Below are 57,671 nucleotides of genomic sequence, written 5' to 3' on the forward strand. Positions count from 1 at the left end.
GAGCCAGCATCGCCATATAAATATCGCGTTCTGCGGCGCCGTTCATTTCCAGTTGACCCCAATACTCTGAGGGCTGTTTTTGCCAGGCACCGCCAAGCACAATAATGCCGTCCGGTGTGCGGCCCGCATCGGGTAGTTCGGAATAGTGCTTTTCAAGCGGAATGACCAGCCATTCGCCCACCGGATAGAAGCCAATGCCCAGCACCAGCAGGATCTCTACAGACCATAAAACGGCGGAGCTTTTTTTCTTTCCGGTGTGTTTAAGAATAAATGCCAGTACCGGCAGTAATACCAGCCAGGTTCCTGGCATCAGGAAGAACCAGGCTATTTTCGAGACGATAAAAAAGAGCGTATCCACAGTTACCCCGTGCGTCAGCTAGTTATTTTTGAGGCGATCAACGGGGAAACTTTGGCGCGTACCTGGCAATCCATTCCTCGGCGGCCTGCTCACTGCTCAGCTCCCTGCCCTCTTCGGATTCTACCTTACGCTTATAGTGCTCGATATGACAAACCTGCTCCACCATCCGGAAACTGAAGGCTTCAGCAGAATCTTTAAACTTAACACCCACGTGATAGCAGCTATCAACGCGCCGACACCACTTAACATCACAGTCGGCCTCGAAATTAGGATCCTGAACGTAAATATTCACATGAATGGATTCACCGGGAGGAATGTAATTATCGGTCACAAAGCTCAGGCCACCGGCACTGACATCGAGCAGGGCATTGCGCACACAGTAGTAGTGATCACGCATAATACAGTTGATTGGGATATCCGTTGGGTGACGAATGAAGTGACGCATGGACGTTCCTTATGCAACCATTAATTCAGGCTGCATAAGGAAGTATAGACAGCCTTACAGAGAACTGCGGCCTTTTGATGCAGCGATTTTCAGTCGCAATGCATTCAGCTTGATGAAGCCTTCAGCATCTTTCTGATCGTATGCGCCGGCATCTTCTTCCATTGTGGCGATTTTCTCGTCGAACAGGCTTTCATCTGACTTACGGCCAACAACAATGACATTGCCTTTGTACAACTTCAGACGAACAGTACCGGAAACAAACTCTTGAGAGTCGTCGATCATCTTCTGCATCATCTTGCGCTCCGGGCTCCACCAGTAGCCGTTGTAGATCAGCTCGGCATACTTAGGCATCAGGCTGTCTTTCAGGTGAGCTACTTCGCGATCCAGAGTAATGGACTCGATGGCACGGTGAGCGCGCAGCATAATGGTGCCCCCCGGTGTTTCATAACAGCCACGGGCCTTCATACCAACATAGCGGTTTTCCACAATATCGATGCGACCGATACCGTTTTCGCCACCCACCTTGTTCAGGTAGGTTAATACAGTCGCCGGAGTCATCGCTTCGCCGTTTACAGCGACGATGTCACCCTTTTCATAGGTCAGCTCTACGTAGGTTGGCTCATCCGGTGCCGCTTCAGGGCTGACCGACCAACGCCACATGTCTTCTTCAGCTTCTTTCCATGGATCTTCCAGAATGCCGCTTTCATAAGAAATGTGCAGCAGGTTGGCATCCATAGAGTATGGTGATTTCTTCTTAGAGCTGGAGAAATCTACCGGAATCTTGTGCTCTTCACAGTATTCCATCAGTGATTCACGGGAGCTCAGATCCCACTCACGCCACGGCGCGACAACCTTTACACCCGGCTTAAGTGCATAGGCACCCAGCTCAAAACGAACCTGATCGTTACCCTTACCGGTCGCACCGTGGGCAATAGCATCGGCACCGGTTTCATTGGCAATCTCAACCAGACGCTTGGCGATCAGCGGGCGGGCAATAGAGGTTCCCAGCAGATATTCACCTTCGTAAATGGTATTCGCACGGAACATTGGGTAAACGAAGTCACGCACGAACTCTTCACGCAGGTCTTCAATGTAAATCTCTTTAATACCTAAAGCCTCAGCTTTTGCGCGCGCCGGTTCTACCTCTTCACCCTGACCAAGGTCGGCGGTAAAGGTAACAACTTCGCACTGATAGGTTTCAGAGATCCATTTAGCGATAACCGAAGTATCCAGGCCGCCGGAATAGGCTAAAACGACCTTTTTAATATCTGACATAGGGGCTCCCTAAAAGACAGGTTAATTGTGTACTGAAAAGCACGCCATTGTATGAAGTGTTAAGGCAATTCACCAGTGAATTGCCAACAATGGACTCTTGCAGAATTATATGGGAATCGGAGCGTTCGCTCCGCTAAATTTAATCGACGTCTTCCAGGCCGTCGTCAAGACCCAGCTCTTTGATTTTCCGGGTCAGCGTATTGCGCCCCCAGCCCAGCAATTCAGCAGCATCGCGGCGGCGGCCGGCGGTGTGCTTCAGTGCCGTTTCAATCATAACGCGTTCAAAGGCCGGTACAGCGATATCCAGAATCCGTGATTCACCACGCGCAAGCTCGCGATCGGTCCAGTTACGCAGCGATTGCTCCCAGTTTTCATGACCACCACCCTGACTGCTCTCTTCGACCAGTTCCGGCGGCAGATCGCTGACCAGCACTTCACGGCCAGAGGCCATCACCGTTATCCAGCGACAGATGTTTTCCAGCTGACGTACGTTGCCCGGCCACGGCAGGCGGGAAAGATAGGCTTCGGTATCCTGACGCAACGTTTTAGGCTCCACATCCAGCTCTTTCGCTGCTTTATGCAGGAAAAACTCCAGCAGGCGCGGAATATCTTCGCGTCGGTCAGACAATTTAGGAATATGGATACGAATAACGTTCAGGCGGTGGAACAAATCCTCACGGAAGCGGCCTTCTTCCACCAGTTTTTCCAGGTTCTGGTGAGTAGCTGCAATAATGCGCACATCGACCTTAATAGGCGTATGGCCACCCACGCGATAAAACTCGCTGTCCGCCAGTACACGCAGCAGACGGGTTTGCGTCTCTGATGGCATGTCGCCAATTTCATCGAGGAACAGCGTACCGCCATCGGCCTGCTCAAAGCGGCCCCGGCGCTGATTCTGCGCACCGGTAAAGGCACCCTTTTCATGGCCGAACAGCTCGGATTCCATCAGATCACGCGGAATCGCGGCCATATTCAGAGCAATAAAGGGCTCGTCTTTGCGAGGGCTGTGGCGATGCAATGCCTGGGCAACCAACTCTTTACCAGTACCCGACTCACCATTGATAAGCACAGTAATGTTACTTTGCGACAACCGACCAATGGCCCGGAAGACCTCCTGCATCGCAGGCGCTTCACCGATAATCTCCGTTTGAGTGGAGCTCTTGTGCACTTCCTCAGCCGGCTGATGCTTGGCACGATGCTCAATAGCACGCTCCACCAGGGACAGCGCTTCATCGACATCAAAGGGTTTTGGCAGGTATTCAAATGCCCCGCCCTGGAATGAAGCCACGGCGCTGTCCAGATCGGAATGAGCGGTCATGATAATGACCGGGATATCCGGTTGTTCGGTCTGAACCCGTTTCAGAAGCTGCAGGCCGTCCATACCATCCATTCGAACATCACTGATGATCACATCGGGCGCATGGTGCTGAATTTTTCGGAGCAGACTTTCGCCGCTCTCAAAGACAGTGCAGTTATATCCGTGTTTTGTCAGAGCGCGTTCCAAAACCCAGCGGATTGACCGGTCATCATCCACCACCCAGATATTACTTGTCTTGTTCATTCATTGCCTCCAGTGGGAAATAGACACTAAATTGCGTGCGTCCCGGGACGCTCTCGCACACAACCGTACCCTGATGTAATTCCGTTATTTGCTGAACCAGCGACAACCCCAATCCCGTTCCTGACGCTCGTCCAGATATCATTGGATAGAAAATCTTCTCCAGCAGATCCCGCTTAATACCTGGGCCGTTATCGATGACATCGACCCTCAGAACAATACGGTGGCGTTTCTGCCGGATAGTAAACTGGCGCACTGTGCGCGTTTTAAAGGTGATGCAGGGGTTTTCCCGCTCACTCTCAGTCAACGCCTGTAAGGCGTTACGTCCGATATTGAGGAACACCTGAATCAGTTGAGCTTCATCCCCGATAAATTCCGGAATACTTGGGTCGTAATCGCGCACCAACTCAATGCGTTCGCCCACCTCGGCCTTGAGCAGCGACACCACCCGCTCAATTACCTGGTGGATATTCAGGCGCGCAAATTCAGGCAGCTGATGACTGCCCAGCAGGCGATCGACCAAGGTACGCAACCGGTCGGCCTCTTCAATGATAACCTTGGTGTATTCCTGTAAATCCTCATTCGGCAGTTCACTGGCCAGCAACTGTGCTGCACCGCGAATACCACCCAATGGGTTCTTAATTTCATGAGCTAAGCCACGCACCAGGTGGCGGCTGGTTTCGGTCTGATCAATGCGACCTTCATCGCGGCTGATGCGCACCGCCCGGTCCGCCGGAACCATTTCAATGATAATGCGCAGATCGTCGCCTTCGAGAAATGGGCTGACGATAAAATCGAGCGTCAGCTGTTCTTCCATATGGACCAACTTCCATATCGCAGCGCGTACAGAGACAGAGGAGCCCTGCTTAACCATAGCAGCCAGCACTTCTCTGATGTCTTCCGGGTTTTCAAACAAACTGTCGAAACCCTGCCCGAGCAACTGCTTGGCAGAGCGAAACAACAGCAATTCAGCAGATGAATTGATGTGCTCAACCTGATAGGCACTATCAAGCACAGCAACCGCTGTAAATTGGTGCTCAACTATGCGCCGAAATGCTGAATCCTGATCAACCACTTTCTGTACCCTACTTAGCCATAGATTAACAAACGCAAGAAATAGGCCAGCCCATTGATTTACAAGTCCTTTTTTCACAAACATCCAACCTGCGAACAGAAAGTGATACAAATCATCTCTGAACCCGAGAAAACGAAAGCGCGAAGCCGCGAAAAGATTTTGGTGCACCAAATATTTTTTGGTGCTCAGAATTACTCAGAACCGCACAATGAAAGTGCTGGAGAAACAAAAATAACGCCATTAAGGGGCGCGATCAAGACGACGCGCACCAAAAGTGAGCGCCGATTGAATTTTATTGTTCTTGAAACAATACGGGGATCAGGGCTTACGCGCTGCGCAAAAGCCTGAATGGGGAGTCAGTCGAAAATGCCCCTTTTCATCAACTACCTGCTGAATTTCAGAGCTAATTTCAGACCAGTTCTGCTCAATCCAACCGGCCAGCTGGCCCTTCATGGTTTTCATCAGGTAAGCCTTAACTGGCTCTGGGCCCGGCAAGTGCAGAAAGTTATCGTATTCGAACTGATCCACTCTGCCGAAAATACTCGAGAGCGTTTCAAATGCGTTTTCAAGCCCAAAGCGATTGGCCCACTTTTCAGAAAACCAGGGTAAATCAGGGTTTCTTTTTCTGAGCATTGCAATCAACTCACACAGGTGGTCGGCCCCTACGGTTGAACAGATCAGAACGCCTCGGGAGTTCAGCAGACCAAAGATCACGCCCAACAGGCGATAGATATTCTCTGCATAGAACAGGTTGTGGTTGGCAATGATAATATCGTAGTGCTCACCGATGAGCGGCGTCAGATCATTGAAGTCGAGCTGTTTGAACTGCACCCGATTACCATTGGGCACGTAGCTGCCGATCTTGCTTTGTGCAACACCGAGCATACTTTTGTTTACATCCGTCAGCGTGATATCACAGTTCTGCCAGCGCGGCAGCAGATATTGCCAGAACTCACCGTCGCCACAGCCGATTTCCAGTACGCGCTTACCGCTGACACTGCCGAGCATACCGGCCTGCCACTCAAAAAAACTCTGCTGTCCCGTGGAATAATCGTACAGGCGAATGCGTGTTTGTATTTCTTGTTCCATTCCGCTGTCAAAAACGAGGGTCATATACTGCTCATACTCCTTTCGATCCGTAGGGCCAGTCTAGACAAAAAAACCTGCGATCACCCCTTTTTACTCAACAGTTTATGATAACAATCAACTATCCATGGGTTGTCTTCGCCTTTTGTCAGCTTCAGATCCGGTCGATTCTCTATCAGTAACGACAAGATACGCCGACCAACACCGCGATTTCTTGTAATCGGGTGCACGGCGACGGCCTTCAGGCGGCACCCGGAGACAAACGCAAAACCGACAATGCGCTCATTAAAGACGGCAGTCCATAGCTCAACAGGTTTTTCACTGTTCGGCCAACGCTGTACTGCCTTCGTGGCAGGGTTTTTTTTAGGTAAATCCCTTACGATTTCCTGTAATGAATTGTTTAATGAGTCTGAGCTAGAACTCTGCTGACATAAGATGACCGGCACTTTTGTATTCCAAGCTGGTTTTGGCGCTCAGCATACTTATATAATTGAGCGCAGCAAGATGATTTCGTTATCATTGAGGTCTGTTTAAAACCCTTTTCCCAGAGTGAGAATACCATGAGTCGCACCGCGACAATCACACGCAACACCAACGAGACCAAGATCTCCGTTTCAGTCAATTTAGACGGCACCGGCAAGGCCGAGCTCAATTCCTCAATGCCCTTCCTCGATCACATGCTTGATCAAATTGCCCGGCACGGCCTGATAGACCTGAACATTCAGTGTCAGGGCGACAATCACATTGATGACCACCACAGCGCAGAAGATGTCGGCATTACTCTGGGTCAGGCCTTCAATAAGGCCGTCGGTGATAAAAAAGGCATTGTCCGCTATGGCCACAGCTACGTACCGCTGGATGAAGCGCTTTCCCGCGTGGTTATCGACTTCTCCGGGCGTCCGGGGCTCGACTTCAACTGTAAGTTCACCCGCGCAAGCATCGGCAGGCTGGATACCGAGCTGTTTTATGAGTTCTTCCAGGGCTTTGTTAACCATGCGCTGGTAACACTGCACATCGATAACCTGAAGGGCCACAACTCTCACCATCAGGCTGAAACGATATTTAAGGCCTTTGGCCGCGCGTTACGCATGGCACTGACCGTTGATGAGCGCCAGCAAGGCGTTATTCCTTCGACCAAGGGCTGCCTGTAGTTCAAACAGGTCACCCTTCGGGCATTTAACTGGAGTTTAAGTTGAAAAAACACCTACTCGCTATTATCGACTATGGCATGGGCAATCTGCACTCGGTCTCCAAGGCTATTGAGCATGTTGCACCAGATTTTCAGGTGGAGGTCACCTCCGATAAAGAACGGATTTCACAGGCTGACCATGTGTTGCTGCCCGGTGTGGGCGCTATTCGCGACTGCATGGCAGAAATCCGTAAACAGGGCGTGGATCAGGTCGTCAGTGACGTTATCGCGTCCGGCAGACCGATGCTGGGTATCTGTGTAGGCATGCAGGCGCTGATGAAGTTCAGCGATGAAAATGGCGGCGTGGAATGCCTTTCTTACTTCGATGGCCACGTTCATCAGTTTCCCAAGAACCTCTACGACGCTAATGACCTGCCAATGAAAGTACCGCACATGGGCTGGAACAATGTTCAGCAAACTGTAGAGCACCCGCTCTGGCACAACATAGCCTCCGACAGCCGCTTCTACTTCGTGCACAGCTTCTATGCCGAGGCGCATGCCGACTACACCGCCGGAAAGTGCCAGTACGGGCCGGAATTTGCCGCGATGATTTACCGGGATAACCTTTTTGCAACCCAGTTTCACCCGGAAAAGAGCCACACCGCTGGCCTGCAGCTGTTAAAAAACTTCACTCAGTGGGATGGCAAACTCTGACCCAGCCCTCCCCGTACGGCAATAAGGAGCATCTTTAATGCCACTCGCAAAGCGAATTATTCCCTGCCTTGATGTTGATCAGGGCCGCGTCGTCAAAGGCGTTAATTTTGTCAATATCCGGGATGCCGGCGATCCTGTCGAAGTTGCTAAACGCTACAACGAACAGGGTGCAGACGAGATCACCATGCTCGACATCACCGCCACCCATGAAGGTCGCGGTACCATGATTGAAACGGTGCAGGCTATTGCCGGCCAGGTGTTCATTCCGCTTACAGTGGGCGGGGGCATCCGAACCGTAGAAGATATCCGTGCCATGTTAAATGCCGGGGCGGATAAGGTGTCCATCAACTCGGCAGCCATTTTCAATCCGGAATTTGTCCGTGAGGCCTCTGAACGCTTCGGCGCCCAGTGCATCGTCGTCGCTATCGATGCGAAAAGAGTGGACGACCATTGGGAGATATTTACCCATGGCGGCCGCAAGCCTACCGGCATCAATGCTGTTGAGTGGGCAGTGAAGATGGAGCAATACGGGGCCGGTGAGATTCTGCTGACCAGTATGGACAGAGACGGCGTAAAGACCGGGTTCGATATCGATCTAACCCGGGCTATCGCCGACTCCATCTCTATTCCTGTCATTGCAAGTGGCGGCGTGGGTACACTGGACCACCTTGCAGAAGGTGTATTAAAAGGTCATGCAGATGCTGTGCTGGCAGCCAGTATTTTCCATTTCGGCGAATACACTATTCAGCAAGCTAAAGAAGCTATGGCTGCGCAGCAGGTTGAAATGAGGCTTTAGAGCCTCATTTAAGCCATCGCATTGTGGCTAAATGCCTCCCATACCCCTGTCTTTTTAAAGGAACGTTTAGCCAAATGGATTTTCAACAGCTGTTTAGGGTGTGCATTACCCATTATTAACTGCTTTCGCACCCATTGCTGTTTATAGGCATCAAACTGACGATACCAGGGCGCAGGTAACGAAGCCCCCCGGTTCAGCAGCAGCCTGACAAGTTCTCCTGCAATCAGCGACGCAGCCAACTGGGTGCCAATAATTGAACTAGGCCCTGTCTGCTCAATCGGATCGAATACACTCATATCCATATAGTCTCTGTGCAAGCCAACCGGGGCAAGCCCAACCAGGAACTTGGTAATCTGATCGGCATAAGAATCTTCGGGCTTAAAGTTGAAGAATTGATCAAAATTCAAGCCACGGTCCGGCAAATAGATCTGCAGGGTTGCCGAAAAGCCAAGCGGTGCAGCAGTCATCGCCGGAATTCCAGCTTCCCGAGCAGCTTTAAACAGCGATCGTCTGGCTGAAATTGCAAAGAAGTCAATGCCATCCAAAACGGCCTGACTGCCACTGACAAAATCTGCGGCATTTTCAGGGCTGATCAGTTCCGGGAAAATCTCAACCTGTGCATTAGGGTTAATAGAAAGAATACGCTCCTTTGTTGCCTCCGCTTTATTCTTACCAACGCTTTCCAGTGTTGCCCCCAGCTGTCGATTAAAGTTTGCGACATCATAGGTGTCCAGATCACATAAGCGGAACCGACCAATCCCAAGGCGGGCCAGCGTTTCCGCAACCGTACTGCCGATACCGCCACACCCGGGTATAACAACTAACGAAGTGGACAGTGTCGCCTGCTCATTAGCATTGAGTAAGCCAAAGTTACGATTAAATGCTTTTTCGAATGACCATAGAGTTTTCATGCGTTTGTTCCTTCTAATAGGTATTTCATTTCTGGTTGGTTGTCTTTCACTTCACCTACAAACAGGCTGACCGGCAGTTCATTGATGCCATCGAAACTGATGGTTTTGGTGGCGATCACTCGCCCGTTGAAAAAACGTGAGTAGTAGCGGTTAAGCCGCTCGTTGAAGTAGAGAACAATGGCATCGGCCTGATCTTGCATGGCCAATGATTTGAAGATGGCAAAGGTCCGGTTCCGCAACAGAGCAGCATCGGGGATTGGCAGCATTGAGAACCGCCAACCGTTCACCATGCGGTACTTTTTCCTGAGAAAGGCCAGTTCATCAGCAAAGTAATGCGTTACCGGCATTCCTCTGTCCGAGTCCATCGTCACGGAAAAAGTCCCGACCATTCGCCTGTCCTGGCCGAAAATTTTGATCACCCTGGTTTCCGGGTGAGGGTCAAAGTGCTCCGATTTTGCCGCAGTGAGCGCATCTGCAATTTCGACATCCCCTTGGGCGGCCAAATTTGCAGCAACAAACTGCCATATACCGGGCATTTCTTGACTATAGTTTTGCTGGTTGATCAATTCATACTGGAAGCGACTCTGCTCTGAGTCGTATGAATAAAGAGTGGATTGAGTTACTACTTGGTTTGTCATTAGCTCGTTACCTCTTTCGCTGTTAAAACCTCGAACAGCTTACGATTGAGGCCTATCAGCCAGAATTTGGAGTTACCCAAATCCCGATAGAGATCACACAAACTATGAATTTACCGTGGATTTTATAGACGGAATTCACATATCAGAGATGCAGCTATGCGCTATTTGTGATAAATGCAAACCCGATTATGTTATTAACTTTCATACTTTTGACTTCACAAACTATTAAAACACCCTGTATCGCACTAAAATTGTCCCCAATTACGAAAAATATCAGGAGTACACCGTAATATTCTTACAAATAAGGTGACTACTGACCGACAGCTTAACTATGACTAATAACTTAAATGAGGCAGTTTAACTATGGTTCAAAAAATTGGAGTGCTGACCAGCGGCGGCGATGCCCCTGGTATGAACGCAGCAGTACGCGCCGTTGTTCGTGCCGCGCTATCCAAAAATATTGAAGTATTTGGCGTTTACGACGGCTATCTCGGTTTATATAACAACAAAATCAAGCAACTGAAGCGTCATGATGTTTCAGACATGATCAACCGTGGCGGCACCTTCCTGGGCTCTGCTCGATTCCCCGAGTTCAAAGAAGAATCCATACGCGCTAAGGCCATTGAAAACCTTAAAGAGCATGAAATTGAAGCTCTGGTCGTCATCGGCGGTGACGGTTCTTATATGGGCGCTAAAAAACTGACCGAAATGGGATACCCCTGCATTGGCCTGCCGGGCACTATCGATAACGACATTGCCGGCACCGACTACACGATTGGCTTCCACACCGCATTGAACACCGTGCTGGATGCGATCGACCGCCTGCGTGACACCTGCTCTTCCCACAACCGTATTTCCATAGTGGAAATCATGGGCCGCTACTGTGGTGACCTGACCATGATGGCATCAATTGGTGGTGGCGCTGAGTTCACGGTTATTCCGGAGAAAGAATTCAACCAGGACGACCTGATCCAATCCATCTCTGCCGATGTTAAGTCCGGCAAAAAGCACGCAATCATCGCGATTACCGAGCACACGACTAAAGTTAATAAACTGGCCAAGAAGATTGAGGCCGAAACCGGTCTGGAAACCCGTGCGACTATTCTGGGCCATACCCAGCGCGGCGGTGCTCCGGTTGCTTTCGATCGCATACTGGCCAGCCAGATGGGGGCTTTTGCCGTTGAACTGCTGCTGCAGGGCGAAGGCGGCCGCTGTGTTGGCGTACAAAGCAACAAACTGGTTCACCATGACATTATCGATGCGATCGAGAACATGCCAAGACCGTTCAAAGAAGACATCTATAATCTGACCCGAATTCTGGCCTAAACCGCCGGTTGACTGGATATACAAGGGCCTGATCAGGCCCTTTTTTTTGCCTGAAAACTAACCACACCCTGCCGCGATTCCAGCGAAATTTCGCTATGCCAACAAGTTCGCCAAAGCGGTGTTTTCTATAGCAAAAAAGGCCCAAAAAAAGTCGGGAATGAATCCCTGAGGTTTAAAAATATGACCTATGTCAACTAGGCAGCGAAGCTCAGACAGATAATAGTTCTCGAAGAATTTGCAGAGCGTGTTGAACTCACTTAGCACTGGCAATCAGCAGTTTGTTTATTATCTTTTGTTATATGTTGATTAGCTTATTATTCTTGATGCAAATCAAAGTGCTAAAAGCAAATTGAGGTAGTCTGATATCACTCTCTCCGGTATGGGTAATCTATTAGCCACCGGTTTTCGGGGGAAGCGATATCTCAGGTTGTGTTGGCCATATTGACTTGTAATGAATCTCCAGTCTTTACAAGCTCGCTGCTCCCGACCCTTTTTTCCTACCTTAATCTCAGCCGCTCAACTATATTGGTTTCACTTTTAAACATTAAACTTTTAAACATATAGTAACTTAGCGGAGAAACACCCTATGACAGATAACACTCAAGCGTGGGAAGGCTTCAAAGACGGTGCCTGGAAAGAGTCAGTCGATGTACGTGACTTCATCCAGAAAAACTACACCCCTTATGAAGGCGACGACAGCTTCTTAGCAGGCGCTACCGACCGCACTAAAGAAATGTGGGCCGACGTCATGAAGCTGGTGAGCATTGAGCAAAAAACTCAGGCACCTGTAGACTTCGACACTGAAGTTCCTTCTACAATCACGTCTCATGGCCCTGGCTACATCACTGACGACAAAAACAAAGAAGTTATCGTCGGTCTGCAAACTGATGCCCCATTGAAGCGCGGCATGATCCCTAACGGTGGTATCCGTATGGTTGAAGCTTCTTGTGAAGCCTACGACCGTAAACTGAACCCACTGGTTAAAGAAATTTTTACTAAGTACCGTAAAACCCACAACGCTGGCGTATTCGATGCTTACACTCCAGAAATGCTCAAGTGCCGTAAAGCAGGTATCGTAACTGGCCTGCCAGATGCCTATGGTCGTGGCCGCATCATCGGTGACTACCGTCGTGTTGCCCTGTACGGTACTGACTTCCTGATCCAGGACAAAAAAGCACAGAAGGCTTCCCTGAACAGCGAACTAAGCAGCGAAGCAACTATTCGTCTGCGCGAAGAGCTTTCTGAGCAGATTGTAGCTCTGACTGAAATGACTGAAATGGCAGCAAGCTACGGCTTCGATATCTCCAAGCCTGCAGCAGATGCTAAAGAAGCAACTCAGTGGACTTACTTCGCATACCTGGCCGCTGTTAAGAGCCAGAACGGCGCAGCAATGAGCTTCGGCCGTGTTTCTACTTTCTTAGACGTTTACATTGAGCGTGACATCGCAGCTGGCAAGTTGACTGAAGTTGACGCTCAGGAAATGATTGATGACCTGGTAATCAAACTGCGTATGGTTCGCTTCCTGCGTACACCAGATTACGATCAACTGTTCTCTGGTGACCCAACCTGGGTAACTGAGTCTATCGGTGGTATGGGCGAAGACGGCCGTACTCTGGTAACTAAGAGCAGCTTCCGTATGCTGAATACTCTGTACACTCTGGATGCGGCTCCTGAGCCAAACCTGACTGTACTGTGGTCTGAGAAAATGCCAAAAGGCTTCAAAGACTTCTGTTCTAAAGTATCTATCGACACCAGTTCTATCCAGTACGAAAACGATGATCTGATGATCGGTAAGTTCGGTGACGACTACGGTATCGCTTGCTGTGTATCTGCAATGCGTATCGGTAAGCAAATGCAGTTCTTCGGCGCTCGTTGTAACCTGGCTAAAACCATGCTGTACGGAATCAACGGCGGCATGGACGAGAAGATCGGCCTGCAGGTTGGTCCTAAGCAAGACGTTCTGGCTGACGAATACCTGGACTTCGACAAAGTATGGGCTCGGTTCGACGAGTACATGCAGTGGGTTGCCGGCGTATATGTGAACACTCTGAACGTTATTCACTACATGCACGACAAGTACTCTTACGAAGCGTCTCAGATGGCTCTGCACGACCGTGACGTTTACCGCACCATGGCTTGTGGTATTGCAGGTCTGTCTGTTGTTGCTGACTCTTTCTCTGCTATCAAGTACGGCAAAGTTAAAGCAATCCGCAACGAAGACGGCTATGTAACTGACTTCGAAGTTTCCGGTGACTATCCGAAATTCGGTAACAACGATGACCGTGTTGATAGCATGGCTCAGCAGATCGTTACCCGCTTTATGGATCTGGTACGTCAAACTCCGACTTACCGCGATGCAACGCCAACTCAGTCTATCCTGACCATTACTTCTAACGTTGTATACGGTAAGAAGACGGGTAACACTCCAGACGGTCGTAAAGCTGGCGAGCCGTTTGCACCGGGTGCAAACCCAATGCACGGTCGTGATGAGAAAGGCGCTCTGGCTTCACTGTTGTCGGTTGCGAAACTTCCGTACGATGACGCTGAAGACGGTATTTCTTACACCATGTCTCTGGTACCAGAGTCTCTGGGTAAAGAAGAAGGTAAAGCAAGCAACTTAACAGGTATGCTGGATGGCTACTTCGGTTCTGCCGGTCACCACATCAACGTTAACGTTCTTAACCGTGACATGCTGAAAGATGCAATGGAACACCCTGAGAACTATCCTCAGCTGACTATCCGTGTATCTGGCTACGCTGTGAACTTCGTTAAGCTGACTCGTGAACAGCAAATGGACGTTATCAGCCGTACTTTCCACGGCCAAATCTAAGCTTCGAAACAGGCTTAAACAATAAGGGCGCTTCGGCGCCCTTTTTTGATTCTGAGTGCAAAATAAACCAACCGGCAGGTCAACCGGATGCTAACTGAATTCCGTTAGGGCTGGCGCCTGCCGGTTGATTTGCACAATACAGTCCTGCGTAATTTTGTTACAGTAAGGCCATTGAGTTTGTAGGATCCCCGATGAGTAAAGACATCCCCGTTTTAAATATCCCTAAGTACCATGCAGACGAGCTGCTTGGCCGGGTTCACTCGGTAGAAAGCTTCGGTACGGTTGATGGGCCCGGCACACGCTTTGTAGTTTTTTTACAGGGCTGCCTGTTCAGGTGCAAATACTGTCACAACAGAGACACCTGGGACTTGGACGGCGGAGACCTCTATACGGTCGCTGATCTTGTAGAGCAAATTCTACCCTACGCTAAATTTATGGATGCCAGCGGCGGCGGCGTCACCGTCACCGGAGGCGAACCCGTTCTGCAGGCCGGCTTCGTAGGTCTGCTGTTCCAAAAGCTGCATGAACACAACATCCACACCTGCCTGGATACCAACGGCTACGTTGGTGTTTATAACGATGAAACAAACCTAATGATCGAGCAAAGTGATCTGATTATGGTCGATATCAAGCATATCGATGATCACAAGCACCATTTACTGGTTGGCGTTTCCAACAACAGAACCTTGCGCTTTGTTCGCCATCTGGCAGATATCGGGAAGAAAACCCGAGTCAGATATGTTGTCGTACCGGGTTATTCAGACGAAATCGGAGATATCCACGCACTGGCTCAATTTTTAGCACCGATGGAAAACATCGAGAACCTGGAGCTATTGCCATACCACAACCTGGGAACACACAAGTGGAAGGCTTTAGGGATTGAATACCCGCTCGAAGGTATGGAGCCACCACCCAAAGAGAAGATGGACGAGATTCAGGCCGTTTTTGAAAGCTACGGCATAAAAACAATCCGCTAACCCCACATTACCGAACGTGGCACCACTGCGGGGTGTCACGCCCGCTCTATCAATCCGTCCTGCTCCAGCAAACAAACGATCACGTCGGTCATCATCTGCGCTTTTCCGACCTCCACACCGCGATTGAAGGCCGCCGTAATACTTGGGTCATCCGACTGTAAATCGTACCCGTGGGTCTGCTGAGCAGCCTCATTTAAGGCCGGATAAATATGCTTGAAGCGCTCCAGGCGCTCGTCACAAATATCAATGTTGATACCAAAGCGCTCGTTTAACTGACGAATCACCTCAGCAACCTCCGGGTCTACGCCTGCTGCTTTGGCTTTTATTTCCTGCAGGTTTATAACTTTATTTTCATCCATTTCGTATTTACCTCCTGAAAGTAACGGTTACTGCATTAAATCAACCACGAATTAACAGATCAAATCTAACCTGCAGAAACTATAGAACCTCAGTCAACTATTGGTTCAAACGCTGTGAAAAAGATTCGTCATTAAATTGATAAAGCCGATCTGTATAATCCTTAACTGAACTCACACAAGCCAGATTCAGCATGAAAATTCTTTGTGATACCCACAGTCATACCATTGCCAGCACACATGCCTACAGCACAGTTCACGACTACGTGCGCGATGCGCAGAACAACGGCATTCAGCTGGTATCGATAACAGACCACGCGCCCAGCATGCCCGATGCTCCCCACTACTGGCATTTTGTCAACATGAAGGTCATCCCAAGGGTGATCGACAATATCGCCATTCTCAGAGGAATAGAGACTAATATTCTGCCGGAGCCTTATCAGTATGCCAGCGATCGCAACGTCGACCTCACCGATCAACTGAAGGATAAACTGGATTTTGCCATCGCCAGTTTTCACGAACCGGTATTCAAGCCACAGGATATGAAAACCAACACCAAAGCCATGATTGATGCGATGAAAAGCGGATGCATTCAGATTCTTGGCCACCCCGGTAACCCAGCCTACCCGATTGACCAGGAAGAAGTTGTGCGCGCAGCAAAAGACAATAACGTTGCCATCGAAATCAACAACAGCTCGTTTAAAAGCTCGCGTGTCGGCTCTGAACCCTATTGTGTCCAGCTGATGGAGCTGGTCGACAAACACAACTGGAAACTAAGTGTCAGCAGCGATGCCCATATCAGCCTGGATGTTGGTAAGTTCGAGATTGCAGTCGCCAAGCTGACTCAGGTTGGCTTTGACCCTGAGAAAATTGTGAACAAAACACCCCAGCGCTTTCTTAGCTTCCTGGCTGAACACGGTTGCACCGCCAGAGAAGAGCTTTCTGACTGGTTAGCCGCTCTTTAATTACGAACTGGCAGAGCGAAGCAGGCATTACAAAGCTTTAGCAAAGCGATTAGCGTCTATAATTAATGAATGTTTAATCAGATAACTTTCACATTACACAACAGGCTTACTCATCTGCTTTTCCCGCTGATGCTCATGATTGGAACATGCGCATACAGTGCGGAACGACAGACGATCCTGGTGATTCAGAGCTATCATGCCGAATACTTGTGGGATAAAAGCTATCTGGAGAGCTTACGCAGCTCTCTGGGGGCTGGCTACGACGTTATAACCTTTGAAATGGACACCAAGCGGCTGCCCGAAAGCCAGTTTGCAAAACAAGCGGATGCCGCCTGGAAGCTATATAAGAAACTCAAACCAGATTTAGTCGTGTTGGGGGATGACAACGCCCTGAAATTCCTGGGTGAAAAACTGGGGCGTACCAAAACACCGGTGGTCTACCTGGGCATAAACAATGACCCGGCTAACTATAATATTGCTGATTTCGACAACCTGACCGGCATACTGGAGCGCCCGCTGCTCAAGCGCTCCATTTCATTGATTTCTGAAATCATGCCGGTAAACAAGCTGCTGATTATGTTCGACTCAGGTACCACAGCCCAAACTGTGCTCGAGCAAACCTTTGAAAACAGCACCACCTACACCCTGGGAAATGTTCAGGCCGATATCTTCCTGATGAACAGCTTTGACGACTGGAAACGCGCTGTTCAACAATCTCGCAATAATGGCTACGACGCCCTGATTATTGGCCTTTATCAGACCCTTCGGGACGAAAACAACAATCATGTCTCCGCTGATGATGTACTGGCCTGGACCGATGAAAACACCCCCATTCCTCCCTTTTCATTTTGGGATTTCTCCGTTCGTTCCGCCCACAGTATTGGCGGCTATGTTCTCCATGGCGAACAGCAGGGCCTGGCAGCCGGCATTATGATCAAGAGCATTCTGTCGGGCGTGAAACCCGCCCTCATTTACCCGATAACCGCCGATCGCGGAGGCTTTCTGTTCAGTCGCTCGCAAATTTCGCGCTGGGGCATAGAGCTTCCCGACTACATTACCAGCAACGCCAGTTTTGTTGATTAGCCAAACAATCAACCAACGACCCTTCGCTAAGGCTTTTCGCCATGGTTGTTTTTTGTTAACCTCAACTCATCATTTTGATAAGCATGGCGGATTGGGAGGTTGAATGGATCTCACTGAGCTGATGAACACGGATGATTTACTGGCCGACGCGGAAGCAAACAACGCGGTTTCACAACGCCTTATCCATCAGGTAGAACACCTGTCGAACCTATGCCAGGCCTTCTATGAATGTCTTTCTGATGCCGGAATCGATAACAGCACCATCACCCGGAAGCTCTCAGAAATCAATGAACGGACAAACGAAACCGAATATGCCACCAATGGTTTTCTGACAGAATGCCACAGCTGCGGCAAGCTGGTTTCATCGCGCCACAGCTACTGCACCTCCTGTGGCACGCGACTGACTAAGAGTTTTATTCTCTGAACGGCACATAATTTATCCACCTTCTCTTCTTTTATTTACTACTTTAGAACCACTCCCACAGCAATATATTGATAATAATTCTCAATTGCATTTAAATCCGAAATCAGAATTACAACACATCCACGGGAGTAACCATGAAATTCGCCGTTCTACCGATCGTGCTGACCAGCGCTCTGGCACATGCCGAAATTAGCAAAGAACAAGTTGTAACAGGCTACGCTGACCTTGCTTTTGCTAACTACTCTGACGCCCTGAAGACTGCGACCAGCCTGCAGCAGAGCATTAAAACATTCACCGACTCACCCAGCGCGGCCACCCTTGAAGAAGCCAAAATAGCCTGGTTGAACTCCCGCCCGTCTTACCAGCAATCTGAAGTTTTCCGCTTTGGTAATACCGTTGTTGATGACTGGGAAGGCCAGCTCAACGCCTGGCCTCTGGATGAAGGCCTGATCGACTATGTTGATTCCAGTTACGCTCATGAGCTGGGCAACGAAGGTGCAAGCGCAAACATTGTTGCCAACAAGAAGGTTGGCGATATTAAAATCAGCCGCATCAAGCCGTCTGCTTTGGCGGAATTAAACGAATTTGGTGGTTCAGAAGCCAACGTGGCAACAGGCTACCATGCCATTGAATTTCTGCTTTGGGGCCAGGACCTGAACGGATACCAGGCCGGTGCCGGTAACCGCCCTTGGACCGACTACGCCAAAGGTGATGACTGCACCAACGGCAACTGTAAACGCCGCGCACAGTACCTGAATGCCGCAGCCGAGCTGCTGGTCGAAGACCTTGAATACATGGTTGGTCAGTGGAGCACCGATGGTGATAACTATCGCGCCGAACTGGAAAGCACACCTGAAGATCAGGTCATCAATAAGATGCTGTTTGGTATGGGTTCATTGGCTCTGGGCGAATTGGCCGGCGAGCGCATTAAAGTTGCATTGACCGCTAACTCACCGGAAGACGAGCACGACTGCTTTTCCGATAACACCCACAACTCTCACTACTTCAATGGCGTTGGCGTAGAGAACATCTACTACGGCCGTTACCTGACTTCGACCGGTGAAACGGTTGGCGTGCCGGGCCTGCGTGATCTGCTGCTGAGCCAGGGTAACTACGCACTGGTGCAGGAAGCCGATGCCGCCTTTACTGCAACGCGCGGCTCACTGGCGCAAATCGTAAAGAGTGCTGAAGCCGGTACCGCTTTCGATCAGCTGATCGCCCCGGGCAACAAAGCTGGTGAGCAACTGCTGACGGCAGCCATCGGTGACCTGGTTACCGAAACAGCAGCGATTGAAAAGATCGCTCTGGCCGTCGGCATTTCACAACTGTCTCCAGACGATGCCGGACACGAGTTCTGATCGATAAGGTCTAATTAAAACGCGGGGCAACCCGCGTTCACTTTCGGAGCACTATGAAGTACCGAGCAGCATTTACAGCAATGCTTTTCTCTGCACCTGCATTCGCAGACTTACCCCTAACCGGCGGAGAAACCTCCACCCGGCAACAAGGCAATGCCGCCTTCAGCCTGCCGGCGAGCAATCTTCCGCTACTTGATAAAGTCGACTTCAGCGTCGGCAATTCTTTTTTTAGAAACCCCTGGGTAATAGCGCCAAGCTCAACAACCGCAAGAGACGGTCTGGGCCCGTTGTTTAATACCAATGGCTGTCAAAGTTGCCACATTCAGGATGGCCGCGGCCACGCACCTGAAAGCCAGACGGATAATGCCATCTCCATGCTTATTCGCCTGTCCGTGGCACCAGAAAGCGATCTCGATATAGAAACCCAGCGACTGTATGGCCCGTTACCGGAGCCCATCTACGGCAACCAACTGCAGGATTTGAGCGTTCCCGGCACCCCTGCCGAAGGCAAAATTGAAACGCAATGGCGCTACCACAACTTTGCCTACCCGGATGGTAAAACCATCACCCTGAAAAAACCGGAATTTGCCATTCGCAACCTGGCCTATGGGAATTTCCATACCCGGCTGCAGACCTCAGCGCGTATCGCACCACAAATGATCGGCTTAGGCCTGCTAGAGCAAATCTCAGAAGCCGACATCCTCGCCAACGCAGACCCAGAAGACAGCAATCAAGATGGCATTTCCGGAAGAGCCAACCGCGTCTGGGATGTTCGCAAGCAGGCAACTGCACTCGGGCGCTTTGGCTGGAAGGCTGGCATGCCGACCCTTGAACAGCAGAACGCCTCTGCTTTTAACGGCGACATTGGCATTACCAGCGAGCTCTTTCCTGCAGACGATTGCACCCGTCATCAGAAGCAATGCCTGAGCCAGCCCAACGGTAGTGGCGCTGGCGGCTATGAATTGCAGCCAGAAGTGCTCACCTCTGTGACCTTCTACACCCAGCACCTGGCCGTTCCGGTGCAGCGCAATAGCCAAAGTGTCAGCGTTCAGCATGGCTATGCTCAATTCGAAGATATTGGCTGCAGTAGCTGCCATGTTTCCAGCTTTACCACACCCAAACTGGCTGATTTACCGGCGCTGTCGGAACAAACCATTCATCCATTTACCGACTTGCTGTTGCACGATATGGGCCCCGGGCTTGCCGACAACCGCGAGGAATTCCTGGCAAACGGCCGTGAATGGCGCACACCACCCCTGTGGGGTACCGGTTACCACGCCGAAGTGAGTGGGAAGCAGTCACTCCTTCACGATGGCCGTGCCGGCAGCGTTGAAGAAGCTATTCTCTGGCACGGTGGCGAAGCTGAGCAGGTAAAACAGCGGTTTGTCGCCCTGCCGGAGGCCAGCCGGCAGGCCATTATCGATTTTGTGAACTCACTGTAACAGGAAACTCTGAATGAAAAACCTAGTCTTGAGCGCCATGCTTCTTTTGCCTGCTATTGGCTGGAGTGAAACGCTTGAAAAGCAACGGATGCAACAGTTTATGAGCAGCCAGCAAGCATTGCAGGCAGCGACGCAGCAATTCTGCAGCGAGCAAGCGATTTCTACCGATAACCTGCTTGACTTGTGGCAGCAGGCCGTCGTGAGCTGGTATCAGGTTTCAGCCCTGCAATTGCCTGCGGCTGAGTTTATGCAAACCCAATACAGCTTTGTGTTCTGGCCGGACTCAAAAGACCGCCTGAAAAGCCAGGTGCTCTCCGCCCTGAACAGCCAACCCGATGAAACCGACACCCGTGCGCTATCAAGTTCAGTCACCTCGCTTTCGGCGATGGAATTTATCCTGACAGAGCAACCGGAGCAGGCAAGCAGCCACTGTGACTGGCTCACCTACATTACCGACTATCAGGTTGAGCAAAGCTCACAGCTGGTTAATCTGCAGGCGTTGTACGATTTTGAGGATCTTGAGTGGCTGAACGCATTGCACGGTACAGCCTTGGTTGCCGCAGACCATCTGAAAGAAATCAGCGCACGCGGTGACCGGCTGATCTGGCAGCTTGGGCCAGCCTGGCGTTCCGGCACCACCTGGGAAATTCAATATGCACTGAACGATCAGCTCGATCAGCTCATCAGTCACTTTCTGCCAGACGACGAGGCACTGAACGAGTGGCAAACACAGCTTCAGGCCTTTGAGCTTAGCCATGAACCCCCGGAGCTGAACGAAGTATTAGCCTACAAGGATTTCCTGTTCGCGCTGGCCGAATACATCGAGCACGATCTGGCAACAAAACTCGACATTTTCTTAGGATTCAATAATTTCGATGGCGATTAATAGACGAACCTTCATCCAAGGCCTGGCCATTGCAGGCACCGGCTTTTTACCACTGACCAGAGCTATGGCCTCAGAAAGTGAAAAAGGTGGCTATATTATTGGCGCGTGCCGCTTAACCGGCGACAGCTATGGCGTCTCCTGCATCAACCTGGCCGGTGAATTACAGTGGCAGCTGCCCCTTCCGGCACGCGGTCATGAAGTCGCCCTGCACCCCAACCTGCCCATCGGTGTGGCTGTTGCACGCAGACCAGAGCGCTTTATCGTATTGTTCGACAGCAATAACGGCGAGTTGCTGCAAACCATCGAACTGGAAGAACAACTGAAGTTAAATGGCCACTCAGTATGGCTCAACAACGAGTTGATCCTTTCCGGCAGCGACAGAGCCAGTTCCGAGATGCGACTGCTCGCCTTTCAGCTGGATACCAACAGCCGCCGGCTCAGCAGAACAATGACCCATCATTACGATCTGCTCGGCCCGCACCAAATGGTATTGGACGGCGAAAACCTGTGGCTGGCCATCGGTGGGCTGCATACCGACGGCCGTAAAGTACTCAACAAAGAAACCCTGCAAAGCAGCCTGGTGCTTGTGGATGCCCAAACCCGTCAACTAAAACTCAAAGTGGATGCGCCAGTCCCTAATCTGAGCCTGCGGCATTTGAGTGTTTCAAACAGCGCAGAGGTGTACATAGCCGGCCAGTATCAATTGGCAACCGAAAATGCACCCGCCCTGCTGTTTAAACTGGCCGGTGACCAGCTGATACCCTTCAGCATGCCGGATAGCTTCTGGCCAAAGGTCGATGGCTACATTGGCAGCATTGCCTGTACCGAGAGCACGGTCGTAGCAACCAGCCCACGCGGTCACTGGCTGGGGGAATTCGACCAACAAACGCTGGAACTGAAAAATCAGCTTCTCAGCCGGGATATCTGCGCCGTAACTGACAGTGGTATAGGCCCGATTGCGGGCACCGGCACCGGGTATATTCATACACCCGAAGGACGAATCCGCTCATCCGTTCGCTGGGATAACCACTTTACCTTCAAGGCAAAAACGAATTGGAGTTAAAACCTAGTAGAGTCGATTAATTAACAACCAAAAAACCATGCAAATTGGTTTTTTGTTAAAAAAATCAAAGATTTAGCAAAAAAGGTGTTGACGACCGAAAGCAAAATCCGTTTAATACGCCTCCGTTGAAGGGACGAATATCCCAGACAACAAAGCCCAGATAGCTCAGTCGGTAGAGCAGGGGATTGAAAATCCCCGTGTCGGTGGTTCGATTCCGCCTCTGGGCACCACTAATTTCTCAAAGAAGCCTCGCATTGCGGGGCTTTTTTGTATCTGCCCCACAAGGGTCAGCGGCTCCACATCGACCCAGGACCTCATAGTTACTCGCATCATCCTTGATGACTCAGCCTTCGGTCACGCATTTTTATCCAAAAACAAAACCCCAATTTAAATCTATTTTCCGCGTGAGTCCTCAATACTTAAGTTTATTGGATCAGTATCGTTAGATCGTAACTAATACAGCTAAAGGAACCTTACGCGCAGAAACAACACGCCAATATGCTATGCAGTACAAATCTGACTCAGGCACTCTTTGAAGAAGCAAGCAACTATACGTACACTGTTCGCTTAGTTAGCAAGTTTTGTCCGTAATAAAAACTTGTAGGCACAATTCTAACCAACCCATAAAGCAAGGAGTCTTATGGAAACACCAAATGCTACTGATACTAGTTTGCAAACTAGTAATAGATCTCCCTACCTATTTGAATACTTTTTGAGTTATACCGGCACCGTATTGTTAGAAATTTTTAAGGCGTTGGCCGTACTTGCAGTATTAGCTTTGATATACCTTACTATGTTCGAATATGAATTCTCTTTTTTCGAATTATCTACTCACGAATATGCTTTTCTCTTCTTTTTAGCGAATGCACTAATACGCTGGTACAAGAGAGGGAAGCAGTCAGGGCTTGATCTAATTCAGCTGAATAGACGCCTATATCATTTAATTGCCTTGTATGGCGCTGCAATTGGATCCTTACTGCTGATTGCCGTAGGTTCGATGCTAGAAGATAGTGATCTACGGACCTACGCTCCTAGCCCCAGTGATAAGCTATTTGACCAAGCTGTTTTATTTGGTTTAGTTGCAATGATTTTTATTTATACACCTCTACCTCCCCGCAGCGCATCAAAAGAGAACAAAACAGATACCAGCAACCAACCTAGTATTTCTTGAGGCAAAAATATGAAGCGTTTTATCTTATTCTTAACATTCGCGGGCTTTGTAACAACCAATGCATCTGCTGGTGGACTATTTCAAGACCCTACCGACCCAGAGCTGCTGGTGACCTCTTGCACAGAGGCATTGCAATTGTTCGAAGCATTCGACACAGACCCAAACAAAAAAAAATTCACCACGAGTAGGAATGAAGCATTTTATTCAGGCTATTGCATCGGAAGAATTGAACAATACAAACAGACTGTAAGCTACTGTGGCTTATATGACCCTAGCTGGTTTTCTATTGCTCAGGTAATCGTAGAAGCTCAAAAACACGGTCTGCCAGACACCGCACAAGAACTTTTGGAATCTGCCTGTGAATAACCTAGAAAAGCCTTTAGATGCTGTAGGACGCATGTTTGGCCTTAAAGTATCCCGAGAAAGTCCCTATCTAAAGGATAAGGTCCACTCACTGCTCCGAAACAAATTAATCGCAATCGAAGAAGTGCAGCTAACCCATCGAAAAGGAAAGTACTTAAAGGCAGGCCAGGAAACCCGACTTTGGAATGCCGTCATTCTAAACGCGATTTTCTCTGACCCAGCTGATGTTAAGAAAATTTTTGAGGACAAAGTATTTCGTCAGCAATGCACTGACCATATGAAAGCTCTTTTTGGTGAAAGACAGTCATCAATTGGAATAGCCCTTCAAGCAAGTGCAGTACAAGAGTTACTGACAGACATGGAAACGGCAGACCTAGATGTTAAAAGGCTTCCGAACCCATTTGCTACCCTCCCTCAAGTAGCGCTAGGTAAAAACTCAGGCCTGCTTCATGCCCTGTTAACCCAAGCAGCGGCACTAGAGCCCGAAGACGCCCTACTGAACGCCTACCTAGCAGGTGACTACTCAAAAGCGCAGGAAATAGCTAAAAACTTAGATACCGACCAGCCCGTTCTTAACGCATTATGTATGAATATTGAACAGATCATTCAAGAAGCCGAAGAGTTCCGGGATACGATCAACTTGTTTAATAAACGTTAAGTTTTAAGCTGCGCCGGTATCAGCTAAGACACCAAAATTTTTCTCCCTACCCTCTTTTTAGTGCAATGCACTAACTTACCTTGGCCTCTCCACTCAAACACGGAGAAGCCAAGGTGCTTACTTTTCAATTAATTCAGTTTTCCCCCCTGTACGCTGGCCTAACCACCAGCTGTAAAAAGCACATAAACCGCCTAGTTTGCGAGGCGTGTTCATGAAATACAGCAGCGATAAAGATATCAATCATCTCGTCAGAGGCCTGGTAGCCGATGGCTGTGTTTACAAACCCTGCAAAAAGCACGGAAAGCTTTATTCCGGCGCTGGTTACTTAATAACCATAGTGCCATGCACCCCCAGCGATAAACGCGCGCTAAAAAATTTTCTAGCCAGGCTGAGGCAGCGTGGATATGCCCTGCATACGTGTTTGACCAACCCTGCTCAAACAAATAAACAACCTAATTTCTAAGAAGGATAAATCGTGAACGCAGAACTTAAAATCAACCCGACGCGGCTTGCCAATAACTCTCCTAATAGAATGGCTAAAAAAGCACGACCTTTTCAGAAAGAAAGCAAGAGTCAGATTAAAGAGCTCGGAATTTCTGTTACCAATAAGTGCAACCTTTCATGCAAGGGTTGTGGATTTAACGTACCAAACCAAATTACTCCTACTTTGAGCAATTCGCTGGATGAACATCTCACCTCACTTGCCCAAATAAAAGCAGTCGGTGTATTCATTGAAAAAGCGGTCATCGTTGGCGGTGAAGCAACACTAAACAATGATTTAACGGCTTTCTTAAATGAACTTCGTAAATCAGAAACCTGCAATCAAATTGAGCTTGTCACCAACGGGCTTTATCCAAGAGGCGTAACACCAGAAGTTCTTGCAACCATCGATAGCTTGGTAATCAGCGACTACATCTGTTCGCCGGAATTCGCGGACCTTTGGCGGACCTATGCCATCCAAAATGGCTATACCGGCCCGATTGACTTCCGTCGCAAAGATGCCTGGGATGATCTGAAAGGCGAGCTTGAGAACAGAGATGAGAGCGTTCAGACTCATTGGAACACCTGCTTCTACCGTTCTTACGACGTCACCCTTGAACGTGGCCGATTGTTCAGCTGCTCCCGCTTGGCAAAGAAAGGTTGGGATGACCAAGGGCTTTTGATTACACCAAAGCTTTGCATCACAGATATTGCCCATTACCTCAATAGCGAAACACCACGATTGGGCTGCTACAGCTGCGCCACGGTTAACCGCCCTTCTCTCATTCCGGTTGCTGAGCAGTTAAATACCAACAAAGAAAAGATCTACAGCAAAGCCAAAGCGTACCTGACTAAGGAGACCTCCTATGACTTCAAATAAGTTCTACTATGTTGTCGGTATTGCCGGCAGTGGCAAGACGACAGCTTGTCAGCAGCTTGCAGATGCAGAGCCAAACGCACAGGCATTTTCAAGCTCTTCGAAATTAGCGGAATACCTGCCCAAAGCCGGATTGAATAGCTGGTCCGAATTTAACGCTCTCGATACTGAAACGCGAGATAAAGTTATTAACAAGCTGCACCTTTCGTTTGCTAAAGATAAAGCCTGCTACTCCACCAGCTTTGCAGATGCCCACATGGCCGTAGAGAACCCAGTAAAGAATGAGTGGTGTAATGCGATGCCGACGGAACATGCCGGCATTACGGATGGCGTTATTTTCCTTCAAACACCACCTGCGTTAATTGCCAGCAACATTCACAAAGACAACGTTCACAACAAACGGAATCGCCAAGCCAAAGACCTTAGCGAGCTCACCCAATTACAAGAAAGGGAGTTCGCTCAGGCAGAAGACTACTGCTTGAAAAACAAACTGCCGTTAGGCGTTATTCAGAACTCATTGAATAACACGGCAACGATTAAAGACATTCGCTTTTTGAACAAACACTATCTGCCTCAGACCAAGCGCCTAAGAGAACTGTACAAAAAACAGTTTAATTTTGATGTTACTGGCCCAGAGTTGCGCCGCATGCATCTGGAAATTGGGCAACTGATGTACCACGCCTTTATGAGTAAAGCAGGGCATCTCCCCGATAGCTATCAGGTACTGGCCATTCCACGGTCTGGAAATATGTTGGCAGTTGGCTTTACCGATACATTTAACGGGCCTTTTTTGTGGAACGAGCGAAACTCTTCAGAAATCCAAGGCTTAACAAGCCAAAATTTAATTATCATTGATTCTGTTATTGACACCGGAAAGACCATTACAGATACGATTAATAAGCTCCCTGAAGGCCTTTATGGCTTTCGTGGTCATATCCATATTGTTTGCCTGGCAATCAACATTAAAGCTCTGAAAATCATTGAAGCGCTCAGTCCCAACATTCACATTCATTGCCTTGGGTTTTCTAATAAGGAAGATCGACCTAAAGGGCAGAAGGATATGGGTGCGCGGTTGTTTTGTACCAGCCATTAATTAACACATGCCCACCAGCTGGTGGGCTAATTTTAGACCAGTAGACTTTGTATATCAGTGTAGAAGGAGTTACAGCCCGGTCCGATAGGGTGAGGCCTGTTTATCGTTGCACGCCACTCCATCCCTGACCTACAAGTCCATCAAGCACAGTAGGCTTTCACGCAGATGCGAAGTGCTATTGTCTTTTGTTTGGCAGGCCGCAACAACACTCATATTATTCTACCTAACACGGCCCTCGCCACTTGTTCTTCGGAATTACGCGGGAGTTTTTATTGCCTGTAATTTATACAAACCAATCCTGCCAGCCTTCACACCCCCCATTTCTGAGAATTGGATCTCTTTCTCGGATTGCTGCTTAGGGAAGTTCAAAATATGGTATGCCACCTTCGAACGCCAGTCAGAGTCATCTGAGATAACGTTTAAAAAGTGCCTGATAATTGCCAATAACACGAACACCCGGTTAACTTGGCCTCCACGTTCGAAACACGCATCACACCAACTAACCTCACGGCTCTTTGGCATTCTGGGCTGATCGATAATGTTTCGGTTCCATACTCGACTGTGATGTGCAACCAGATTTCTCAAATAGTTTAACGATCTCAGCCAAGACTGCAGCACACGCCAATCTAAACCGTATTTAGAAGCAATCTGCACCTTATCTGGCACTTTCATCATCGCAAACAATTGAGACATCGTACCGAAATCCCACGTTTCAATGGTCACCCAGATTGGCAACTGGCCGCCATGATGCTCTCGGTAATGCTTTACAAAATCTTCTTTAGATCGGTTAACCAGTGAACCATATTTAGACTCCCATTCTGAAAAACGTGTACGGCCTGAACGCATCAGCTTTTTGGCAACGGTTGGCTGAAACTCGTCTATACAATGGTGCGCAAACGTATTCCGCTTTCCAAGAAGATGAGCTATATCAACTCGGATTGTCACTTCAATTCTTTCTAGCGAACTAAAAATTAAAGGTCTTAGCGCTTTATCGAACTCATACAGTGCAAGGCAATCACCAAAGGTTGTGCCTTGGTAGAAGGTATCGGAACGGGCATATCGTATATCCGATGTTAATGTATCCTGAGTCATTTCAATCTGACGAAATGGATACCAGTAGGCGCTAAGACGGTAATAGCCAATAGTCGAAAGAAAGTGAATTGCCGAAGCGTCATCTACAATAGTCATACCTCTGCGCTTTAACAACTCAAGTTGCTCTGCAAAAGATTTCCAGGGTCTATCGTACGTACTCATTAACACCTTCCTTGGTGGATTAGTTCTTCAAAGCAAAGAGGCTGCCCTTTAGACTGTATAAACTCTTTAAAATACGCGATCACGGTGGCACCTCGGTCCCACTGTACCTACACTTTTTCTTCCGGGTTTTCTTTTTCGGTTTCAGCTTCTCGCGCTCAGCCTTAACCTTTGCCAGCAACGCCTCAACGCTGTTCTCACCGCGGATCAGCTCCGGGTTTTGCACACCCCACTCGGCTGTAAGTTAGCCAAAGATCCAGCTCCCCGGCTAATTATTTCAACCCCTACTGAATCCGGTTCACTCGCTAAAAAAAAATGCAGCAATAAACTCCGTCATCACAGCTGAACAATGCTTAAGTACAGCTGGATTCATACAACTTATCTTCTCTCAAAAATACTGTATTCCCATGCATTCACAAGCATGCAAAAACGGGGAGCTGAAATACAACGCCGCAAAAACCGCACGAAGTTTCGTTGAGTTTCGCTGGATCACTTTCTAAAGTAATCTATTCAGCGCCTGCGGGAAGCCACCATGATAGTTCTGAAGAATAACTTTAATCACTGTCATCTAACCGATACCGGCATTGTCACCCAGTCGGAAGATAAGGCAATGATCGGTCTGTTCTTCGCTGATGTACGTCTGTTTAAGCGCTACGAGTGGCAATTCGGGCCGTTCGATCTACTGCAAAAGAAAACATCGTCATTAACTGAAATGACCCAGTTCTGGGCCTTGCTTTCTCACCACTATCAGCGGGTAAGCCTGGTGAGGAGTTTTAGCATAACGGCCCATCAATGCATCGATACGTTGGTCTTCGAGAATCATACGAACCAGGCCGAAACGCTGAATATTGGTTTAATGATCGGGTTTGATGCAACCGATGCCATGACGCTGCGCGGTGTTGGCGGCGCTGTGAAAGCAGAGAGGGTTAGCGAAGGCTCTTCGTTTTCGGTCCGCTTCCCCGATGGCCGCAGCCAGAGGGTAAGCTATAAGGTAACCCTGGACGAAGCCGAACTTGAGCGCCTGCCAGAATCAATCACTCTGCAGCCTGGCGAGTCACGCCCCCTTTCAGTCACCATCACCTATGAAGCATCCAGTTACAGGATGCCGGCGTACCAGCCCGGCTCAAACCCCTATACCAATCAGTCCGTCAGTTCACAGAGCTGGAATGACCTGATCGGGCTTTTGTTCAATACCGAACAGGGTGTAGTTCCGGCGGCCGGCATTCCCCGCTTTGTCTGCCCCTTTGGTCGAGATAGCCTGCTAACGGCCTTCTTCGTAAAGGAAAGCCTGCCGGAAATTGCGCTGGGCACGCTTCATTTTCTTGCCCACCATATTGGGCGCACAACAGACCCTCGCCGTGATGAAGAGCCCGGCAAGATCTTGCATGAGTACCGCTGGGGCCCAGCCAGCCAGAGTAACGCCATTCCCTTTGCCCCCTATTACGGCAGTGCCGATGCAACCGCGCTCTTCGTCTGGCTCTGGGCAGAAATGAGTCAGGGCGAGCACGCTGAGTCACTGTCCGCCCTATGGCCCGCGGTTGAATCCGCTGTAGATTGGTTGTTATTCAAGCTTGATGAGGGGCAAGGCTTCATTCGGTTCCGGGAAAATAAACAGGGGTTGGTGTATCAGGGCTGGAAGGACTCGTCTATTTCCATGTGTCATCAGGACGGTCGCCTGGCCAGTGGCGCTATCGCGGTGGTTGAGGTTCAGGGTTATACCTGGGCGGCGCTGTCAAAGATCGACCCCTTAGTAGCAATGCATTCTGACGAAAAGCGAGCAAGTGCCGTCAGACAACAGGCGCAGAGCCTTTATGATCGGATTCAGACGCGGCTTTGGGATGATGAGCTGCAGTTCTACGTAATGGGCTTAGACGGCAACGATGAAACCATGCGGGTGATCTCTTCAAATGCCGGACACCTGTTATGGGCCGGTGCTGTGCCGCAGTCGCGTGCAGCGCCTATGGCTGAGCGGCTATTTGATAAGAGTATGTGGTCGGGCTGGGGCTTTCGCACACTTGCAGCCGGTGAAAAAGGCTACAACGAACTTTCTTACCACAATGGCTCGGTCTGGCCACACGATACCGGGTTGGTGGCCTGGGGTTTAAGAAACTATGGCTTTGAACACGAATTTCAGTCCGTCGCCTTAGCGGTTCATTCACTGGCGAAAGCCTTGCCCGATCTTCGATTACCTGAGCTGATCTCCGGCTATGAGCGAGCAGATGATGCTCCGCCCATCCCTTACCCCGGAACCTGTATTCCACAGGCCTGGTCTGCAGCCGCTTTGCTGTACTTATCTGACCGTAAAAATATGTAAGCATTATGTAAGTTCATGTCTCAATATTGCACCGAAAACGATTTCGGAGCAGTCTTTTGTGCATAACTTGTCAAAATAACAATAATAAAGTCCTGCTATGCATCGACAACGGGGCTTGGGCTTACTAAGTGCAGCTATGTCACTAAAGCAATTATCAAAACAGCTGGGTCTGTCTCCCAGTACGGTTTCCAGAGCCATGAATGACTACCCCGATATCAGTGAAAGCACTAAGTTGCGGGTAAAGGAAGCTGCTATTTCTATGGGCTATCAGGCCAATGCCTCGGCGAGAAGCCTGGTCACCGGCATGGGGAAAAATATCGGCCTGATCCTGCCTATGTCGTCAAAGCATCGCAGCAGCCGGTTTTTCGACCATCTGCTCAGTGGTGCGACCGAATCACTGCTGGAACAGAATTATCTGCTCTCTGCCATTGCGTTACCACGCGATGAGCAAGAGGTTAAACGCCTGCGCTATCTGGTCGACTCCCGAGTTCTCGATGCTGCAATACTGATCAGAACCCGAGTCAATGACGAACGGGTTGAGCTACTGCTGCAGCGAAATATTCCGTTTGTCTGTTATGGCCGAACTGAGCGGTCAGATGAATTTGCCTGGCTGGATATGGACAACCACAAGGCCATGCAGCTGTGTGTCAGCCATATGATAGAGGCAGGTCATCGCAACCTGGCCATGATCAACGCCAGTGGCCGGCTTTATTTTGCAAAGCTGCGTCAACAAGGTTTTATTAAAGCACTGTCTGCAAACCAGCTGCAATACACGGAATCGCGCTACACAGAAATAGAAATCAGTGAAGATGATGGTTACCTGGCAGCCAACAAACTGCTGAAACAGAATAAGCACATCGACGGAATCATATGCGCCAATGACACCATGGCCATCGGCGCCATCAAGGCCTGCAAAGACAATAACCTTGTACCGGGCAAAGACATTTCCGTGATCGGCTACAACAACAGCTCAACCGGTCGGTTTGTTGAGCCTGCCTTAACAACGGTGCAGCACAGTGATCCCATTCTTATCGGACGTCTGCTCGGCGACATGGTCTATCGAAGGATGACCGGCGAAAACCTTAAAAACTTACAGAAACTGATGCCTCCGGAATTAATCGTTCGTGATTCTTAACGGAAATCGGTGTGACTACCACATGAAGCAATAAAGGTGATTCCATGAATAAAAAAACAAGAAAACTCGCCATTGCTATCGGGGCCAGTCTTACTCTGGGTTCCATAGCGAGTGCCGCAACAGAAATAGAATTCTGGACAAACCAGACTCAATCCGACCGGATGAAAATTATCGAAACCCTGGCCAGCACATTTGAAGCCATGAACGAAGATATCACCGTGACCGTTGTACCGGTTGATGAGAACGAGATGGCAACTCAGATGGCGGCGGCCTCGGCAGCCGGTAAACTGCCCAACCTTATTGAGGCAGGCTCCGAGCTGTTATTGGCCTTCGGTGAAGAGGGCGTTATTGATGAAAAGGCCAATAAAAACATCATGAAGGAGGTCGGCGAAGACCGCTTCTTCTCCGGTGCTGTAGACATGTTGCGTGCACCCAATGGCGATGACTTTTACGGCATTCCCCTGCATGGCTGGCTGCAGGGCATCTGGTATCGCAAAGACTGGTTTGAAGAATACGGCCTGGAACCACCGACAACCTGGGAAGCAATAGAAACCGCAGCCAAAACGCTGACCGACAAAGGCAAAAATCAGTACGGCATTCTGGTGGGCACAAAACCAGAAGGCTATACCGAGCAGGTATTTACCCAGCTGGCGCTCTCCAATGGCGCAAGTCAGTTTAATGCCGACGGTAAGCTGATCTTCAACTCGCCGGAGATGCTGGAAACGCTGAAATACTATCAGCGTCTGGCTCAGTACAACCCACCGGGGCCACAAACCTGGCGCGCCCGTGACTATTACATGCAGGGCAAGATGGGCATGTTTTTCTATTCAACCTACATTATGGATGACCTGGCCATTGCCGAAGTCGCCAAGGGCTCTCTCTCGGGTGAAAACTTTGAAGGGCTTACCGGGGCTGAATTCGACGCCGATCTGGTCAAAAATACCGGTTTCGCTCCGGTAATCTTAAACAAGGCGGACGCCAGTTACGGCGTGCTGGTTGGGCTGTCGGCTATTGAATCGAAGCGTGCGGAAACAAAAGCCGTTGAAGAGTTTGTGAAATACCTCTACGACCCTTATGCCTACATTACCTATCTGCATATGGCTCCCGGCGGTATGAACCCTATGCTCTCGGATATTCCTAACCACCCATACTACCTGCGCGATCCGAATGGTGTTTTTGAAATGTATGGTGCCGATGCGATTAAAGACATCGTAGAAGGCTTCGAAAATATTCAGACATTTACCGTTGTCGATGGCAAGGCCTTCCCCGAATCCGGACAAATCTTTGCGAAGCAGATCATTCCACAGATGGTCTATTCCGTCATTTTTGAGGGGGTTTCTCCTGAAGATGCAATTAACAAAGCAGAAGCAGAAATGAAAGAAATTATCAGCCAGTAGCAGGCACTTTTTCGGGAGGCCCGGCCTCCCGGTCTTTTACCTCAACCAGTGAAGGTCTTTTTATGTCCGATAATATTGCTGCTCAGGAGGCCAGACTCGGTCACCGGCTGATAGCACCGGCCGCACTGATCATTGCTCTGCTGATCTTATACCCCATTTTCTTCAACCTGTATCTGAGCTTCTTCGACGTTGAACTCAATGGTGATAAATCGCTTGTCGGCCTGAACAACTATAAAACACTGCTCTCAGACGGAGGCTTTTACAGCGCTCTCTGGACCACGGTTATCTACCTTGCCGGAACCGTTACCGGCACAACGGTGCTTGGCCTGGCCGTGGCACTGCTGCTGAATCAGAACTTCCCATTTAAGAACACCGTCAGAGCCCTGGTTTTATTGCCCTACTTTGCACCCGTTATCAGCGTGGTATTTGGCTGGCAGTTTATTTTTGATCCGGTAAACGGCATCTATAACCATGTCATGGTGGAGGTACTCGGTCTGGTTTCAGAGCGCCAGAATGTGATTGGTGATCCGGACAGTGCGCTGTGGGTGGTTATTGTTTTTGACATCTGGAAACACTTCCCCATCGCCTTTCTGCTGATACTGGCCAAGCTGCAAAGCATCCCCAGCGACCAATACGAGGCCTGCGCAATTGACGGCTACAACGCTTGGGGACGCTTCATACACGTCACCCTGCCTGAATGCCGATTTGTCATCGGTACCGTTGTGCTGTTGCGAATGATCTGGAACCTGAACCGGTTTGAAGATGTTTATCTGCTGGCACCCAACGTCGAAACCCTGCCGATCTACATCTATTTCCAGGCCTTTACTGGTGTTATTGATCAGGGTCTGGCAGCAGCAATCTCGGTTGTTCAGTTGATCGTACTCTCAGGGCTCATTTGGTTTTACGTTAAAAAAGTACTGAATTGGTGATTTAACATGGCGCTAAGAAGAACACCCAGTCAAAACATACTTATTTTTGTAGCGGTCATGCTCCTGCTGCTGTTCTGCCTTTTCCCGTTCGTTCAGATATTGTCTACCTCCCTGAAGCACCAGGCCGACTGGGGCAACCCCAGCTTGATTCCGGCTCAGTTAAATTTTGAAGCCTATAAAGAATTATTAGGATTCAGCCAACAGGAGGTTGAGCTACCGGAAACCATCAGAATGATGCTGGAAAGCCCGGCCATCTCTGAAGAACAACGAGCCGCGATCATTAAGAAATTCACCAGCACGTCCGACATCTTTCCCTTTGGTCGTTACATGCTGAACACCTTTGTTATTTCAATGGTCACGGCATTCTTATCCACACTCATTGCTACCTTTGCCGCCTATGCGCTGTCACGCCTTAAATTCAGAGGGCGAAACGCTTTCTCTAACACTGTGATGTTTGTCTATATGGTCGGCGGTGTTTTGCTGATGGTGCCACTGTACCAGATGGCCGTATCGACTGGGCTGGCGAGCACGGTTCCCGGCACCCTCATCTGCCTGCTGTTAATTTATCTGGTTCAGACATTGCCCGTTGCCATTTACATGCTGGGTAACTATTTCCGTACGATTCCATTCTCTCTGGAAGAAGCAGCGATGATTGATGGCTATTCGCGCACCTCAGCTATTTTTGCAGTGATTATTCCACTGAGCCGACCCATGTTACTGACCGTCATGTTTTACTGTTTCGTCATCGCCTGGAACGAGTATCTCTTTGCATCGGTTTTCCTTAAACAGTATCAGGATTTCCATACCCTGCCGCTGGCGCTACAGACCCTGTTTTCCTCTAAGAATGCAATCTGGGATCGCATTATGGCCGCTTCAATGCTGACATTAATTCCGGTGGTCATCGCCTTCTCTGTTGCCAACCGTTTTATTTCCAGCGGCGGTACAGCAGGGGGGGTTAAGGAATAAAGGTGTTAAAAATAGAAGAGCTCAGGCAATCCTTTTTATAATTATTAAAAGAGAGCAACCATGGCGAAGGTAACCATAAAAAATTTAGTTAAAGCCTACAACGACGACGTTATCGTGAAGGGCATTAACCTTGAGATTAAAGACGGCGAATTTGTTGTGTTAGTCGGCCCAAGTGGCTGCGGGAAGAGCACCACCCTGCGCATGATTGCCGGACTGGAAGATATCAATGAAGGCGAGGTAGAAATTGGTGATCGCTGCGTTAATGATTTGCAGCCACACATGCGTAATATTGCCATGGTGTTCCAGAACTATGCGTTGTACCCACACAAAACGGTGCGTGAAAATATCATCTTTGGCCTGAAGAAAACCAGGGTATCACGGCAGATCATTGATGAGCGCCTGGCGCATATTTCAACCATGCTGCAACTGGAAAACCTGCTGGATCGCAAACCAGCCGATTTATCCGGTGGACAACGACAGCGGGTTGCCATGGGCCGGGCACTGGCGCGCGATGCCGATGTTTATCTGTTTGATGAACCCCTGTCTAATCTGGATGCAAAATTACGCCATCATATGCGTACCGAAATCGCCAAAATCCACAAGCGGGTGCAGACAACCTCCATCTATGTCACACACGATCAGGTCGAGGCCATGACGCTGGGTGACCGTGTCGTCGTCATGCAGGCAGGTCAGATCGAGCAGGTGGGAACGCCAATGGATATCTATCTGAACCCACGGAATATATTTGTCGCCACCTTTATCGGCTCCCCCTCCATGAATCTGCTATCAGCTGTTTATGACGCTCAACAACAGGTCTTTAAAATCAATGATGCCTCAGTGTCAACAGAATTACTCAGCCAGGTGAACACCGCAAACCTGAAAGACGGCGACCAGGTTAAGATTGGTATTCGCCCCGATTTCTTTGACGATGAGCGCTTCACTCAGGACACCGAAGACTACTGGCAGCTGAAAAATATTATGGTCGATCTGGTTGAGCCTCTGGGCTTCGATAAAGAAATTTCGTTCCATATTGGTGGTCAATACGTCAAAGCCCGCCTGGATCTGCGCAGTGATATTCAGGAAGACGATCCTATTGACCTGGTGGTTGATCCAAACCGGGTGCTGGTTTTCGATGCCGAAACAGGCGAGCGCATCTGATGATCAACAGCGAATGCCTGGACGGTACTAATTTAATTTTCTGTATATCCAACTGCTGAATGCATCCATTGCCGGGCTTCTCGGTCTGTCTTCATGGGTTACCAGGTAATAGGCTTTGGGCAATTCCATTTCCAGCTCCATAGGTGCCATCAGCAAACCTTCTTCTATTTCGGGAGCGATCAGTTCAACATCAGTTAGGGCGACACCAATGCCTGCTTTAGCCGCATGAACCGCCAGTGCGCCATTGGCAAAGTTGACGGCTCCCTGAGAAGGCTGATAGTCGGTATGACTTAAGCTGAACCAGCGCTGCCAGTCATCAGAGCGGTTTCGAACCTGCAGCAGCCGGAATTGCAGCAGGTCTTCCGGGTCCATCACCCGCTCCATCTCCAGTAGTTCCGGCGCGCACACCGGAATGACGGAAGCGCGCCGTAATAAGGTTGAACTCACGCGATCCCAATCACCATCGCCAAAATAGATGGCCATATCCACTTCGGTTTGAGTGAAATCTATTTCATCTATAGCTGCAATAAATTCGATTTCGATATCCGGGTGCTTATCCGCAAAATCGGCGAAGCGCGGCAGCAACCAGCGCTCCAAAAATAATGGAGAAACCGCCAGTTTCAGCTCGCCACTGGCATAGCCTCGAATCGCCCTGTCGGTGGCGGCTTCCATACGCAGGAAGGATTTCGTGACGCCCTCCAGGTAAGACTCACCCACGGCCGTGAGAATAATCTGCCGGGTTCTGCGCTCAAATAAAGGCAAGCCCAAAAAAGCCTCCAGTGACTTAATCTGGTGACTGATGGCGGACGGTGTAACAAACAGCTCTTTGGCGGCGGCCTGAAAACTACCGGTTCTGCCGGCGGCTTCGAACGCCTGTAAAGCCTTTAACGGAGGAAGGTTGGTCATTGCGAACTCATGAGTGAAATTATTTCATCTATGAAAACAAAAATAATCGTTTGTTACCCCTGGGTCAAATTTCTACACTGACTATTACTGATTCAAATTGAGCTTATGTGTGCAGGCGTTGATTAAACGCAGGCTCCACCCGCTCAGTTAAATCGGTTTCTGGAATTTATACACTCGTTTTGTTGGCCCACCCTGTTGTGGGCATTTTTTTGTCTGAACGCAACATAATCCCGCCTGATGCCTAAACTTCTGCCGCCGAACTGTTCAGCGAACGGCTTTGCCACTAAACTACCGGCTGATTTTTATTTTGACTTGTAAATGGCTAATTACCTGAAAAAGAAGTACATCGCTATGCAGGAAACATGGGGCGATGGCATTAAAACCCGAAAGCAGCGATTCTTTGCGCATTTGGATGCGCATTTAGGCGATCACGCCTTTTTTCGCGTGCTGTGGACCAATTTACACCAGCTGGGCGATAACGCCTGGCGCTGCAATCAGCCCTCCCCCGGTCAGGTTAAACACCTGGCAGATTTAGGCATTAAGAACATCGTTAACCTGCGTGGCCCAAGCCGCTGGGGCTCGTATGCCCTTGAGCGGGAAGCCTGTGAAAAATACGGTATAAAGCTGATCAATCACCGCATGTACTCGCGCAGAATGCCTAAGTTTGAAGAGCTGGTCGCCACCAAGGCGATGTTTGAAAGCCTGGAAGGCCCTACCGTCTTTCACTGTAAATCGGGTGCCGACCGTGCCGGCATTTGCTCGGCACTTTATTCACTGATGATCCTCCAGCAGCCCATTGAACAAGCCATAAAGCAACTCAACATTAAATACCTGCATGTGAAGCACTCCAAAACAGGCCGCCTCGACCACTTTCTGGAGTCTTACCAGCAGTTCAACAGCAAAACACCAACAGACTTTATGGAATGGGCCGAGCATCACTACGATCGCGACAAGCTCACCGAAGAGTTCCACAGCAACAAGTGGTATGACTTTTTAGTCGATAAGGTTTTACATCGTGAGTGAACAGGCATCCAGCCGCCAGCTGCTCAGTCAGCTTTGGCACAAGTACGTTAAAAAGCACCGCATCAAGCTGACTATCGCGGTATTTTTCATGCTGCTCGAAGGCGCAGCCTACTGGGTTTTCGTCAATCAGTTGCGGCCACTATTCGACAGTATCTTTGTCGCCGGCAATGAAGCCAAAATATGGGGCGTGGCCCTAGCCATTTTTGGTGTCTTTATGGTGCGCGGCTTTGGCTCCTTTATTCACCGTTCACTGACCGCGAAAACGGGTATCGAAGTTGTCTCCGAACTGCAGCAGGATCTCACCGGCCACCTGCTGAAGCTGGATATGGACTACTTCAACAAGAACTCGCCAGGTGGCCTTATCGAGCGGGTTCGTGGCGACACCCAGGCACTGCAGGCCTTTGCCAGCACAACACTGATAACGCTGGGGCGTGACCTGTCCAGCTTTGTTGCGCTATTGATTGCCGCCATTAATATTGATGCTACCTGGACAGCGATTCTGTTCGTCGGCGTACCACTATTGATACTGCCCATGCAGATCTTGCAGCGGTTGATCCGCAATCAATCCCGAAAGGCACGTCAGGCATCAGCCAATTTATCCACCCGGTTGGATGAGATCTTTCACGGCATCAAGGCCATTAAGCTCAATAACCTGGCCGACCATGAAAACGAACGCTTTGCGGATGGTTTAAGCCTGTTTGTGAAGCGGCAGCTTAACGCCGCTTACAGCAAAAATGCCATGCTCTCGACCATTGAGATAGTCGCCGGCTTCGGCTTTGTAGCCATCATCTACTTTGGCGGTCAGGAGATCATCGCCGGGGAAAAAACTGCCGGTGAATTCATCACCTTCTTCGTCGCCATTGCCATGCTGCTTGACCCATTGCGCCGCTTGGCCAGCATTTCCGGCGCGATGCAGGGCGCACTGGCGAACCTGGAGCGCATCCAAACCATCTTTGTACAGACCCCAATGGAGCGACCTGAGCCGGTAGCAGAAAAACTTAACAACCCTCTCGGTGATATCTGTTTTGATAACGTCACCTTCAGCTATGGCGATGTGCCGGTATTGAAGAACCTTTCGTTTGTGGCACCCGGCGGCAAAACCACCGCCTTTGTTGGCCCAAGCGGAGCCGGTAAGTCAACGCTCTTTAATCTGCTGACGCACCTGGAAATCCCTGCTGAGGGCAACATTACGATTGGCGGCCAAAACATCAATACGCTCGACGCAAGCAACCTGCGTAAAGAGCTTGCACTGGTGAACCAGGAATCCGCACTGTTCGATGAAAGTATCCTCGATAACATCAAACTGGGCGATGTCAGCTCAGACCCAGATAAGGTCGTTGAAGCATCGCAGGTAGCGCTGGTCAGTCAGTTTGCCGATGAAATGCCCGAAGGCCTGCACAGCCTCGCAGGGCCACGCGGCAGCAATCTTTCCGGCGGTCAGCGCCAGCGTGTGATCATCGCTCGCGCGCTGCTGCGTGATGCTCCCATCCTGTTGCTGGATGAAGCCACCTCGGCACTGGATAACCAGACCGAGAAGCGAATTCAGGCACTGCTCAATGAAATAACAGCCAACAAGACCACACTGGTGATTGCCCACCGGCTCACAACCGTTATGAACTCCGACCTGATTCATGTGATGCAGGATGGCAGAATAGTAGAAAGCGGAACCCACGCCGAGCTGATGGCATTGAACGGCCACTACAAAGCGCTGCACGCAACACTGGAAAAATAGCCGCTCAAACCATCATAAAGGATGCATAACCGGTAACGTTATCGCGATTACCGGTGACCACACTGGAATTACACTGACAGATCAGCTCCGCTTTTAAGCCTTCATTTTCAGCAAGCACCAACGCGGCATTCAATGCACGGTAACCACAGGCATCGTAGCTGTTCAGAGTTGGCTTAAGCTGATGAATCTTTTCAACCGTATCGGCATCTTTGTGGCGCGCGTCATTGTCATAAAGGTGGTGACTCATATCGCTACTGATCACAATCAGCGTTTCATCACCGCCCCAAAGGGCTCTCAAAACCTCAGCTAATTGCTTGGGCGTGGCATCACCCACAACCAGTGGCACCAGGCTGAACTCCGACAGAACGGTCTGTAAAAACGGCAGCTGAACTTCGATGCTGTACTCCATGGTATGAGCATCTTCCTGCACGTGCACGCCGGCAATCTGATCGATCTGATCAACCAACTCTTTGGCAACATCAATGGTACCAAGCGGCGTTTCAAAGGCAGAGTTTGCAGAGGTGGCAATGCCCTGCAGGCAACAACAGTGTGCAGGCCCCAGCAGGATAACTTTTTTGTACTGATGCTGATGATCGATCAGCGCATGAAAGGCTTCCGCCGCGATATGACCGGAAAACGAATAGTGCGCATGCGGAACGACAATAATCTTTGGTGGTTTTTCAGTCACGGTGGTTGCAGCATTTATGAACGAACCCACCTCTCTGGCCAAATCCTGAGAATGCGCCGGATAAAACGAACCTGACACTGCCGCGTATCGAACACTCATTTTCTTATCTGCCTTTTCGACGGGGTGCAAAACCACTCACACTAAAAAGTAGTCAGCCTTTGGCCGTTCCGCCAATCAAATCCTGAGTGACCAATGTTCAAATCAACAAATCAAATCGGCCACTAAGTTTTAAGAAAATTCGAGGTCTAAAAATAAACTTTTAATTACCCACTGCTTTTAACCGATCGAGCAGACGGGCAATCTGCTGGGTGATATTTTCCAGCGTGACGCGTTCAATTTCCGTCAGGTTATGCACCGCAATCGTGTTCTGTGGCTGGTCGTTATCAAGGATTAACGTAACCTGCCATTTGATTCGCAGGTGCATGAGAAACTTGTACATCTCTTCCAGCTCTTCGGCCTCGTCTTCTGCCAAAATCCCGTAGCCGGTCAACTGCTTGAGCCGCAACAAACTGTTGGCATCGGCGATGCGATATCGCAGTGCCATTACCCGTAAATAGCCAACAATAGGCACCAGAAACTTTTTAATATCGACCCTGGGTTTTTCAAATACCGGTCGTGACTGCAGGGTGGCCTGAGCCAGGTGACGGAAAAACCCCGGGTTCTGATCCAGTGTTGTTTGCACATGGTTCTGTAACTCTGTTAGCAACTGGCCCTCGCCATAAACGGTGCGCATATCGAAGAATATACTGCTGTCGAGCGTGGTTTGTGGCTGTGGGCTAACAATCCACTGATCGAACTGCGCCTTCCAGAACGCCAGCGGGTTACACCATTCCGGGTTGCCCGCCATCAGATCGCCATTGCAACGCGCGTAGCCTATCGCATGCAGATTTTCATTGACGATTTGTGCCAGCTTCAAAAAATAATCTTTATAGGCCGGGCTATCGCTCTCGAAAATAATGGCATTATCCTGATCGGTTTTTAAGGTCTGCTCACCTCGTGCTTCACTGCCCATCACGACAAAGGCGAACTCACAGGGTGGCTTGCCAATCTGCTGCTGCGCAAGGTCGATAACCCGCACACTAATGGCGTCGGCAATGGACGAAATAATGCGCGAAACACTGTTAATATTATCGGTACTGGTAAACACCGCCTGAATCAGCAGCGGCACTCGCTTATAGATGCGCTTCAATTCTTCAATGACTGAACAGTCTTCGATTTCCTTCATCAGATAACTCAGCGAGTTGCGCTGCATTTCCAGGCATTGCTGGTTGCTGATGTGGCCAACGATCTGCCCGACTTCGTTCTCCACCAGCAAGTGAGATACGTGTTCTTTTTTGAACTTCAGCACCGCTTCAAACAGCAATGCATCTTTATTAATGGTTTTAATGGGCGAGGTCATAATGTAGGAAACCGCGCGGTCGGAAAACTGCGGCTGCGCTAACACCCGGGCACGCAGGTCGGTATCGGTCACCACACCAATAACACTGTTCTCACTTTTCACGCAAACAAACTTGGTTTTATGGTCCGTCATTAATTGCGCGGCGTCAGTTATGTGGGTGTTGAGGGAGCAGTAGGCATTTGGCCGCACCAGGTTATTCACCGGCTGATTCATCATCTGCAACGAAAGCTGAATATCATCGGCAAAGCGTTCGGCATCCAGACGCAACCGCTTCTGCTCGGTTACCTTCTTCACCAACACAATGTAGCCGCCCTGCGCGGCCTCCCCAACCAGAGAAACAGAAGCCACGACGGTTTCACGCCCGGCCTTGGCGTTCAATAACTTCAATTCAAATGAGCTGGTTTGTTTTGGGTCATCAATACCGGATACCAACTGCTGCCAGTCTTCACTGAAAACATGGGATACATCCTCGCCCACAATATCGTGGCCGGGTTCCAGGTTCAGCGAATCAAGAAATTTACTGTTGGCGTAAACGACCTTTTCGTTCACCACCATCAGGGTGCCTTCAGAGGACGCCTCAACCAGGCTTTTGTATTTTTGCAGGCTTTGCTTCAGTTGCTGCTCGGCCAGCTGACGGCGCTGCTCAATACTGTTTGTTTGCCGCAGTACATAAAACAAAACCAGCGTCGTAAAGCCAACGATGAGCAACGAAATAACCAGCAGACGCTGCTTCAGGTTACGAATCTCCGCGTCAACGTCGTCCAAATAAATACCAGTACCGACAATCCACTGCCACTGCGGAAAGCCTTTCACATAGCTGAGCTTGGGCACGACACGGGTATCGTCGTCCTTCCATTGCCAGTAGTAGCGGATAATGCCCTCCCCCTCGCTGGCGACCAGTTCTGCAGCATTTTCAAACAGTTTGTTTTCATGATCGTCTGTAAAGCCCGCGAGATTGGTCTGCAACAGATCTGGCCGGTACGGATGCATGATCATGGTCAGACCTTCAGAGATCACCCAAAAATAATCTTTCTGCTCCTTGCCATAACGCATATTGCCAATGTGATCGGCGGCCTTTTGCTGGGCTTCTTCCAGGCTATATTCGCCATTCAGGTGTGCCTGCTCATACTCTGCCAGCACACTCCAGGCGGCGTTGGTCAGCTCGATAATGGTTTCCTGTTTTTTATCCATCATGCTGCGTTCAAACATCGGGATAATGATGACAAACAGCACAACAACGAACATGGCAATAGCGGCGATGGTGGGAATAACAATGCTGTAAATAAAACGCTGGTTATGATTATTCATAAACTCTCTGTTTAGGCTGGCAGTGCGGAACAGGTTTGGCGTTCTATGCTAAAGCGCACCGGCTAATTAGCAAGAAAAGCAGGTAAAAAAATACCCGCGTCATTTGCATGAGGCGGGTACCCTATTGAACAGGCGTTTGTTACAGCAGTGCAGGAATGCCCGGCAGCTGACCAACCAGGGCAAGAGAACCAACACACACGACAAAGGCTGCGCCCGGAATCAACAACTTGTCTTTCAAAGACAGCTCTTTGGCACGTTCAGCGTCGCCAATCAAGCCCATGTTGTCGAGCAGCATGGTGGTTGCCCAACCAAACACCGGGTTGACGAAGGCACAGGCAAAAATACAGATGCCGGCACTGAGTGAATCTTTGTGCTTATGCACCATCTGCATGCCAGCTTCAAGCAACGGCAGGAAAACACCTACGATCAGCGCTACACGCAGTACCGGTTCCCACATGGCCAGATCCATCGGGTAACCCAAGACCGCCGCCAGAATGCACAGAATACCGGTCAGCAAGGCGCCACCGGGAATCGGGCGTTTGGCAATCGCTGCCGGAATCATATAAGTACCCCAGGAGGAAGCCAGGTTACCACCCCCCAGAACCGCACCGACACCCTGACGGATTGAAGAAACCATCATGGTGTCGTCCACATCCATCAGCACGCCTTTGGCTTCACGCGGGTAGTTCAGTTCCTGGAAAACACGGTGACCCATGTAATCCGGAGACCACATCGCAACCGCCAGAATGGCAAAAGGAATCACCGCAACGAAATGGCCGAGGTTGGGTAAACCCAGTTGCCAGCCGGTATCTTCACCCCACCAGTACATTGGGCTCAGCGGTGGTAAGCCCGGTGCGGTCGAGAATTCGAAGTGTGCGCCCATGGCATAGGCAACAATACCGGCAATGGCCGAGCACAAAGGAATCGCTAACCAGCGCTTATTAATTTTTGCTAAGTACGCATAAATAGCCAGCGTAATGCCGATCACAGCAAACGAAATATAACCTTGATCCGCCGAGGCAGCCCACGCTTCAGTCGCGTTAATTTGTGCGATCAGGCCAACGGCGCCTAAATAAATAAGCAGACCGCCACGAACACCAACGCCGGTAAGCGTCATCAGCTTCGACCCACCCTTGGTATAGGCAAGCGCAAGTCCGAAGACACAAACCATAATACCGAGCGCCAGCGGGTGGCCACCGGCCGCCGCAATTAACGGTATCAATGGAATCATTGGCCCGTGTGTGCCAGCGAGGTTGGCATTCGGGTTAAGAATGGCTGAGAAAAGAATAACGAACAGGCCGCCGGCAATCAGCAACTCGTAACGAACGTTTTCTGCAACAAACTCGGCAGAAAGACCGAACTGCGCTGCAAACACGGCAACCATGGCCGTCACCATCACAACCTTACCGATTGTGGCAGCCAGTGCAGGGACCCAGTCTTCAATTTCAATATTGTAATCTCTAAACGGCAGGTGCACGCCCCAACGTTTAAAGCTCATGATTTTAAGTTCGTTGTTGAGATAGGCCTCTCTGCTCTCGAACTCCGAGGCTTTTTTACGAACCTCTCGATACTCCGGCTGACTATGCTCAGTCATCAATAAATACTCCATTGCTGCTTAGGGTTGTTGAACAGCGCGCCACAGAGACTCTTGTCAAAGCTTTGCTACTGTTCCCTGAACCGGGCGTTCGTCCCGTATTCAGGTGTTGATAAAAAAACACCTCTGTCGAAAAGGCTTTAGCGGTACGCAACAATCTCACTTAGTTTTTTATAATTTTAGGTAATGCTTAAAGGTCAGCAAAACGTCAACTAAGATACAGAAAAACGAGCCCATTTGATTGACTTGAAAACATTGACTGCAAACTATTTATTTAAATTAACTCACTAAAAACAAGCATTTAATTAGTAGATTTTCTTTATGACAACAACCAAGAAGCTAGGCTGATAATCATAATAAAATTGATAATTTATTTTGATTTTGTAAGCCCTTACGTCATTGACTAAGTAACACCCGTTGTTTTAATCCCCCTAACCTGAAAAGACAAAGCTGGCGCATTCAGGTGGCTTTTTATGTCCTTATTCCGGGCCAGAAACGTCTCCGCTGTTTACAGCAACAGAAAAGACCACTGGCACTATGGATAAAAAAAAGTGGAACTAACTGGACCCTAGTCACCGCATCATACTCAAGAGGTTATTAACACTTACCAGAGTTGTGAATTGCCTTGAACGAGACCATCTGGAACCTACTCCCTATCGTAATCTTCGCCGGCCTTTTACGCGGCTATGCTGGCTTTGGTTTTGCCGCCGTTGCCATTGTCGGGTTCAACTTTTTTCTGCCGCCGCAACAGGGTGTGCCGGTGATTCTTGCATTGGATGTTCTGTGCAGCGCGGGGCTCTGGCAGCAGGCAAAAAAACAGGCCGACATTCCAACTTTTAAACTGTTGGCCCTCGGTGCCATTCTGGGGATTCCTGTCGGTCTGGCGTTACTGATCTTTATACCGGAGACCACCCTCAAGCTGCTCATCTGCATCGCCATTCTGCTGTTCACTCTGGCCCTGCTATTTGACTTGCGCGTTAAAAGCACTGAAACGCTGAAAACCAAGTTGGCCTTTGGTCTGGCCAGCGGCATCGGTACGGCAGGGGCATCCGTGGGTGGCCCGATGATTCTCAGCTATATGCTTTCCAGCAAACTCAGTTCCGTAGTGCAGCGCGCCACCATGATTCTGTTTTTTATGGTCAGCGAAACGCTGGCACTGATCGCCATCGTAGCGAGCGGCCTGATCAGTTTTGAAATCGCCAAGTTGCTGGCCATTCTGCTGCTGCCAACCATGCTGGCCGTGCGTGCCGGCCAATGGCTGTTCAACCGTAAGCCACCAAAGTCACTGAAACATTTTGCGTTACCCATCATGGGGCTGGCAGCGCTACTCGGCATTAGTGCCTCCATCGGCGCTCTGCTGCAGTAGTTAATAAAGTGTTTACGCACCGGCCTGCCGGTGCTGTTTTGTTCAAAAAAAGAATTAAGGAATGCGTTATGAATAGCCATCAAAACAACCTGAGTCACCCTGCTCTGGCCGGCTCTCTGGCAACAAACAATCCGCAGGTCATTAACTTCAGTCCCGGCCCAACGTCACTGCCAAAGCCGGTTGAAAGCGCCATTGCAGCACTCTTTACCATGCCCGGTTTAACCAGCCTGGCAACCTCTCACCGTGCGCCAGAGTTTGTTGAACTGCTGGCAAATACCGTTGCACTGTGCCGTAAGGTAATGAACATACCGGAAGATTTCGAAGTTCTGTTCACCCACGGCGGCGGCCACGGGCAGTTTGCAGCGGTACCACTGAACCTGTGCAAAAACCCATCCGATGTGGCCACCTATGTCATTAACGGCACCTGGTCGGCACGCGGCGCAGAAGAAGCCAGCCGCTACTGCAGCGTAAAAACGATCGACAGTGCCGACCCGGTAACAGGCAAGTACCAAACGTTCCCTGAGCTGACAGAAGAGAACATAGATCCGAACAGTAAGTACCTTTACCTCTGTTCCAACGAAACAGTAAACGGTATTGAACTGTTCCGTCTGCCTAAACTACCGGAGTCACGCAAACACATTCCACTGGTGGTTGATGCCAGCTCCGATTTCAGCACCAAACCGATTGACTGGCATGGCGATAACATCGGTGTACTGTTTGCCTGCGCTTCGAAAAACATCGGCCACCCCGGCCTGACGATGACGGTCATCCGCAAAGACTTGCTTGGTGGAGGCAAAGCCTCGCCGCTGTGCCCGGGTGTATTCAACTATACAACCAACAGCGAAGCCGGGAATCTTTGGAATACACCGGCCACCTTCAACATCGAAGTCGTTGGGCTGTTAATGGCATGGCTGGATAAAGAAGGCGGCGTCGATGCGTGCGAAGCCCGCTCCATCGCCAAGTCATCGGCGCTGTACACGGTCATCGATGCATCAAACGGCTTCTACAGCACCCCTGTAAGCGACAAAGCACTGCGCAGCCGCATGAACGTGCCGTTCAATGTGAAGGGGGGTGACGACGCGCTGACCAACCAGTTTTTAATTGAAGCCTGGGAGCAAGGCATGGTGGGCTTGCGCACACTCACACCTTTTGGTGTCGGCGATTACCTGCGCGCCAGTTTGTACAATGGCGTAACCGAAGCCGAGGCACTCACTCTGGCAGCCTTTATGAAAAAGTTCGCTGCTGAGCACGCTTAACCAATCTGGCACTGCAACATTAGCAAGCCGCCGCTGTTAAAGCCGGCGGCTTTTTTATGCCTATCGCGACACCTTAAACCCCGGCCTTAAACGGCCGACAAACGTTCACAGCAAGGCGTTTTTCGCCCCAGTTCACAGACGCCCAGCGGGCTCAAATAAAAGCCCCTAAGTTAGGGAGCCAACCTGGCAAGTATAAACACAGCTAATTGAAAGCGTTAGGGCTCGCGTAGAGACCCGAAGAAAATAACGACATAAGAAGCAGTCTTTCAGGCAATAAAAAAGCCCTCGACCTTTTCAGGCCGAGGGCTTTCAGCATAAATTTTCCGGGGTTAGTTCTTACCTTTCCAGGGCACAAACTTGGTTTCCAGGTAACGCATAAGCATGTCGAAACCAAAGGCAATCACACCAATAATCAAGATGCCGGCGATGACCACATCGGTCACCAGAAACTCAGAGGCGTTCAGCACCATAAAGCCAATACCACGCTCCGCGGCAACCATTTCTGCGGCGACCAGGGTTGTCCAGCCGAAGCCAATGGCAATACGCATACCGGTGAGAATATCCGGTAACGCACCGCGGGTAATAATCTGGGAAACAACCTGCCAGCTGTTAGCGCCCATCGAGTAAGCCACCTGAATCTGCTCAATACGCACTGCACCAACACCCGCACGGGTACTGATAACAATAGGCGAAAGCATGGCCAGATAGATCAGCATAATTTTGCTGCTTTCATCAATGCCCATCCAAATGATCACCAGTGGCAGGTACGCCAACGGTGGCAGTGGACGATAAAACTCGATAATAGGGTCGAAGATACCGCGCACAACCCGGCTGCAACCAATGGCGATACCCAGAGGTATGCCCGTGATGCAGGCCAGAAAGAAGGAACCGAAAATACGACCAAAGCTGGCCGCCATGTGCTGCGTTAGCGTCGCTCCGGAAAAGCCATCCTGAAACAGATCACCAATACGAGCAATAACATCCAGCGGCGACGGTAAAAACAGCGGTTTAATGAGCCCCGCCTCGGTGACAAAGGTCCACAAGCCGATGATGCAGGCAACTGTAACAATGGCAATAAGCCGGCTGTCGCCTGCGCCCGGTTCACCATAATAACTGCCGCTGGGTGCAGCCTTCTGCTTTAAAAAACGAGCCAGAAATCTGGACAATGGCGGAGAACTATCTTTAGCGTCCGTTGCTGAGTTTGAAACAGAATTAGTCATTTTCAGTCGCCTCTTCATCGCCGTGAATAATTTCCAGAACCTTTTCTTTCATCGCGATAAACTCCGGGTTGGCCTTAACCTTTCGGGCATCGCGGCACTGCAGAAACTGACGGTTAAAGTCCAGTTCAAATTCATGGGTAATACGGCCCGGTCTTGGCGACATAACAATTAATCGTGTCGCCAGCAGCAGGGCTTCATCAACACTGTGGGTAATGAAAAACATCATCTTGTTGGTTTCATTCCACACATCCAGAAGCAGCTCCTGCAGCGACTCTCGGGTCAGCGCATCCAGCGCACCGAGCGGTTCGTCGAGCAACAGCATTTGCGGGTCGTTAGTGAGTGCGCGGGCAATACCCACACGCTGCTGCATACCACCGGAAAGCTGATAGGTTTTGTGGTTGTGGAAATCTTCCAGCCCAACCAGTTTCAAAAACTCAGCAGCCCGGGCACGACGTTTTTCTTTATCAACGCCCTGCAGTTTTAAACCGAATTCGGTGTTTTCAATAACGTTCAGCCAAGGCAGCAGTGCGTGCTTCTGAAACACCACACCCCTGTCTGCGCCGGGGCCGGTTACCTCATCGCCAATATCCCTTCCCAGAGACACTCGCGGATAACCGGGGATGTTGCTGTCACCGAGGGTCAGGTAACCATCGGTGGGTGAAATAAACCCTGCAATCAGGTTTAACAAAGTCGTCTTACCGCAGCCTGAAGCACCGAGAGCTACAACCAGGTCGCCCTGGTTGATGGTCAATTTCACATCAGATAGGGCAGTAACCGGAGCACCACCCTGGGCTGCAGGATAGACAACCGACACATCATGTATTTGAAGTCTGTTCATTTTTTAAATGCCTGCATTTGAAGTTTCAATAATTGGCCGTTTCAGCAATCAAAGTTTTGATGCTGCTTCCGCAAAGGAAGGGTTAACAAAAACGCTGTAGTCCGGCATGAGTTCATTAATTTTCTTCTGTTCCAGCAGGAATTCAGAGGTTGCCTTCAGCGCTTTTGTAGCGGCACCTTCCGCACCACAACCCAGCCACTCACAAGAAAGCTGTTGCTCCATCGTCGGGAAGTCATACAAAGCCAGTACATCTGCCACGGTGTTGATGTCGCCACCGGTCACTTTAGAAATAGACATCGCGATGGGTGAGCTGGCATCAAACGTTGCTTTGTTATCACGGTACTCAGCATCCAGCGTGGCCATGGTCTTAATGACTTTGGCGACAAATTCCGGATCTTCCTGACCAAATTTTTTGTTCACCACAAAGCCATCAAAGGTGGGTTTACCCAGTGCGGCCAGCTCTTTTGAAGAGACCAGTACATGGCCGGTTTTCTTCAGGGTGCCCAAGGCCGGGTCCCAAATAAATGCGCCGTCGATGTCACCGCGCTGCCAGGCGGCAGAGATCGCACTCGGCTGCATGTTGATCAGTTTGACGTCTTTCTCGGTCAGGCCGTAATGCTCAAGTGCAAACAACATGTGGAAGTGAGTGGTGGAGACGAACGGTACCGCAATGCGCTTACCCTTAAGATCTTCAGGGGTTTTAATTTCGTCGGTAACAACCAGAGCTTCCGCTTCGGCAATGTTTTCCAGAATCCACACCAGCTCCATTTCAACACCGCGGCTAACGGCCGCAGCGATGGGTGACGAGCCTGCAGAGGTCATTGCAACCGCGCCGGATGCCATCGCGGTGATCGCCTTGGCACCGGAATCGAATCGGCGCCATTTAATTTCGTAGCCGGTTTCCTCTTCGAGAATTTTCTCTGCAATTGCATGCTTCCAGGGGTTAAACATACCCTGATAACCAATGGTAACTTCCTTTGCGAAGGTTACCGTGCTTGTTGCGATAAGGGTTGCAGCAACTAAGCCACGCTTCAGTGTTGATAGTTTTTTCATCATGTTTTCCTGTCTGGTCGTTTTGCCTTTTTTTAAGTTAGCCATCTCAAAACTCAGGCTATAGGGCCAGTTTCGTTAATCAATGGTCCAGCAAAATGGGGAATTAGATTGGCTAACTATTTGCAAATCATCGGCCGTGTTTCGTTTATTAATCCGTCATTTTTAATATTATTTTTCACTGATCATCAAAGTCATTCTCGGTTATTGAAGGGTTGAGGGTATGAACGATCTGTTTCTGAACATCGAGTTTAAAGCCGGTAAAAGCTACCAGCAGCAAATCCGTGAAAAGCTTGTAGAGCTGATAACCAGTGACCAGTTCGGAGATCGCCCTTTGCCATCCAGCCGTAAAATGGCACAGCAATTGGGGGTGTCCCGGAACACGGTTGTACTGGTGTACGAGAGCCTGGTGGATGAAGGCTACCTGGTTGCACATGAGCGCAGCGGCTTCTTTGTGAACCCGGAGGTGAAACAGGACTCACAGTTCAACTTGGTGCAGTTACACCCACAGCAACAGACATTCGCCCCAAAATGGAACCAACGGCTTTCAACGAAACCATCCGATTTTTCTACGCTCGATAAAGACAAAGCCTGGATGAGCTACGAATTCCCATTCATCTATGGCCAGATAGACACCAAAGACTTTCCCATTTACCAATGGCGTGAGTGCGCGCGTGCCTCGCAAAGCCGCAACAGTCTGCATGAATGGGTTGAAGATTATGTGGATGCCGACGACCCGGAGTTGATCACCCAAATACGCCAGCAGGTTTTAAGTAAAAGGGGCATTACCGCCCAACCGGATGAAATTCTGCTGACCATGGGCACTCAGAATTCATTATTTTTACTGGCCTCGCTGCTTTCAAACAGCAACACTGTCGTCGGCATAGAAAACCCAGGCTGGCCGGACTTCCACCACGCCTTCCATTACGCCGGTGCCAAAACCAAACCCATCCGGGTTGATGAACAGGGCATCAGCACCGGTAAGGCACTGAAAGGCTGTGATTACGTTTGCGTCACACCGAGCCACCACTACCCAACAACCGTCACCATGTCGATGGAGCGACGTAAAGCGCTGCTGCAACAGGCAAGCACAGATGATTTCGTGATTATCGAGGATGATTACGACAGCGAGGTCAACTTCAGCGAGTCGCCGCTGCCGGCACTGAAAAGCCTGGATACCAATGGCCGCGTCGTTTACACCGGCAGCTTATCCAAATCGCTGTCACCGGGCATACGAACCGGCTATCTGGTGGCTGATAAAGACCTGATTAAAGAACTGCGAGCACTGCGCCGCCTGAACTATCGCCACCCGCCAACCAACAACCAACGCGTAACGGCACAGTTTATTGCGCAGGGCTATCACGACGCCCACATTCGTCGTATGCGCAAAGTACTGGAAAGCAAGTGGACACTGATGGATGAAGGCCTGAAAAACAATTTGAATGACTGCCGGGTGTTCAGCACTCCGGGCAGCTTCTGCTTCTGGATTGAATTACCGGAACAGCTGCCAAGCCAGCTTCTGGTAGAGAAGGCCGCCGAGCAACGCATGCTGGTTGAATCCGGCGATAAACTGTTTGCTGGCCCCAACCCGCCACGGAATTATATCCGCCTGGGCTTTACCGCCATTGCAGCGGAAAAGATTGAACCCGGAATCATCATGCTGGGGGATTTAATCAGGCAGCTCTCCGGGAGTTGCCACCGGCGCAAAAACGCCGGCTAGTTTAAATCCGCCGTTGAATTAAAGACATTCTGACGGTCACTGACATCACCGCCTTCAGCCTGTTCATTCTCATCCTGACGACGCAGGACTCTTAAGGCCCGGCAGAATTGCCGCCACTGGCGTACGAATTGAAGCGCCTCGGTCTCCGGCACCGGTTTGCTATAGTAGTAGCCCTGAATCAAGTCGCAGCCGATACTGTTCAGAAAGCGAGCCTCACCCGGCTTTTCCACACCTTCGGCCACCACGGTTAAATCCAACGCATGCGCCATAATAGCAATGGCATTAATGATGGAGCGCACTTCCGACTTGTCCCGCGATTCAACAATAAATTGCCGGTCAATCTTCAGGTAGTCCACCGGCAGGTTTCGCAGGTAGCTTAATGAGGAGTAGCCGGAGCCAAAGTCATCCAGTGCAACCTTCACCCCCAGCTTACGAACCGACTGCAACACACCCGACTTCTCAGAGTGCTTGGTCATAATGGCGGTTTCGGTCAGCTCAATAACCAGCGTTTCTGCCGGTACAGCGTATTTTTCCAGCGCATCCTTAATAAGCTGATACACATCCTGGCGCTCAAACTGGATACTGGATACGTTGACTGAGAACTTAAAGGTGTCATGCCCGGCATCGATCCAATCGCGGGCGATACGGCAGGCTTCAAACATCACCCAATGACCGATCTCCACGATCAGGCCAGATTCTTCAGCCAGCGGGATGAATTGATCCGGCGATACCATGCCGCGCGACGGGTGATGCCAGCGCAGCAGTGTTTCAAAACCGTAGATGCTTTCATCGGTGGAATTCACCAGCGGCTGCAGGAACAGCTCAAACTCTTTGTTTTTAATGGCACTGCACAGCTCCCGCTCTTGCTGAATGCGGAACTTCAGCAGCTCGTTGAGCTCTTCATTAAAGTACTTGTAGTTGTTCTTGCCGCTGGCCTTAGCATGGTACATGGCAATATCAGCGTTCTTTACCAGCTCTTCCACACTGTCGCCGTTATCCGGGTAGATGGCGATACCAATACTGGCGGTAATATTGACTCTGTGCTCACCGATAATGAACTCCTGCTGCAGAGAGTCGAGAATGCGTTGCGCAACGCTGCTGGCACACAGCTCGTTGTTCAGGCTCGGCAGAATCAGGGTAAATTCATCGCCGCCCAGGCGGGCTAATAATTCCTCACCTGCCCCCACTGCGCGGTTTTTTAGTGCCAGAACCGCATCTGTTGCCCGCACCAGCTCTTTAATTCGGGATGAAACCTGCATCAGCAGCTGATCGCCAACGCCATGCCCCAGTGAATCATTCACCAGCTTAAAATTATCGATATCAAAAAACAGCAGGGCTGTTTTGTACTCATCGCGCTTGGCAAACGCCACCACGTTATTCAGCAGGTAGTGGAACATGCGGCGGTTAGGCAGGTCTGTCAGGCTGTCGTGATCGGCAATAAACTGGATTCTCTCCTGGTTCTGCTCCAGTGTTGAGATCATGCTGTTAAAGCAATCAGACAGGTGCCTGAACTCTCTGTTGGTATTGATCATCGGCATAGGTGCAAAGGTGCCATTACTGACATCTCTGCTGGCCACCATCAGCTTCGTCAACGGCCTCAACACCGTCTTCCTCAGCAACGCCCACAAGGCCAGAACGGTAAAAACGATAAACACCAGGGTAACTGCATAGATGTTGTTTGAAAGCACCAGTGACTGCGCATGGGCGGCCGTCTTCAGGGCGGAGTAACGAATTTGGTATCCGGCCATCGGCTGAATAACCACCCTAATCAAATCACGATCGCTGCCTTCATCAATTAACTGCTGCACCCTTTCATCACCAAAGTGGACCTTGGGCACGCCGTGATAGTCGGTAAACTCAATATAGAAACCCGGTTTATCGGCCAGGCGATAAAACTTTTGCCGGAACCTTTCCAGGCTGACAGTCGAGGCAATATAGCCGCGAAAATCCGGCTCCAGGGAGTCGTCCTCTGAAGAGCTTTGCTGCTGCAGCGCTCGGTAGGTATAAAGAGACCATTGCTTTGAATCGAGATTAAAATCAATGGTTCGGTATCTGATTGGCAGTGGAGACTCGTTGAGCAGCAATTCGGTAACGTTGTTATCTGTATCGCTCGCATTGATGTATTCACTTCTGCCCCAGCGCGCATCCTCAGAGCCATCCGGCAGAACGATTCGGATTTCATCGTACATATCGACGGCCTGATGAAAATTATCAAACCGCTCCAGCACCTGTTCCAGAAAAAGTTCAGACTTGACCTGCTGGTTTCGAACCGAGAGGTAATAGCTGATCACCCTGTCGGTTGCCAGTATCTCCAGATCCGACTCGGCCTGGCTGAGCATGACATTTATTTCGATCGCCAGCTGGTTAATCTCTGATGCCATTTCGCCGCGCATCTGGTTGACCTCGCTATCCAGCAAATAGCGATACGCCAGAGAGCCAATGATCAGCAACGGCACAACAACCAGTGGAATCATGACCAGATTAAACTGCCACTGTAACTTCATTGGCAGCCACTCACGGCTGTCATTAACTCAGAAACGGCTCCAGAATTGAGCAATGGCTTTATGTCCATATAAAAACAGCTCCAGCATTAATTTCCCTGAATTTACTTATAGTCGATCAGCGTTAAAACGCTACCGGGCTATCAAGTAATTAATATAGACATATCAGCAAATATTGCTCAAACTGTGCTCCAATACAGATCGTACTGGCAGGTTAGCGGAGTATAAAGGTATCGGCTTGTCCGCTAGCCATTCAAAAACACAAGCTACCCTTAAGACATTCGCCCTCCTTCTTGTAAGAGATCTCCTACATTTCGTGTAAACCACCGAAAAGCTGTGATCCACATCAACAAACCTGTAGGCCAATAGTCACGGGCTCAGGAACTATGTTCGGAAAATGTAAAACAGAAATCTCAGCGCTAAAATTCACAAAAGCTTCATTTGACTGCACATTTTCTCCATATAATGCTTACCAAAGCATAGGACGCTCTTACGGATAGACGGCGGTGCCGGAAGCAGCATTCAACTCATCGGATGAGTTCGCAGGAAGCATTCAGGAATACTTAGCACAGGCAGTGCGACACGGATGTGTGAATAACCCCACGGGAAGCAAACAGGACATGCAATATGCACAGGACGTGCGACCGTGAGGGTGTGTTCTTACACTCCCCCCACCTTTAACATTTAACCTTCCCTGTTTAACCTTTAAATCAGTCTCTGAGCAATAGACCGCTGCTCATCAAGCACTTGCACACAATGATCGATTTCCGTGAGCGGATTGGCAATGACGACTCTCAGCGCAACGGCACTCTGGCCATCGGGCAACGTATGAAGAGTACGTGATACCAAGCTGCGACCGCGCTGCTTCTGAGTCTCCTGAATCGCGATATTAACTTCGTTCAGGCGATGCACTTCTGACTCGGTAAAACTATTCTTCCCGCGGATAGCCGGCGGCATGTACCGGTACAAAAAGATATTGCTCTGCGGCTGGGTCAGCAGTTCAAAATCCTCGCTGTCTGCAATGACCGCAGCCATCGCCCCGCAGGTCTCTATGTTCTTTTCAAGGAGGCTGCCCAGCCCCTGACGCCCAAGCAACTGCAGCACGGCCTGCAGGTAGATCACCATAGCCGGGCGGGAACCCTCCAAGCTGTGCCGTCCAAGATCACGCGAGCCCTTGCGGATAATATAGTTGGCGGTGGTGCTGATGCAGTGCAGCAAATCGGGGTTGCGGAACAGTACAATGCCCGAGCCCAGCGGCGTGTAGAGTTGCTTGTGGGCATCGACGGTGATCGAGTCTGCCCGCTCAATGCCCTGCAGTAAGTGGCGGTGGCGCTCAGAAAAAATTACGGCCCCACCCCAGGCGGCATCGACATGCAGATGAATACCCTGTTCAGCGGCAATATCAGCAACTGCCTCAATATTGTCAAACGCGCCGCATTCGGTCGTCCCGGCCACAGCGACAATGGCAATGACATGCCAGTTATTGGCCTGACACTGCGCAATGATCGCCTTCAGGGCGTTAAGGTCCATTCGCTGATGGGCATCAACAGCCACATCCAGCAGGTTGCTTCGGCCAATGCCAAGCGTACCCAACGATTTTTGAATGGAATAATGACCCAGGCGCGAGCAGATTACGACACTGCGCCTGAAGCCGGCATTCATCAAGACCTGAGGCAAACCCTCTTGCTCAACATTGCCAAACTCCAACAATGAATGGTTTCGGGCGCATTGTAACGCCGTGGTGTTAGCCAGTGTGCCACCCGAGGTCATCACCCCCAAGCCGGATTCGGAATGCACCTGCTGAGCACGATAATAGGCATCGCAGTGACCATAAAAGGCCTGATGCAACTGACATAGCGCCTGATGCTCAAAGAAGGTGGTGGCCTGAGCTGTTTCCAGCTTAACCTGGTTCTGGTTCAAACTGGCAACCAGCTTCGCCAGCGGTCGTATAAAATTAGGCAACAGCGCGGTCATATGGCCAATGCAGAAAGGCGAACCGGTATTGATAGAGTGCGCGGCCATGTTTTCCTGGAGTTCAGCCACAAAGTCTTCAGCGTTGATGCCTGTTTGTGCCAGGGGCACAAAATCAAATTTCTGGATTACCTGATCAATCGGCACCGATGAAGTGACATCCGGGTTGCAGAGAAAATCACGGCACAGCCGATCTATGTCTGATTCCAGTTTTGAATCCTGAACCTGGCTGAACAACTGCAGCCAATGGTCACCGGCTTCACCAGAACGCTTTTGCAACTCTATCATCCGCTGTTACTTACTCCTGCCATCGACCCAAGCCAGGCACACGTTAAGCGCAGTATAAAAACCCGCCAGAGTGTATTGAAGGTATAGAAAGGCCCGCAATACCGATAACTCAGGCATTCCGGGGCGGAGAATAGTATCAACAGTTAGGATGAAACAGCAATTAGCCCTTTGATTTCAAACAGTTATAAAAGCAGGCGGCTAGTGGGCCATGCGTAAAGTTCGGTCACTAAGGAGCACAGTAGTTCAGTAAAGATCAAGGCGAAAAAGCGCAGTAATAGTGGCGCTATTTCAAGGTTTTTCAACGAAGATATTCGCTGAACTGCG

At 49.9% G+C, this 57,671-nt stretch carries 49 protein-coding genes and 1 tRNA gene (1 of these 50 cut by a window edge); 30 read left to right on the top strand and 20 right to left on the bottom strand.

Features of this window, described 5'->3' with window-relative positions; translation table 11 throughout:
- From BCF53_RS02800 to BCF53_RS02830, 7 genes are all read right to left on the bottom strand, one after another.
- Window positions 1-358, bottom strand: partial view of a YdcF family protein gene (locus BCF53_RS02800; RefSeq protein ID WP_132699684.1) — the beginning only. 449 nt of this gene lie to the left of the window's left edge; only the first 358 of its 807 coding nucleotides appear in the window; the start codon lies at window positions 356-358; its stop codon lies beyond the left edge, outside the window.
- A gap of 37 nt (window positions 359-395) precedes the next feature.
- The gene (locus BCF53_RS02805) at window positions 396-803 is read right to left on the bottom strand and encodes a PilZ domain-containing protein (RefSeq protein WP_132699686.1); all 408 of its coding nucleotides are present in this window, start codon (window positions 801-803) and stop codon (window positions 396-398) included.
- Between the two features lie 54 nt (window positions 804-857).
- Window positions 858-2,078, bottom strand: coding sequence for an argininosuccinate synthase (locus tag BCF53_RS02810; protein WP_132699688.1), 1,221 nt, complete (start codon window positions 2,076-2,078; stop codon window positions 858-860).
- A gap of 139 nt (window positions 2,079-2,217) precedes the next feature.
- Window positions 2,218-3,639 (bottom strand): nitrogen regulation protein NR(I), encoded by a 1,422-nt coding sequence (ntrC, locus tag BCF53_RS02815; RefSeq protein WP_132699690.1) that lies wholly within the window; start codon window positions 3,637-3,639, stop codon window positions 2,218-2,220.
- The gene (gene glnL, locus BCF53_RS02820; RefSeq protein WP_207902632.1) at window positions 3,623-4,711 is read right to left on the bottom strand and encodes a nitrogen regulation protein NR(II); all 1,089 of its coding nucleotides are present in this window, start codon (window positions 4,709-4,711) and stop codon (window positions 3,623-3,625) included. Before glnL ends, ntrC begins: the two co-directional genes overlap by 17 nt.
- Before the next feature lie 318 nt (window positions 4,712-5,029).
- A complete protein-coding gene (locus BCF53_RS02825) occupies window positions 5,030-5,824 on the bottom strand; it encodes a class I SAM-dependent methyltransferase (RefSeq protein ID WP_132699694.1) in 795 nt (264 codons plus the stop codon).
- Between the two features lie 56 nt (window positions 5,825-5,880).
- A complete protein-coding gene (locus BCF53_RS02830; RefSeq protein WP_132699696.1) occupies window positions 5,881-6,243 on the bottom strand; it encodes an acetyl-CoA sensor PanZ family protein in 363 nt (120 codons plus the stop codon).
- Window positions 6,244-6,357: 114 nt separating this feature from the next.
- Here BCF53_RS02830 and hisB point away from each other — a divergent pair, with 114 nt between their 5' ends.
- The 3 genes from hisB to hisF are packed head-to-tail and all read left to right on the top strand — an operon-like array spanning window position 6,358 to window position 8,436.
- Entirely contained in the window at window positions 6,358-6,948 is a 591-nt protein-coding gene (gene hisB / locus BCF53_RS02835) for an imidazoleglycerol-phosphate dehydratase HisB (protein ID WP_132699698.1), read from the top strand.
- Window positions 6,949-6,989: 41 nt separating this feature from the next.
- Entirely contained in the window at window positions 6,990-7,640 is a 651-nt protein-coding gene (gene hisH, locus BCF53_RS02840) for an imidazole glycerol phosphate synthase subunit HisH (protein ID WP_207902633.1), read from the top strand.
- Between the two features lie 37 nt (window positions 7,641-7,677).
- Entirely contained in the window at window positions 7,678-8,436 is a 759-nt protein-coding gene (gene hisF / locus BCF53_RS02845; protein WP_132699700.1) for an imidazole glycerol phosphate synthase subunit HisF, read from the top strand.
- Window positions 8,437-8,444: 8 nt separating this feature from the next.
- Here the strand turns inward: hisF and BCF53_RS02850 are convergent, their stop codons facing one another.
- Complete coding sequence (locus tag BCF53_RS02850) at window positions 8,445-9,347, bottom strand: ThiF family adenylyltransferase (RefSeq protein ID WP_132699702.1); 903 nt, start codon at window positions 9,345-9,347, stop codon at window positions 8,445-8,447.
- Window positions 9,344-9,985, bottom strand: coding sequence for an N-acyl amino acid synthase FeeM domain-containing protein (locus BCF53_RS02855; protein WP_132699704.1), 642 nt, complete (start codon window positions 9,983-9,985; stop codon window positions 9,344-9,346). The genes BCF53_RS02850 and BCF53_RS02855 overlap by 4 nt, the downstream gene beginning before the upstream one ends.
- Window positions 9,986-10,348: 363 nt before the next feature.
- On the opposite strand from BCF53_RS02855, the gene pfkA reads away from it, so the two are divergent.
- The 3 genes from pfkA (at window position 10,349) to pflA (ending at window position 15,118) form a co-directional block, all read left to right on the top strand.
- Window positions 10,349-11,311 carry a 6-phosphofructokinase gene (gene pfkA / locus BCF53_RS02860; protein ID WP_132699706.1) on the top strand — a complete coding sequence of 321 codons (963 nt, stop codon included), beginning with the start codon at window positions 10,349-10,351 and terminating at the stop codon, window positions 11,309-11,311.
- Between the two features lie 586 nt (window positions 11,312-11,897).
- The gene (gene pflB / locus BCF53_RS02865) at window positions 11,898-14,141 is read left to right on the top strand and encodes a formate C-acetyltransferase (RefSeq protein WP_132699708.1); all 2,244 of its coding nucleotides are present in this window, start codon (window positions 11,898-11,900) and stop codon (window positions 14,139-14,141) included.
- 191 nt (window positions 14,142-14,332) lie between these two features.
- Window positions 14,333-15,118, top strand: a complete 786-nt coding sequence (gene pflA, locus BCF53_RS02870; protein WP_132699710.1) for a pyruvate formate-lyase-activating protein — start codon at window positions 14,333-14,335, stop codon at window positions 15,116-15,118.
- 35 nt (window positions 15,119-15,153) lie between these two features.
- Here the strand turns inward: pflA and BCF53_RS02875 are convergent, their stop codons facing one another.
- Window positions 15,154-15,477: a hypothetical protein gene (locus BCF53_RS02875; RefSeq protein ID WP_132699712.1), complete on the bottom strand. Its 324-nt coding sequence runs from the start codon at window positions 15,475-15,477 to the stop codon at window positions 15,154-15,156.
- A 191-nt stretch (window positions 15,478-15,668) separates the two neighbouring features.
- Between BCF53_RS02875 and BCF53_RS02880 the strand changes: the two genes are divergently transcribed.
- The 13 genes from BCF53_RS02880 to BCF53_RS02945 all read left to right on the top strand — a co-directional run bounded on the left by BCF53_RS02880 (window position 15,669) and on the right by BCF53_RS02945 (window position 27,337).
- Window positions 15,669-16,439 (top strand): phosphatase, encoded by a 771-nt coding sequence (locus tag BCF53_RS02880; protein WP_132699714.1) that lies wholly within the window; start codon window positions 15,669-15,671, stop codon window positions 16,437-16,439.
- Between the two features lie 135 nt (window positions 16,440-16,574).
- Window positions 16,575-17,522: an ABC transporter substrate-binding protein gene (locus BCF53_RS02885; RefSeq protein ID WP_165901789.1), complete on the top strand. Its 948-nt coding sequence runs from the start codon at window positions 16,575-16,577 to the stop codon at window positions 17,520-17,522.
- A 103-nt stretch (window positions 17,523-17,625) separates the two neighbouring features.
- Window positions 17,626-17,946 carry a hypothetical protein gene (locus tag BCF53_RS02890; RefSeq protein ID WP_132699718.1) on the top strand — a complete coding sequence of 107 codons (321 nt, stop codon included), beginning with the start codon at window positions 17,626-17,628 and terminating at the stop codon, window positions 17,944-17,946.
- A gap of 134 nt (window positions 17,947-18,080) precedes the next feature.
- The gene (locus BCF53_RS02895; RefSeq protein ID WP_132699720.1) at window positions 18,081-19,304 is read left to right on the top strand and encodes an imelysin family protein; all 1,224 of its coding nucleotides are present in this window, start codon (window positions 18,081-18,083) and stop codon (window positions 19,302-19,304) included.
- Between the two features lie 53 nt (window positions 19,305-19,357).
- Window positions 19,358-20,746: a di-heme oxidoreductase family protein gene (locus BCF53_RS02900; RefSeq protein WP_132699722.1), complete on the top strand. Its 1,389-nt coding sequence runs from the start codon at window positions 19,358-19,360 to the stop codon at window positions 20,744-20,746.
- Between the two features lie 13 nt (window positions 20,747-20,759).
- Entirely contained in the window at window positions 20,760-21,632 is an 873-nt protein-coding gene (locus BCF53_RS02905; RefSeq protein WP_132699724.1) for a hypothetical protein, read from the top strand.
- Window positions 21,622-22,695: a DUF1513 domain-containing protein gene (locus BCF53_RS02910; RefSeq protein ID WP_132699726.1), complete on the top strand. Its 1,074-nt coding sequence runs from the start codon at window positions 21,622-21,624 to the stop codon at window positions 22,693-22,695. The genes BCF53_RS02905 and BCF53_RS02910 overlap by 11 nt, the downstream gene beginning before the upstream one ends.
- A 154-nt stretch (window positions 22,696-22,849) precedes the next feature.
- Window positions 22,850-22,925, top strand: a tRNA-Phe gene (locus BCF53_RS02915).
- 410 nt (window positions 22,926-23,335) lie between these two features.
- Window positions 23,336-23,866, top strand: a complete 531-nt coding sequence (locus BCF53_RS02920) for a hypothetical protein (protein WP_132699728.1) — start codon at window positions 23,336-23,338, stop codon at window positions 23,864-23,866.
- Window positions 23,867-23,875: 9 nt separating this feature from the next.
- The gene (locus BCF53_RS02925) at window positions 23,876-24,232 is read left to right on the top strand and encodes a hypothetical protein (RefSeq protein ID WP_132699730.1); all 357 of its coding nucleotides are present in this window, start codon (window positions 23,876-23,878) and stop codon (window positions 24,230-24,232) included.
- The gene (locus BCF53_RS02930) at window positions 24,225-24,887 is read left to right on the top strand and encodes a hypothetical protein (protein ID WP_132699732.1); all 663 of its coding nucleotides are present in this window, start codon (window positions 24,225-24,227) and stop codon (window positions 24,885-24,887) included. The genes BCF53_RS02925 and BCF53_RS02930 overlap by 8 nt, the downstream gene beginning before the upstream one ends.
- Before the next feature lie 475 nt (window positions 24,888-25,362).
- Window positions 25,363-26,247 (top strand): radical SAM family protein, encoded by an 885-nt coding sequence (locus tag BCF53_RS02940; protein ID WP_132699736.1) that lies wholly within the window; start codon window positions 25,363-25,365, stop codon window positions 26,245-26,247.
- Window positions 26,234-27,337, top strand: a complete 1,104-nt coding sequence (locus tag BCF53_RS02945) for an AAA family ATPase (RefSeq protein ID WP_132699738.1) — start codon at window positions 26,234-26,236, stop codon at window positions 27,335-27,337. Before BCF53_RS02940 ends, BCF53_RS02945 begins: the two co-directional genes overlap by 14 nt.
- A gap of 255 nt (window positions 27,338-27,592) precedes the next feature.
- Here the strand turns inward: BCF53_RS02945 and BCF53_RS02950 are convergent, their stop codons facing one another.
- Window positions 27,593-28,591: an Abi family protein gene (locus tag BCF53_RS02950; protein ID WP_132699740.1), complete on the bottom strand. Its 999-nt coding sequence runs from the start codon at window positions 28,589-28,591 to the stop codon at window positions 27,593-27,595.
- A 529-nt stretch (window positions 28,592-29,120) separates the two neighbouring features.
- Between BCF53_RS02950 and BCF53_RS02955 the strand changes: the two genes are divergently transcribed.
- From BCF53_RS02955 to BCF53_RS02980, 6 genes are all read left to right on the top strand, one after another.
- Window positions 29,121-30,902: an amylo-alpha-1,6-glucosidase gene (locus BCF53_RS02955; protein WP_132699742.1), complete on the top strand. Its 1,782-nt coding sequence runs from the start codon at window positions 29,121-29,123 to the stop codon at window positions 30,900-30,902.
- A 136-nt stretch (window positions 30,903-31,038) separates the two neighbouring features.
- Entirely contained in the window at window positions 31,039-32,037 is a 999-nt protein-coding gene (locus BCF53_RS02960; RefSeq protein WP_165901790.1) for a LacI family DNA-binding transcriptional regulator, read from the top strand.
- 44 nt (window positions 32,038-32,081) lie between these two features.
- Window positions 32,082-33,434 carry an ABC transporter substrate-binding protein gene (locus BCF53_RS02965; protein WP_132699746.1) on the top strand — a complete coding sequence of 451 codons (1,353 nt, stop codon included), beginning with the start codon at window positions 32,082-32,084 and terminating at the stop codon, window positions 33,432-33,434.
- 62 nt (window positions 33,435-33,496) lie between these two features.
- The gene (locus tag BCF53_RS02970; protein WP_132699748.1) at window positions 33,497-34,363 is read left to right on the top strand and encodes a carbohydrate ABC transporter permease; all 867 of its coding nucleotides are present in this window, start codon (window positions 33,497-33,499) and stop codon (window positions 34,361-34,363) included.
- Between the two features lie 6 nt (window positions 34,364-34,369).
- Window positions 34,370-35,329 (top strand): carbohydrate ABC transporter permease, encoded by a 960-nt coding sequence (locus BCF53_RS02975; protein ID WP_132699750.1) that lies wholly within the window; start codon window positions 34,370-34,372, stop codon window positions 35,327-35,329.
- A 60-nt stretch (window positions 35,330-35,389) separates the two neighbouring features.
- Window positions 35,390-36,487, top strand: a complete 1,098-nt coding sequence (locus BCF53_RS02980; RefSeq protein ID WP_132699752.1) for an ABC transporter ATP-binding protein — start codon at window positions 35,390-35,392, stop codon at window positions 36,485-36,487.
- Between the two features lie 27 nt (window positions 36,488-36,514).
- Here the strand turns inward: BCF53_RS02980 and gcvA are convergent, their stop codons facing one another.
- A complete protein-coding gene (gcvA, locus tag BCF53_RS02985) occupies window positions 36,515-37,393 on the bottom strand; it encodes a transcriptional regulator GcvA (protein WP_132699754.1) in 879 nt (292 codons plus the stop codon).
- 318 nt (window positions 37,394-37,711) lie between these two features.
- Here gcvA and BCF53_RS02990 point away from each other — a divergent pair, with 318 nt between their 5' ends.
- Window positions 37,712-38,416, top strand: a complete 705-nt coding sequence (locus BCF53_RS02990) for a tyrosine-protein phosphatase (RefSeq protein WP_132699756.1) — start codon at window positions 37,712-37,714, stop codon at window positions 38,414-38,416.
- On the top strand, window positions 38,409-40,148 hold the full coding sequence (locus BCF53_RS02995; protein ID WP_132699758.1) for an ABC transporter ATP-binding protein: 1,740 nt from the start codon (window positions 38,409-38,411) through the stop codon (window positions 40,146-40,148). The genes BCF53_RS02990 and BCF53_RS02995 overlap by 8 nt, the downstream gene beginning before the upstream one ends.
- 4 nt (window positions 40,149-40,152) lie before the next feature.
- On the opposite strand, the gene amrB is transcribed toward BCF53_RS02995, so the two are convergent.
- The 3 genes from amrB to BCF53_RS03010 all read right to left on the bottom strand — a co-directional run bounded on the left by amrB (window position 40,153) and on the right by BCF53_RS03010 (window position 45,137).
- Window positions 40,153-40,935 (bottom strand): AmmeMemoRadiSam system protein B, encoded by a 783-nt coding sequence (gene amrB, locus BCF53_RS03000; RefSeq protein ID WP_132699760.1) that lies wholly within the window; start codon window positions 40,933-40,935, stop codon window positions 40,153-40,155.
- Between the two features lie 160 nt (window positions 40,936-41,095).
- Window positions 41,096-43,543, bottom strand: coding sequence for a DUF294 nucleotidyltransferase-like domain-containing protein (locus BCF53_RS03005; RefSeq protein ID WP_132699762.1), 2,448 nt, complete (start codon window positions 43,541-43,543; stop codon window positions 41,096-41,098).
- Window positions 43,544-43,682: 139 nt separating this feature from the next.
- A complete protein-coding gene (locus tag BCF53_RS03010; RefSeq protein WP_132699764.1) occupies window positions 43,683-45,137 on the bottom strand; it encodes a DUF3360 family protein in 1,455 nt (484 codons plus the stop codon).
- Window positions 45,138-45,762: 625 nt separating this feature from the next.
- On the opposite strand from BCF53_RS03010, the gene BCF53_RS03015 reads away from it, so the two are divergent.
- Window positions 45,763-46,503 carry a sulfite exporter TauE/SafE family protein gene (locus BCF53_RS03015; RefSeq protein ID WP_165901791.1) on the top strand — a complete coding sequence of 247 codons (741 nt, stop codon included), beginning with the start codon at window positions 45,763-45,765 and terminating at the stop codon, window positions 46,501-46,503.
- Window positions 46,504-46,571: 68 nt separating this feature from the next.
- Window positions 46,572-47,759, top strand: coding sequence for a 3-phosphoserine/phosphohydroxythreonine transaminase (gene serC / locus BCF53_RS03020; RefSeq protein ID WP_132699768.1), 1,188 nt, complete (start codon window positions 46,572-46,574; stop codon window positions 47,757-47,759).
- Between the two features lie 329 nt (window positions 47,760-48,088).
- On the opposite strand, the gene BCF53_RS03025 is transcribed toward serC, so the two are convergent.
- The 3 genes from BCF53_RS03025 to tauA are packed head-to-tail and all read right to left on the bottom strand — an operon-like array spanning window position 48,089 to window position 50,870.
- Window positions 48,089-48,979, bottom strand: a complete 891-nt coding sequence (locus BCF53_RS03025) for an ABC transporter permease subunit (protein ID WP_132699770.1) — start codon at window positions 48,977-48,979, stop codon at window positions 48,089-48,091.
- On the bottom strand, window positions 48,972-49,817 hold the full coding sequence (locus tag BCF53_RS03030; protein WP_132699772.1) for a taurine ABC transporter ATP-binding protein: 846 nt from the start codon (window positions 49,815-49,817) through the stop codon (window positions 48,972-48,974). Before BCF53_RS03030 ends, BCF53_RS03025 begins: the two co-directional genes overlap by 8 nt.
- A gap of 48 nt (window positions 49,818-49,865) precedes the next feature.
- Complete coding sequence (gene tauA, locus BCF53_RS03035) at window positions 49,866-50,870, bottom strand: taurine ABC transporter substrate-binding protein (RefSeq protein ID WP_132699774.1); 1,005 nt, start codon at window positions 50,868-50,870, stop codon at window positions 49,866-49,868.
- Between the two features lie 220 nt (window positions 50,871-51,090).
- On the opposite strand from tauA, the gene pdxR reads away from it, so the two are divergent.
- On the top strand, window positions 51,091-52,587 hold the full coding sequence (gene pdxR, locus BCF53_RS03040; protein WP_132699776.1) for a MocR-like pyridoxine biosynthesis transcription factor PdxR: 1,497 nt from the start codon (window positions 51,091-51,093) through the stop codon (window positions 52,585-52,587).
- On the opposite strand, the gene BCF53_RS03045 is transcribed toward pdxR, so the two are convergent.
- Window positions 52,584-55,091: an EAL domain-containing protein gene (locus tag BCF53_RS03045; RefSeq protein WP_132699778.1), complete on the bottom strand. Its 2,508-nt coding sequence runs from the start codon at window positions 55,089-55,091 to the stop codon at window positions 52,584-52,586. The two genes, pdxR and BCF53_RS03045, sit on opposite strands and share 4 nt — an antisense overlap.
- Window positions 55,092-55,793: 702 nt before the next feature.
- Entirely contained in the window at window positions 55,794-57,347 is a 1,554-nt protein-coding gene (locus tag BCF53_RS03050; protein WP_132699780.1) for an aminotransferase class V-fold PLP-dependent enzyme, read from the bottom strand.
- Window positions 57,348-57,671 lie beyond the last annotated feature (324 nt).

The organism is Reinekea marinisedimentorum, from assembly GCF_004341165.1.
GTDB classification, from domain to species: Bacteria; Pseudomonadota; Gammaproteobacteria; order Pseudomonadales; family Natronospirillaceae; genus Reinekea; species Reinekea marinisedimentorum.

Coding starts and splice junctions, on each gene's coding strand:
- BCF53_RS02805 (WP_132699686.1), bottom strand. CDS start 803: ATGCGTCACTTCATTCGTCACCCAACGGATATCCCAATCAACTGTATT.
- BCF53_RS02810 (WP_132699688.1), bottom strand. CDS start 2,078: ATGTCAGATATTAAAAAGGTCGTTTTAGCCTATTCCGGCGGCCTGGAT.
- ntrC (WP_132699690.1), bottom strand. CDS start 3,639: ATGAACAAGACAAGTAATATCTGGGTGGTGGATGATGACCGGTCAATC.
- BCF53_RS02825 (WP_132699694.1), bottom strand. CDS start 5,824: ATGACCCTCGTTTTTGACAGCGGAATGGAACAAGAAATACAAACACGC.
- hisB (WP_132699698.1), top strand. CDS start 6,358: ATGAGTCGCACCGCGACAATCACACGCAACACCAACGAGACCAAGATC.
- hisF (WP_132699700.1), top strand. CDS start 7,678: ATGCCACTCGCAAAGCGAATTATTCCCTGCCTTGATGTTGATCAGGGC.
- BCF53_RS02850 (WP_132699702.1), bottom strand. CDS start 9,347: ATGAAAACTCTATGGTCATTCGAAAAAGCATTTAATCGTAACTTTGGC.
- BCF53_RS02855 (WP_132699704.1), bottom strand. CDS start 9,985: ATGACAAACCAAGTAGTAACTCAATCCACTCTTTATTCATACGACTCA.
- pfkA (WP_132699706.1), top strand. CDS start 10,349: ATGGTTCAAAAAATTGGAGTGCTGACCAGCGGCGGCGATGCCCCTGGT.
- pflB (WP_132699708.1), top strand. CDS start 11,898: ATGACAGATAACACTCAAGCGTGGGAAGGCTTCAAAGACGGTGCCTGG.
- pflA (WP_132699710.1), top strand. CDS start 14,333: ATGAGTAAAGACATCCCCGTTTTAAATATCCCTAAGTACCATGCAGAC.
- BCF53_RS02875 (WP_132699712.1), bottom strand. CDS start 15,477: ATGGATGAAAATAAAGTTATAAACCTGCAGGAAATAAAAGCCAAAGCA.
- BCF53_RS02880 (WP_132699714.1), top strand. CDS start 15,669: ATGAAAATTCTTTGTGATACCCACAGTCATACCATTGCCAGCACACAT.
- BCF53_RS02885 (WP_165901789.1), top strand. CDS start 16,575: ATGATTGGAACATGCGCATACAGTGCGGAACGACAGACGATCCTGGTG.
- BCF53_RS02890 (WP_132699718.1), top strand. CDS start 17,626: ATGGATCTCACTGAGCTGATGAACACGGATGATTTACTGGCCGACGCG.
- BCF53_RS02895 (WP_132699720.1), top strand. CDS start 18,081: ATGAAATTCGCCGTTCTACCGATCGTGCTGACCAGCGCTCTGGCACAT.
- BCF53_RS02900 (WP_132699722.1), top strand. CDS start 19,358: ATGAAGTACCGAGCAGCATTTACAGCAATGCTTTTCTCTGCACCTGCA.
- BCF53_RS02905 (WP_132699724.1), top strand. CDS start 20,760: ATGAAAAACCTAGTCTTGAGCGCCATGCTTCTTTTGCCTGCTATTGGC.
- BCF53_RS02910 (WP_132699726.1), top strand. CDS start 21,622: ATGGCGATTAATAGACGAACCTTCATCCAAGGCCTGGCCATTGCAGGC.
- BCF53_RS02920 (WP_132699728.1), top strand. CDS start 23,336: ATGGAAACACCAAATGCTACTGATACTAGTTTGCAAACTAGTAATAGA.
- BCF53_RS02925 (WP_132699730.1), top strand. CDS start 23,876: ATGAAGCGTTTTATCTTATTCTTAACATTCGCGGGCTTTGTAACAACC.
- BCF53_RS02945 (WP_132699738.1), top strand. CDS start 26,234: ATGACTTCAAATAAGTTCTACTATGTTGTCGGTATTGCCGGCAGTGGC.
- BCF53_RS02950 (WP_132699740.1), bottom strand. CDS start 28,591: ATGAGTACGTACGATAGACCCTGGAAATCTTTTGCAGAGCAACTTGAG.
- BCF53_RS02955 (WP_132699742.1), top strand. CDS start 29,121: ATGATAGTTCTGAAGAATAACTTTAATCACTGTCATCTAACCGATACC.
- BCF53_RS02960 (WP_165901790.1), top strand. CDS start 31,039: ATGTCACTAAAGCAATTATCAAAACAGCTGGGTCTGTCTCCCAGTACG.
- BCF53_RS02965 (WP_132699746.1), top strand. CDS start 32,082: ATGAATAAAAAAACAAGAAAACTCGCCATTGCTATCGGGGCCAGTCTT.
- BCF53_RS02970 (WP_132699748.1), top strand. CDS start 33,497: ATGTCCGATAATATTGCTGCTCAGGAGGCCAGACTCGGTCACCGGCTG.
- BCF53_RS02975 (WP_132699750.1), top strand. CDS start 34,370: ATGGCGCTAAGAAGAACACCCAGTCAAAACATACTTATTTTTGTAGCG.
- BCF53_RS02980 (WP_132699752.1), top strand. CDS start 35,390: ATGGCGAAGGTAACCATAAAAAATTTAGTTAAAGCCTACAACGACGAC.
- gcvA (WP_132699754.1), bottom strand. CDS start 37,393: ATGACCAACCTTCCTCCGTTAAAGGCTTTACAGGCGTTCGAAGCCGCC.
- BCF53_RS02990 (WP_132699756.1), top strand. CDS start 37,712: ATGGCTAATTACCTGAAAAAGAAGTACATCGCTATGCAGGAAACATGG.
- amrB (WP_132699760.1), bottom strand. CDS start 40,935: ATGAGTGTTCGATACGCGGCAGTGTCAGGTTCGTTTTATCCGGCGCAT.
- BCF53_RS03005 (WP_132699762.1), bottom strand. CDS start 43,543: ATGAATAATCATAACCAGCGTTTTATTTACAGCATTGTTATTCCCACC.
- BCF53_RS03010 (WP_132699764.1), bottom strand. CDS start 45,137: ATGACTGAGCATAGTCAGCCGGAGTATCGAGAGGTTCGTAAAAAAGCC.
- serC (WP_132699768.1), top strand. CDS start 46,572: ATGAATAGCCATCAAAACAACCTGAGTCACCCTGCTCTGGCCGGCTCT.
- BCF53_RS03025 (WP_132699770.1), bottom strand. CDS start 48,979: ATGACTAATTCTGTTTCAAACTCAGCAACGGACGCTAAAGATAGTTCT.
- BCF53_RS03030 (WP_132699772.1), bottom strand. CDS start 49,817: ATGAACAGACTTCAAATACATGATGTGTCGGTTGTCTATCCTGCAGCC.
- tauA (WP_132699774.1), bottom strand. CDS start 50,870: ATGAAAAAACTATCAACACTGAAGCGTGGCTTAGTTGCTGCAACCCTT.
- pdxR (WP_132699776.1), top strand. CDS start 51,091: ATGAACGATCTGTTTCTGAACATCGAGTTTAAAGCCGGTAAAAGCTAC.
- BCF53_RS03045 (WP_132699778.1), bottom strand. CDS start 55,091: ATGAAGTTACAGTGGCAGTTTAATCTGGTCATGATTCCACTGGTTGTT.
- BCF53_RS03050 (WP_132699780.1), bottom strand. CDS start 57,347: ATGATAGAGTTGCAAAAGCGTTCTGGTGAAGCCGGTGACCATTGGCTG.